The organism is Collinsella sp. CLA-AA-H302, assembly GCF_040093305.1.
Taxonomy (GTDB): Bacteria; Actinomycetota; Coriobacteriia; order Coriobacteriales; family Coriobacteriaceae; genus Collinsella.
On the sequence record NZ_JBBNJW010000001.1, the window covers coordinates 115344 to 173014 of the forward strand.

Here is a 57671-nt window from a genome sequence, read left to right on the forward strand (position 1 = left end):
AAGGCCAGCCTCGATCTTCATGGCCAGATCGACCTCTTCGGAGGCGGTTAGCAGGTCGACCTTACCAATCTCCTTAAGGTACATACGAACCGGGTCGCCGGTCAGCATCACCGTGGAGGCATCGATGCCGCGCACGCGCGAACGCGAACGGGACGTGCGCACGGTGCGCTTCTTCTTGCTCTTGGAAGAACCCATCTCGGCGTCGGCCTGACGGGCCATCTTAAGCTCGTGATCGTCGAGCGAGCCGGAATCGTGCTCGTCGTCATCGAAATCGTCGGTATCGCTATCGTTATCGTCATCGTCGACGTCCATGGGGGCGTCATCGTTACCGCTCGCGGAGATAATCTGGATGCCGCTGTTGCGCAGCGCGGAATACACCGCGTTGAGCTGCTCGTCAGACACATCGATATCCTTCAGGGCGACCTGAATCTCGTCCTCGGTTACCGAAGTCCTGTTTGAGCCGTTGCCCATGAGCTTTGCAACGTAGGATTCCAGCCCAGTACCCGTGCTCTCACTCTTATTTGGCACAGATTCTCCCTTCATAGTCCACAGGACTCATTACTTTAGCACACACATTGACGTCTATACCCAAAATTCAGACTTGATATAGGCGCAAATACGCTGGTTGACCACAACATCTAGGCCTGGTCGGCGCCCGCCGTCTCCAAACCGATCAAACGGAACGGGTCCGCCACGCCACCGATCGACTTTTGGAGCTCGCGCTGACGCTGAGAATCTTGCATCGCCTGCATCGTCAGCACGCGGCGCGCCTCATCGCCGAGCGACCGATCCTGACGTAGCTTGGCCTGTGCGGCGCGCATGCGGCGCTTGATGGTGTAGAGCTCGAGGGTATCGAGCATAAAAACGATGTTCGTCTCGGTGGGGTGCTTGCTCGTCGACGAAATGCGCCCGACGCTGACAAGCGACGCTGCCTCGGGGCACACCGCGCGTGCCGCATCCATGCACGCCGTGGGGTCGGTGCCCGGCGGCGTCGCGAGCACGGCCCACGCGATGGACTCGTGGCGCGGATCCACCCACTCGATCGAGCAGATGCGGTCGGCATACGTTCGGAACAGGTCGGGGTAGCTCGTGAGCATCGTCAGCAGCTCACGCTCCCCCGCCAAAGACTTTCGCTCTAGGTCGGTCAGCACGATCGGCGTCGCCGGTACCGCCGGCGCGCCCGTTGCATCGGCAACCGGCGCCGCGCCATCCATGCCAACCGGCACATCGATCGGCGGCACATCGTCGACGACCTCAACCGGCGCGGCCCCGTAGGCCTCAAGCGGCACATAGTCATACGGCTCTTCCTCGACCGGTGTGGACACCGGCGGTGTCGCTCCCGACGCCCAGGCACCGCGAGGCGCCCCCTGCGAACCAGACGCCCGACCGCCCGCGCTGCCAGCGCTGCTAGCGCGCTCGGCCTGCGCCCGCTGGCGCTCGTAGTTCTGCTCGCGACGACGCTCGGCGTCCTCGCGCTTGGCGACATCGCGAAACACGCGGCCCGAGCTCGAACGCACCGTCTCCAAGTCCAACCCCAGCAGGTCGGCAATCTGGATAAAGTACGTATCGATCATGTAGCTATCGCGCAGCGGATAGATGAGCGTCAGTGCGTCCTCGAGCGCCTTGGCACGACCGCCTGGTGTGGTAATGTCGCTCGACTCCTGCAGCGAACGGTAGACAAAGTCCATAAGCGGCTCGGCAGCGTCGATGCGCGCCTGAAGCTCCTGTCCACCATGCGCTGTGATGAACTCCATGGGGTCGTTGCCGTCGGGCAGCACCACGCAGCGCAAATCCATCGAATCCTGCTCGATAAACTGAATCGCGCGACGGGCGGCCTTCTGGCCCGCGGCATCGCCGTCGAACATATACACGATGCGCTTGGCAAAGCGGGTGAGCGTCTTGACGTGATGCTCCGTGAGCGCGGTGCCCAGCGTGGCGACAACGTTTTTGATCCCCGCCTCCCAGCAGGCGATGCAATCGGTATAGCCCTCCACCACGATGGCCGTATCCTGCGCGACGATAAACTCCTTGGCCCAGTTAAAGCCATAGAGGTTTCGCTTTTTATGGAACACGCTCGTCTCGGCGGTGTTGAGGTACTTGGGTTGGCCGTCGCCCATGATGCGCCCGCCAAAGGCAATGTTGTGACCCTGCTCGTCAAAGATGGGAAACATCACGCGGTCGTAGAAGCGGTCGGCAAGCTGCCCGCGCCCGCGGCTCACGGCAACGTTGGCGTCGATCATCTCCTGCGGGGTAAAACCCGCCTGGGACAGGTGCGACACCAGCGCGTTGCGTCCCGGTGCAAAGCCCAGGCAGTAGCGGCGGCAGACGTCGCCACCCATGCCGCGGCTGGCAAAGTACTCGCGTGGACGACCATCCTTACCGCGCATAAGCATGGTGTGGTAGAACTGGGCGGTCTCGGCGCACAGATCATAGATTCGGGCACGCTTGGTACCGCGCTCGCGACGATCTCCGGTGTCATGCAGCTCAATACCCGCACGATCGGCCAAATAGCGGATTGACTCGGGAAAGCTCAGGTTCTCGCGCTTCATGATATAGGTGAAGACGTCGCCACCCTCGCCGCAGCCAAAGCAATGCCACACCTGCGTGGCGGGAATGATGTGGAAGGACGGAGTCTTTTCGCCATGAAACGGGCAGCAGCCCCAAAACTCATGGCCGCGGGGCTTGAGCTCAACCGTTTCCTGCACGATGGCAACCAGGTCGGACGCAGCGCGTACCTGATCTTTTTCCTCATCGCTAATCACGGATGCCCACCCCTTGCTCACCCAAGTTGTGACGAATGTCCTCGATATTCCCCTCGACGGTCGCAATCAACTCATCCAGCGATTCGAACACACGCGAGGGACGCAGCCAGCGCGTAAACGCCAGCGAAACGGAAGCGCCGTACAGGTCGCCCGTATAACCAATTAAGTTAGCCTCGAGATGCGATGAAGCGGCATCATCGGCGTACGTCGGCGGCAGGCCGACGTTAACGGCAGCAGGCCATACGGTGTCATCGACGAGCACCAGGCCCTCATACACGCCATCGGCAGGCACCTGAATGCCGTCGGGAACCTGCAGGTTTGCCGTGGGAAAGCCCATGCCAGAACCCTCATGACGGCCGCGAACAACACCGCCACGCAACATATACGGGCGGCCGAGCAACTCAGCAGCAAGCTCCACATGGCCCTGTCCCAGCTCATGACGAATGCGGGTGGCGCAAATGGCCTCACCGCCCTCGCAAAGCAGGTCGTGCCCGTATACGTCAACGCCGCGCTTGGCACCCCAGGTGCGCATCTCGTCAACACCAGAAGCACCGCCACGACCCAGCCTAAAGTCGCTGCCAACGCGAATCGAACGAATGTCGACCAGACGCGACACCAGCGAGAGAAAAACAACATGGTCGAGTGCCGCAACCTCAGGCGTAAAGGGAACGGCCACCACCGCATCGACCCCGGTCTGAGCCAAGGCATGTAGACGGTCGGCCGTCGTCATCAATTTTTGAGCGGGCGAAGGGCTCACCACGACGTCCGGATCGGGATCGAAAGTGACCACGACCGCCTTGCAGTCATGGGCGCGCGCATCGCTAACAAGCGCTGCAATGAGCTCCTGGTGTCCACGGTGAACGCCGTCGAACACGCCGATGGCAATCGATGCGGCACACAAGTGCTCGCACTCATCAAACGCATCGGCAGTAACGATGCGGGCCTCGTCCGACTCGCCCTCGAAAAAGATACGCGCGAGCTCGCGAGCGGACAACATCATCGAACACCGCCGATTGCCTGCGGAAACACGTGCTCCATGACAAAGCGGCCACTCTCAATGCGGGCGAGCGCCTTGAGTCCCCCATCGAGCACCAACGCAAAAGGCGCCTTCGCGGTATCGAAATCGGCAAGCGCACGCTCAACGGGAATGCGTCGGCCGCAGAGCAGATCGTCGGCAAGATTGCCAGGCAAGTCAACACGCGTGGCGCCCAGGGCTGCAATGGGGTCCAAAGCAAAGCCAGCCGCAGACTCGGGAGAAAGTTCCTCCACCGCATGGCAGACGCCAATGGAAACCACGCCGGATGCCGTCCGGCGTAGCGCGGAAATGTGCGCGGCGCTATCGCACGCACGACCCAGATCACGGGCGAGCGCGCGGATATAGGTGCCCTTACTCACCGAAAACGCCACGGTCCAAACGCAGGCATCTCCTTCGCCGCTCATGGCGATCAAGTCGGCGGCGTACACCTCGACGGGACGCGGGGGCAGGTCGACGGCATTGCCCTCACGAGCAGACTTGTACGCGCGAACGCCGTTGACCGAGATGGCCGAGAACGCCGGCGGGACCTGCATCTGCGGCCCCAGCATGGCAGCCAGCTGTTCACGGGCGTAAGCCATGTCGTGCAGCTCGGGGGCAACGGAAACGGTGCGAGTGGCCTCGCCCTCCGCATCATCGGTATTGGTCTCGGCGCCAAACGAGATGTCGGCGACATAGCTTTTGGTATCGAGGGTTAGCATGCCCAGCAGACGGGTGGCCTGGCCAACACCCACCACCATGACACCCGATGCCATGGGGTCGAGCGTGCCGGCATGGCCGACGCGCCGCTCATGGAGGGCGCGCCGGCATTTCGAAACCACATCGTGGGACGTGCAGCCCACCGGCTTATCGACGGCGAGCAGCATATTCAGTTGAGAAGGTGTACGACGAGCCATGTACCATCCAAAAAGTTAAAGCTCGACGGTCACCGAAGCGGGATCCTCCCCCACCAGTTCGGCCAGCATGGGAAGTGCCACGGTGAGCGTCTCGAGAATCGTTCCGTTGTTGGAGAAACCGGCGGCAGCGGGATGTCCGCCTCCGCCAAAGGCAGCAGCGATCTCGGACACGTTGAGGTCGCCCTTGGAGCGCAGGTTGCCGCGCACCTTGGTATCGCCCTCAATGCCCTTCAGGAACAGGCAGACTTCGACGCCCATCACCGAGCGAACCACATCGACCAGGCCGTCGCACTCATCCGAGGTGACACCGCACGCCTCAAGGTCACTCTGGTACGCGTAACTATACGCGACGCGCCCGTGGGCCACCGTCTTGATGCGGCCCATAACGATGGACTTGAGGTGCAAAAACTCAACGCGCATGCTCTGGTAGACCTCGAGTGCCACACGCGCCGGATCGGCACCGTGGGCAACCAGACGCGAGGCTGCATGGAACGCGGCGGCATCGGCGTTTTGGTACTGAAAACGGCCGGTATCGGTAACCAAGCCACACAGCAGGCAGGTCGCAACGCCATCACGTGCGACAATGCCGCAATTGTCCAAGAAGCGGTCGATGATCATGGCGCAGGCTGCAGCTTCGACGCGCCTCAGGCTGAGCTCGGCAAACTCCTCACGCGCCGGATGGTGATCGAAGCACACCACATGCTTGGAGCGACGAAGCACCTCGGCGGAATTATTGAGACGCTCGACGACCGGCACGTCCACCGAGATGAACAGGTCCGGATTGCCGGTGTACGCAGATGCCGGCGCCAGGCGATCGGAGCCTTCCATAAAGCGGTAAATGCGCGGAACTGGGTCATCATCTGCCAGCAGCAGCGCAATGTCCTTGTTGGGGAAAAACTTCATGAGCGAAAGGCCCAGACCCAAAACGGAGCCCAAGGCATCGCCATCGGGAGAAGTATGTCCCGAAATCGCAATGGAGGACGCACCCTCGATGAGCTCGAGGATGCGTCGCTGAATATCTGCAGACTCGCACGAGGCGAGGTCGGCGGAATTAGTCATCTAAAGCTGCCTCCTGGGCGGCATCCGCTATCGGATAGCCGTCCTCGTCCTTTTCGATCGCAAGCGTGGCGGGAACGTTTTCCAGCGCACGCGTGATGCGCTCGGCCTCATCGGTCGAACGATCGATGCGAAAATCGAGCTCGGGCGTGACACGCCAATCGAGCGAGCGAGCCAACAGGCTGCGAATACGGCCCTTGGCGCTTGCGAGCGCCTCCATGACCTCGTCGTAGCGGCTCGCATCGCACGACACGAACACACGCGCGAACGAACGGTCCACCGCGACCTCGACCGCGGTCAAAGTAACCAGGTCGAGACGCGGATCGGAAACCTCAAAGAGCAGGATATAACCAAGCTTCTCGCGAAGCTGCTCGCCCAGACGGCGGGTTGCCTGCGTTTGCTTCATAGCGCTACCCCCTACTCGGTACGGGCAACCTGGTCGATGCGGTAACCCTCGATCTGGTCGCCGGGCTTGATGTCCTGGAAGTTCTCCAGGCCAATGCCGCCCTCGGAACCGCTCTTGAGGCTCTTGGCCTCGTCCTTGTAGTGGCGCATCGAGGCGATCTTGCCGTTGAAGACCACGATGCCGTCGCGCACCAGACGCACGGAATCGGTCGCGGCGATCTCGCCCTCTTCGACGCGGACACCGGCGGCGATACCGACTTTGGGCACCTTGAAGGTGTCCAGGACGGTCGCGGTACCCGTGGAGACCTCGACCTCGGTGGGCTTGAGCATGCCGATACGGGCAGCGTCAAGTTCCTCGAGGCACTTGTAGATAACGTCGTAGCAACGGATCTCGACGCCCTCGCGCTCGGCGGCGGAACGGGCCTTACCGTCGGGGCGGACGCCAAAGCCGATGATGATGGCGTTGGAGGCGTCGGCCAGGACGACGTCGGTCTCGTTGATGGCACCAACGGCGGAGTGGATCGTGTTGATGCGAACCTCGGACTGATCCATCTTGTCGAGCGAGTCCTGAAGGGCCTCGATGGAACCCTGGACGTCGGCCTTGATGATCAGGTTAAGCTCCTTGACCTCGGCGTCGGCAATGGTCTCGAAGAGGTTCTCGAGCGTGACGTGCTTGACGCGGCTCTGCTCCTCGATACGGGCCTTGAGCGAACGTTCGTCAGCAAGCGCGCGAGCCTCGCGCTCGTCCTCGAACACGCGGAACTCGTCACCGGCGTTGGGCACGGACTGCAGGCCCAGGATCTCGACGGCGTCAGAGGGACCGGCCTCGGTGACGGCGCGGCCCTTGGGGTCGAGCATGGCGCGGACGCGGCCGTAGGTGAGGCCGGCGACCAGCGTATCGCCCACGTGCAGGGTACCGCGGGTCACGAGCACGGTAGCGACCGAGCCGCGGCCCTTGTCGAGCTTGGCCTCGAGGACGTTGCCGGAGGCAAAGGTGTCCGGGTTGGCCTTGAGCTCGAGCACATCTGCCTGGAGCAGCACGGTCTCGAGCAGATCGTCGATACCGATCTTCTGCTTCGCCGAGATGTTGACGAACATGTTCTGTCCGCCCCACTCCTCGGGGATGACACCGTACTCGGTGAGCTCCTGGCGCACGCGGTCGGGGTTGGCACCCGGCTTATCGATCTTGTTGACGGCGACGACGATGGGTACGCCGGCGGCCTTGGCGTGGTTGATCGACTCGACGGTCTGGGGCATGACGCCGTCGTCGGCAGCCACGATCAGAATGACGATGTCGGTCACCTTGGCACCACGGGCACGCATGGCCGTAAAGGTGGCATGGCCCGGGGTATCGATGAAGGTGATCTTGCGGTCGTTGATCATAACCTGCGAAGCGCCGATTGCCTGGGTGATGCCGCCCGCCTCGCCGGCAGCGACACCGGTGTGACGGATGGCGTCGAGGAGGCTCGTCTTGCCGTGGTCGACGTGGCCCATGACGGTGACGACCGGGGCGCGTGGCTTAAGGTCGGCGGGATCGTCGTAGAACGAGAAGGTGTTCTCCTCCTCGGGGGTGATGATCTTGATCTGACGACCCAGGTCGTCGGCAACGAGCTCGACGAGGTCATCGGACATGGACTGCGTCATGGTGAGCGGCGTACCCAGCAGGAACAGGCGCTTGATGATGTCGTTGGCCGGAACGTCGAGCGCCTCGGCGAGCTCCTGAACGGTAACGCCCTGGGAAACCTTGATGGCGTCGAGCTCCTCGGGGTTCACGCCCTGGGCCAATGCCTCCTCAATCTTGCGCTCCTCCTGAGCCTTGGCAGCCTCGCGCTCACGCTTCTCCTTGCGCTTCTTGCGGCGACCGGTGGACTCACGAGAGGCCTCCTCGACGGCAGCACGAGCCTCCTCGAGCACCTTCTCGCGGCTGTACTCCTCGGCCTCGCGAGCCATGCGGCTATAGTGGTCCTCTTCGTTGTTGTGACCGCCCTTGCGCTTCTTGCCCTTGCCCTGCTTATCGGGGTTGGGGAAGTCCATGCCGGCAGCGACGTTGTTGCTGGCGTTGGTGCGATGACTGTGCGGACGGCTCTCGGAGGCGTTGCGCTCGGAGTTGCTGTCGGAGGCGTTACGATCGTTACGACGGCCTCCGCGGCGGTCGTTGTTGCCGCCACGACGGTTACCGCGCTCGGCGGCGCGCTCGGCCTTGGCCTTGTCCTCGGCGTCCTTCTTCTCCTTGAGCACGGTCTCCTGTGCGGCGATCTGGTCGAGCAGCGAACGGAAGCGCGAGCCGGAGTCGGAAGCGGGAACGGCGCGGCGCTGGGCCTCGCGGGCAGCCTCCTCCTTCTCGCGAGCAAGGCGCTCCTGCTCGGCCTTCTTCTTGGCCTCGGCCTCGGCGCGGGCAGCCTCCTCGGCAGCCTGGGCTGCGGCAAACTGGCGGCGCTCCTCCTCGCGTGCCTTCTCGGCGGCGATGCGCTCGCGCTCGGCCTCGGCGGCGCGGGCGGCTTCCTCGGCAGCAGCTGCCTGCTCCTCGGCCTGCTTGGCAGCCTCGACTTCCTGAGCGCGGGCCTCGATCACCGAGGCGAGCTGCTTGCGGACCATGGCGACATAGGCGTCCTCCAAAGTGGAGGAAGCGGACTTAGCGGGAATCTTCATATCGGCGAGATGACCCATCAGTTCCTTGGAGGTCATGCCGAACTCTTTGGCCAGGGTGGACACACGGACTTTTGCCATATGACTTCACCTACCCTTTCTGGCACCTTGGGTGCCTAGAGACTGAACGAGCGTGGGAGATGCGCCGGGACCTGCCCGGCGCGACCGCGCGCTAGATCAGGTCCTCCGCATCATCGAAGGCGTCGGTGTCGTGGACACCGCAGAAACGGGAGCCGGGACGAGCCTGGTTGCGGCACTGGATGCCGTCCTCGGACACGTACTCGCAGCGGCGGACGTCCTCGTCCTCCTCGTCACCGATCAGGTCGGCGGCGGGCTCCTCGTGAACGGGAACGTTCTTGAGGATGTCGGCGGCAAGCGTCTCGGACTTGATGTCGATGTGCCAGCCGGTCAGGCGCGCGGCGAGGCGGGCGTTCTGGCCCTCCTTGCCGATAGCGAGGGACAGCTGGTCGTCGGGGACGATGACGCCGGCGTAGGCCTTCTCCTCGTCGATGAGGACGCGGGTGACCTTAGCGGGCGACAGGGCGTTGGCGACGTAGACGGCAGGATCGGCATCCCACAGGATGACGTCGACGCGCTCGCCACGGAGCTCGCCCACGACAGCGCGAACACGGCTGCCCTTGGGGCCGACGCAGGCACCCACGGGATCCAGACGGTCGTCAAGCGAGTGGACGGCGACCTTGGAACGCTGGCCGGGCTCGCGGGCGATCGACTTGATCTGGACGGTACCCTCATAGATCTCGGGCACCTCCTGCTCAAACAGACGACGCATAAGCTCGGGGTGGGTACGGGAGATGACAATCGGCGGACGGCTGTGCTCGCCACGAACCGGCTGCAGGTTGGAGTTGGGGTCGCGTACGTCGATGATCACGGCCTTAATGTGCTGGTTGTGCAGGTAGCGCTCGCCCATCGGACGCTCGTTGCGCTCGTTCTCGTAACGGCGCTGATCGAAGTGCGGCAGCTCGGCCTCGACGCCTTCGCGGATCTTGACGATCGTGAAGTCGGGCGTGGACTGCAGCACGGTACCGCTGATGAGGTCACCGATGCGGCCGGAGAACTCCTCGTAGATCTGCTCGCGGGCGGAGTTACGCACGATGGCGTTGATCTCGGCCTTGGCGTGCTGGGCGGCGATGCGGCTCGTGTTCTTGGGGGTGACGTCGATCTCCTCGAACTCGGTGAAGTTGCCCTCCTCGTCCATGGAATCGTCGATCGGCTCCAGGCGGTAGACGTAGATCTTGCCGGTGGTGCGGTCGATGGTCACTTTGGCGCCCCACTCAAGATGCAGGATCTCGGCATAGCTCTTGGCGAGCGACTGCTCCAGGCGGTCGATCAGGTAGAGCTGGTCGATGTGCTTCTCCTGGCAAAGCTCCATCAGGGCGGACATCATGTCGGATGCTGCCATCTTACTTTCCTTCCTTCGCGGGCTTGAAGTCGTAGGTGGGCTTCAACTTGCACTTTTTAACATCAGAGAAATCGAGGGTGACGGACTCGCCGTCCTCGAGCTCGAGGGTCACGTCGGTCTCGGTCGCAGCGGCAATCTTGCCGGCGTACTTGCGACGGCCCTCGGTAGCGGTGGAGGTGAGCTCACAGTTCTCGCCAACAAAGCGGGCAAAGTCACTCGGGCGGCGCAGCGGGCGCGCCATACCCGGGCTCGACACCTCGAGCGTATAGCTCGAAGAGATAGGGTCGAGCTCCTCAATCACATCGCCGACCCACTTGGTGTTGGCCGTGACGTCGTTGAGAGACAGGCTCTGACCCTCGGCACCCTCGATACGCACGCGCACGCAGGGGGCCTTGGTGGCGCCCACGAGCTCGACGTCGACGATGTCGACATCGTGCTGGGGAGCGACGGCCTCGAGCGCGTCGATGATCGCCTGCTCGGTCTTGGTCTTGACCATTGCGGCACCTCCATCCATACAAAAAAGAAGCGGGGCCGAAACCCCACTTCTTTCAATTACAACTTCATTTGCAAGCAAACTATACCAATAGCTGTGGAAACGCGCAAGCACAGTACGAATCTGCAGGTCAGCGTGCGCACAGGTTCTCCACAAGAATAGGACAATTGACCGAGGAGCCCCATGCGGCGCACCCTCAACAGCCCCAAAACGGGCCATGCGTCCCAGAGCGCCGACCGAATCGGGCCCTATGGGCATTCCATCCCTGGGCGCACATCGGCCAGACTAGAGCCGAGAGGCATTCTGTAGCGAGAAAGCCTGCCGCACGCATTGACCGCACAACCTTCCAGCATCTCTACGGCAAGGAGGATCCATGGAACGCCTAGGCACCCTCTGCGCGACCGCGCTCGTCGTCGCTGCCTGCTCGTTCGCTCTGACGGGCTGCAACAACATCGATGGCAAAACCGGAACATGCGAACCGGATCGTGGCAGCACCAAAGCCATCGAGAAAACCGAACCCCCGGTAAGCTTCGACAAAATAGACGAAGACATCGACGATCCCCAGGGCTTAGGTCCCGACCCTCAAGAACAGTTCCCTATCGACCTTGAGGCAGACGAGAACGTCCATGTTACCTGCGTGGGCAAGGACACCGACGGCTACGGCGACGCCGCGCTCGTCTTTACGGTAACCAACAACACCGGTGTCGACATGATGTTTGGCGATGTGGACTCCTATGCCTACGTCAACGGCGTGGTCCGCGATGTGCGCATGCGCCAGCAGGTCGCAGCAGGCGAGGAAACGCGCGCCATGCTCACCTTTGTAGGCACCTTCGACGACCCGGACTTTGATGTGAACAATGACCTCAACGACATCTACCTCAACATCTGGATGATCGAGGAGCAAACGGGCAATGTTTACTTTAGGGACCTGGTACACATCCCGTAGAAGACGGTGCGACGCACTGACTAAGCAGGTCATACAACACAAAACGAGGGACGACCCAACCGGATCGCCCCTCGTCTTTTATGCGTCAGTTAAGCGCGCAGTGCTTACTTGACCACCAGGTTGACCAGCTTGCCGGGCACGCAGATGGCCTTGACGACCGTCTTGCCCTCGAGCCACTTGGCGACGGCGGCCTCGGCGGCAGCCTGCATCTCCTCGTTGGAGGCGTCGCGGGCGACGTCGATGCGGCCACGGACCTTGCCGAGCACCTGGACGACGATCTGCACCGTGTCCTCGATGGACTCGGCCAAGTCGAACTCGGGCCAGGCGGCGGTGTAGGCATTGCCCTCGCAGCCGAGCGCCTCATGCCACAGCTCGTCGGCCCAGAACGGGCAGATGGGGGCAAGGAGGCTCACGATATCCTTAGCCACGCCGTAGCACAGCGCCTTGTCACGGAAAGCGACCTCAGTGGCGTTGAGGTAGGCGCTCGCCGCGTTGACGAGCTCCATGACGGCCGAGATGGCGGTGTTGAACTGGCCGCGATCGAAGTCCTCGGTGCACTTGGCGATGGTGCGGTGACGCTCGCGATAGAGCTTCATCGCAACCTCGTCGAGCGCTGACTTGTCGAAAGCCACGCTGGCGTCGCCGGACTGGACGAGCTGCCAAACGATACGCCAGGCGCGCTTGATGAAGCGGTTGGCGCCCTCAACGGCCTTGGGGTCCCAGTCGAAATCCTTCTCGGGCGGGGCGATAAACAGGATCGCCAGACGCATGGTGTCGGCGCCGTAGGGCTCGATGACCGAGCTCGGGGGCACGACATTGCCCTTGGACTTGGACATGGTGTCGCCGTTCTCGTCCTTGACCATACCCTGGCACAGCAGGTTAGTGAAGGGCTCGTCCACACTCAGCAGGCCCAGGTCGCGAAGCGCCTTGGTAAAGAAGCGGCTGTAGAGCAGGTGCAGAATAGCGTGCTCGATGCCGCCGATGTAGTTATCGACGGGCATCCAACGGTCGGCGGCCTCGCGGGAGAAGGGCAGCTCGGTGTTGTGCGGGTCGGTATAGCGCAGGTAATACCAGCTGGAGCAGGTGAAGGTGTCCATGGTATCGGTCTCGCGCTTAGCCGGGCGGCCGCAAACCGGGCAGGTGGTCTCGTAGAACTCCTTGCACTCGGCGAGGGTCTCGCCGGCGCCCAGGTCAAGGTTCTCGGGCAGCGTCACCGGCAGCTGGTCCTCGGGCACGGGTACGATGCCGCAGTGCTCGCAGTGGATTGCCGGGATGGGGTTGCCCCAATAGCGCTGGCGGGAAATGAGCCAGTCGCGCAGACGGAACTCGACCTTACGACGACCGCAGCCCATGGCCTCGAGGTCGGCCACGATCGCAGCCTCGCCCTCGGAGTGCTTGCCGCCGCGCATACCGGTGTACTTGCCGGACTGGACCAGCGTGCCCTCGGCAGCATGGGCGCAATCCCAGTCGACGGTCTCGGCATGGAAGGTATCGATGGTCTCACCGTTAGCCTCGACGGCTGCGCGGTCGTCATCGTCCAGGATGATCGGCACGATCGGCAGGTCGTACTTGCGGGCGAACTCAAAGTCGCGCTGGTCGCCGCAGGGAACGGCCATGACGGCGCCGGTGCCGTAGTCGGCCACGACGTAGTCGGCAACCCACACGGGGACCTTCTCGCCGTTGACCGGGTTCACCACGTAGCGGCCGGTAAAGGCACCGTGCTTCTCGAGGGTGCCCTGGGCACGCTCGACGGCGGAGATATGCTTGGAGTCCTCGACGATCTTGGTGACGGCCTCCTCGTACTCCGTGCCCTCGACGAGCTCGTGCAGGCCGGCGTACTCGGGAGCCAGGACAAAGAAGGAAACGCCAAAGAGCGTATCGGCACGCGTGGTGAAGACGGTGATCTTGCCCTCGTCGCCCTCGATGGGCTCGCCATCCCGGTCGCAAAGGGTAAAGTCGACCTCGGCGCCCTCGGAGCGACCGATCCAGTTAGCCTGCATCTGCTTGACGCGCTCGGGCCAGCCGGGGAGCTTCTCCAGATCGTCGAGCAGCTCCTGGGAGTACTCGGTAATCTTGTAGTACCACTGCTCCAGGTCGCGCTTCTCGGGCTCGGTGCCGCAGCGCCAGCACTTACCCTCGGTGACCTGCTCGTTGGCCAGAACGGTCTTGCAGGTGGGGCACCAGTTGACCGGGTTCTTCTTGCGGTAAACCAGGCCCTTTTCCCACAACTTCTCAAAGATCCACTGACCCCAACGGTAATAATCGGAGCTGCAGGTCTTGACCATGCGATCCAGATCGTAGGAGAAGCCCATGCGCTTCATCGTGGCGAGCGCCTGGTCCATGTTCTTATACGTCCAGGCGGCAGCCTGCGTGTTGTGCTTGATGGCGGCGTTCTCGGCAGGCAGGCCAAAGGCGTCAAAGCCGATGGGGTGCAGCACATCGTAGCCGCGCATGCGGGCCTGACGGGCCATGGCATCGCCGATGGTATAGTTGCGCGCGTGGCCCATGTGCAGGTCGCCCGACGGATACGGGAACATCTCGAGCACGTACTTCTTGGGCTTGCTGGCGTCGGTGTCGACGGCAAAGAGGTTGGAGTCCTCCCAGGCCTTCATCCACTTGGACTCAATGGCCTGCGCGTCGTAGGCAGGGATCTCATCCTTATGATCTGTGCAATCGCACATATCAGCTCCTTTAATCTTAGCTGGGGTCGGTCGGCTAAGCTTTATTCGCTACTGCGGACAGTCCTGCGCAAGACGAAGAGCACATTAAGTGCTCTTCTTTGCGTGCGGAACTTGTAGCGAACAAAGCTAAGCCGCCCGACCCTAAGGTTGACTCGACTGATAATAGCAAATACGACAAGCGAGATGCCTGCGACTTGCAGGCATCTCGCTTTATCTAAATAACGTGGTTGATGCTCAACCTTTATGTGCAACCCGTTCTAGAACGAACGGGTTTTCCAAGTGCCGCAGATTGCCGTGAAAGAGGAGCGACGCGTACTTTGGTACGCGAGCGACGGTTTGAACGGCAAGGTGCGGTGCTTGGGAAAGCCGCTTATCGATAAGATACGGACTGCTGGGAGTCCTTGACGACAACGTCGTGGGCTCCGCCTTCGACGATGGAGGTGGAGCTGACCAGGGTCAGGCGTGCCTTTTCCTGGAGCTCGGGGATCGAGAGGGCACCGCAATTGCACATCGTGGACTTGACCTTGTAGAGCGTGCCGCCCACGCCGTCCTTGAGGGAACCGGCGTAGGGAACGTAGGAGTCAACGCCCTCGACGAAGCTGAGCTTCGCGGCGCCGCCCAGGTCGTAGCGCTGCCAGTTGCGGGCACGTGCAGAACCCTCGCCCCAGTACTCCTTCATGTACTGACCGTTCACGTTGACGCGCTCGGTCGGGCTCTCGTCGAAGCGGGCGAAGTAGCGACCCAGCATCATAAAGTCGGCACCCATGGCAAGGGCGAGCGTCATGTGGTAGTCGTAGACGATGCCGCCGTCGGAGCACACGGGCACGTAGACGCCGGTCTCCTCGTAGTACTCGTCGCGAGCGCGGCAGACGTCGATCAGCGCGGTGGCCTGGCCACGGCCAATGCCCTTGGTCTCGCGGGTAATGCAGATGGAACCGCCGCCGATACCGACCTTGATGAAGTCGGCACCGCAGTCGGCCAGGAAGCGGAAGCCCTCGGCGTCGACAACGTTACCGGCACCGACCTTGACGTCCTCGCCGTAGTTGGCGCGGATCCACTCGATGGTGCGCTTCTGCCACTCGCTGAAGCCCTCGGAGGAGTCGATGCACAGGACATCGGCACCGGCCTCGATGAGCAGCGGCACGCGCTCGGCATAGTCGCGGGTGTTGATACCGGCGCCGACCATGTAGCGCTTGTCGTTATCGAGCAGCTCGTTGGGGTTGGTCTTGTGGCTGTCGTAGTCCTTGCGGAAGACGATACCCATAAGGTGATCGTTGTCGTCGACGATAGGCAGAGCGTTGAGCTTGTTGTCCCAGATGACGTCGTTGGCAACCTTAAGGCTGATGTTCTTGTCGCCCACGATGAGCTGCTCACGCGGGGTCATGAACTCGGAGACCTTCTTCTGGTGGTCATCGCGGCTGGGGCGATAGTCACGGCTGGTGACGATACCCAGGAGCTTGCCCTTGGGAGTGCCGTCGTCGGTGACCGGCATGGTGGAGTGACCGGTCTTCTCCTTGAGCTCGATGACCTGCTCCATGGTCATGTCGGGGGTCAGCGTGGAATCGGACTGAACAAAGCCGGCCTTGTGATCCTTGACGGCCTTGACCATAGCGGCCTCGGACTCGGGGGTCTGGGAACCGTAAATGAAGGACAGGCCACCCTCGGTAGCGAGCGCGACACCCATGTCGACGCCCGAGACGGACTGCATGATGGCGGAAACCATGGGGATGTTCAGGGTGATTGCCGGCTTCTCACCGCGCTTAAAGCGGGTTAGCGGCGTCTTAAGAGAGACGTTGTTGGGGATGCACTGCGAGGACGAGTAACCAGGGACCAGCAGATACTCCGAAAACGTGTGGGACTCACCGGGAAAGAACGTAGCCATGTTTCTCCTTTTTCCATGCGACCGGTCGGCTGCAGGCCTCGTAGGACCCAGCCCAACCTTGGGCGCCCAATACTGGGGAAGTATCTTAACGCACTTTGACTGCTACAATGCATGATTTAAGAAGAGCACACGAGGGTTTGACGCAGGCTTTGCGTTTGCCCAGCAAACACTTTAGCGGGGAGATGCGGAGCACATGGAGTACAAGACGACGGCAAAGTTGGTCATTCAAGCGTGCGACAAAGACCTGCCGGGCGTGTTCGGCCACGGCTGCGTCTTGCTGCTGCAGGGTATTGCCCACGAACACTCGCTCAACCGTGCCGCCAAGAGCATGGGCATGGCGTATTCCAAGGCCTGGCGCATCGTGAACGAGGCCGAAGGCCAGCTGGGCTGCAAGCTCATCGAGCGCGACGGAGCCCGCGGATCATCGCTCACCCCCGCCGGCGAGCGCGCCATAGCGGTCTACGAGGAGCTGCAGGCCGACATCAACCAAGTAATTGCCGCAAAGGCCAACGACCTCATCGCCAGCATCAATGCAGAGTAGTCCTTTTAGGCCGTTTTTAGCCCACAGCGCCCTCGGGTTGAGGCTCGCGCCACAAAACGGGCCCATCTACTACGTTTAGTTGAATACCCACGACCATACCGGACATTATGAAAACAAAACCGCTGGTAAACAGCTTGGTAATTTTCAAAATAGGCGGGTGTGGTCGACCCCTATTGCTTAAACGTAGTAAATAGGCCGTTTTCGTGACACAGACCCCGATTAGCTACTTGCGAAGGGCGTTATCGAGAGTGGCAGCCACCTGCAGAGGGTCGTCGGTGCCGGCGAAGAGGCGGATGGTGCTCCCCTGCTTGCCGCGTGGAGCCGAAAGGCGCGTCGTTGCGCCGCCGGCGGGCGATGCGCGAAACTCCCCCGGCAAAGCGTCGAACAGCTCTCCCGCGCTACGCTCGATAAGATCAAATTCAACTGCCGGGCCAAAACCATGCTCGAGGATTCCCGTTGCAGCCGCATGGTCGGAATGCGGGCTCAGCCCGGGATAGCGCACGTTGCGCACCATCTCATTGGCGGCCAGATACTCGGCCAGTGCACGTGCGCGGTCAAAGTGCGCCTGCATGCGAGCGTCGAGCGAGGAAAGCCCACACTCCAGCACGTCGGCCTCCTCGGTAGAAAGGTCGAGCGCCGACGCACCGCAGCCCGCAAACAACGCGTGCACGCATTCAGCCGCGGCATCCACGCGATGGCGCTTGAGTTGCGAGCGCGCCACCGAAGCGGCAACCAACTTGCGCGAGGCCTTACCGGCGCACACGCGGTCGAGCGCCTCGAGCGACAGCACGGCACCCAGCCGCAGCGGATCGCAGCCAAAAGCCGACGCCACGGTGTTATCCACCACAAGCAGCGCGCGGGCATCGCGGGCCGCGCGACCCAGAGCACGCAGATCGGGAACGCGCAGTCCAAACCCGCCGATGGAGTTAACGAACCACCACAGATGCGGCCCCTCGGAATCAAACGTAGCATCAAAGCCCTCGGACGCAGCAGTAAACGCCGCAACCGACGGCTCCTCCACCATAGCCACGTCGCAGCACTCAAAGCCGCGCGCAAACGCATCGGCAAAGTCATCGGCAAACGCAACCAGGCGATCGCCGGGACGTACAATCCCCAACAGAGACAGCGCCGCCGGCACATGCGAGGCCGCAACCAATCGCGCCTCACGCGCGCCGGCCCTCAAAGCCCAGGCCTCTTCTAGCTGCTGTACGTCCACGCGGCACCGTCCCTTCATAAGCAAAAACCCACGATGCGGGTGTTCCCCGCATCGTGGGCAACGGCTGCAGTATAGCGCCGATAGGCGACGAAACGCCTAGATGCTGAGCGTGTGATAGGTCACGCTCGCACCCGGAGCGTCAACGGTCACGCCATAGGCCTCGGGTGGCCAAAAGCGTCTGCAACGTCGAGCATCTCAAAGTTGGCATCCCGGCTGTCAAAGATACGATGCACCAACACCGCGAGTTCCTCGGCACACAGCAGGGGAAACGGCGCATCTGCCGCACCCTGAAGCGCGTCCGACCCGCCCGAGCATGCCTCGAACAACGGAACCAAAAATGCGTCGGTTAATGCCGGCGATGCGGTATACAGATACGGCACGCGCAGGACTTTGGCTTGGATGCCGTCGCGCGATGCATAGTAACGGCACAGGTCGTTGGCAGCGCGGGCGATAATGCCCTCGCCCGTCTGGGCGCCACTGGCGGCCGTGGCGTCGTCGTCACATCCGCCAGTGGTGCCCTCTGCACCCGCGGGCCCCGCAATAAACAGCAGCTGCACATTGCGTCCCATACAGGCACGAAACACCGAGCGCAGCAGCCCAATGTCGCCAAAAGTAACGGTATGCGGGGTGAGGTAGGTAGAAAGGTAGACCACGCGCTCAAACTCGTAGGCCTGGTCCAGGTGCTGGAGGAGCTCTTTCCACGAAGCATGGGGCGACGACTCATCGCGGCGCGCGTCCTGCGCGGCTACGACCTACACATGGTCGCTGGGGAACGGCTTGGAGCAAAAGTCATCGTCAACATATGCGGTGTTGCCAACAACCAGCACCTCCATGGCGTACTCCCCCCCCCCCCTAAAATCCACTTCTGTCATAGTCAAACATGCGTATTTTACACTGTCAACGCGAGTTGAGGCGCCTTTAAGGCTGTTTTAAGAACTTTTTAGAGGATGTGGGGACATCGAGAGTGCTAAATGAGCGCCCAATCCGGAAGTGCGGCGAAAATCCGAGAACTGCCGACCAAACCCCTGTTTTAAACTTCCCCGACCTGCGGTTTTGTTGCTAAAAATCGGGCAGTGCTCAGAGATTTTCGATTTGTCCCCGCACTTCCGAAATAACGACTCTGCATCGAGGGCTCTGGAAACAAAGGCGGCATCCGCGACAACATCCAGTTGTCGCGGAAACATCAAAGGGCCGTTGCCGGAAAACCGAACAACGACCCTTCTTGGTCATCGCCTCACGCAGAGTGCACGACGACTGTATCACTGAGAACATCTTACCGTAACGTCTATCAACCCAATAGGGCGCTAATCAGGATCGATCAGGAATGCAGCCGTTCGTCCCAATTTCCATCTAAATAAAACTAAGGGATGCCCTCCGTTAGGAAGGAACCCCCTTGCAAAACGATGACCTATAGCAGACCTTCGTTTTTCATTTAGGACATCATAGCGCAGCATCACTATTTCGAAGAGCGGTTGGACACAAATAGATTGAGAACATTGTTCGCTGCAAGTCCGCCTACAAGAGAACAGGCAACGGTTGTTCTGTCCAAACAGCCAATAATATGGCACCGACTATCAGCGAAAGATTAAGAAGTACCGTTCCATATTGCGCTCAGGAAATCTGCTCAGCACCGACCTTATTCATGGCGTCAAGTCGAGCCGACTCTGCCCTATCCAACGCGGTAGCAGTTTCAATTAGCTACTTCAAGGTTTTAGCTTTAAAGACTTCTCCGAGATGATTCTGACCGCCATCAAGGTGACCATCTTATTCGAGCTCCTCGTCGAGCGAGCCCTCGCCTCGGAAACCTTCTTGCTCATTTCCAGACCTGACCATGTCGGAAATGTTCTCACCGTTGAGTTCATCGTGCGACGCCTTTTTTGCTCTCGCCATGCACATAGCAACATAAACGAAAGCACGGCGTATCAAGCTGAAGGAGCAGAAATCGCCAAAATGAGAGGGCTGACGCATCAGCCCTCTTCAGGTGTTACCCGAAGGTTTCCACCGCAATTAGGTATATTAAAACGAGCAATAGCCCACCTTGTTATTTAGTTTGCAGCCGGAGTGCAGCAGCTCAAATAAGAAAGTACTCCAAACAATGCCATAAGAACAATTGAAGCCGCTTCACAAATGACAATAACTTTCATCTGGCAAAATTGCTTGCCGTCGCCAGAGGGCCCTTGGACGAGACGGTAGATAAACGAAAAGGCAGCATACAGTGTATTGAACAGGAAGAATCCCACAACCGAGACAATAAAAGCAATCTGAAAGATGCTTGTATTGGAAGTGGTCGCACCGATTGAAGACGTGGTAAACGATACACCAGCATTAAATGCAAGCGTAATGGCAGAAAAGATGCCCAGAATACCGATTAGCTCCGTCTGCATCCTTTTGGCTTTATTCTCTGCTTTAATTGCAGCCTTTTTTGCTGACTTAAGTGCATTTTTAGCTGATTTGAGTGCATCCTCTGTCTTGGCAAGCTCCTCATTAGATTGCACAAGGCTCTTATTAGCTCGTCCGACCTCGTCGACGAGCATCTTCATCCTGCCACTGTTTGCTCCAGAGCGCCTTGCCTCAAGATTAACATGGTCGTACAACTTCTCGAGTCTTCTGTCTCGTTGAAGAATCAAGATGTCGTCATCATTTTCAATTGCAGATGCACCATCATGATCGTAGACAATGAACACTCTTAGATTGGCAGCAAGAACAGATGCCCTAACCTGCTCCTGCTGAATTTCGGAATTAAACTGAGCTATTCGCTCGCGTGCCTCGCTCTCACTGGTCTCAGGATGATTAAAGCTTTCGATTACTTCAACAATGCTCGAATATCGATGGCGAAATTCTTTGTCCGCGTAAACTTTAGCCAAAACTCCAGCGCAAGAGACTATCTCGTTCTGATTCTCAAACTCATGATCAGCCATGACGCGTAGACACTCATCAAGCCTCCGTTGCGCCGCTGCCTTCTGATCACGCCAAGCTTTAGAGCCGTAAGGAGCCTCAGCAGCCATAGGTTTCCTTAATGATCTCGTCCGTAATCACATCGCCGTAACCAGAAGCCTCCTTCTCATCACGGTTATAGACGCGGTCCCATGCCTTGCCTTTTTCATGTGACTCGGCAACAAGAGCCCAGGCGGGCCTATCAACCCACTCTGCGTAGACGGATTCAAGCGAGGCTCTCATATCAATGGAGTGCTGCTCATGATCATGTTTAAATGATTCGATATCGAACGGGGTCTCATCTAGTGAAAACTCCGGTCTTAGGATGGGGCTACCACCATATCGAGAATAGGCATTGTAAACATACGGAATGACTGGACCGTACTGCCAAGCATGGATTTCATCATCGAATAGTTTGTTCCAAGCATGCTTTTGCATATAGTCGACTTGAGCGAAAAAGAGCATCTTCTGGAGCTGAAGGTTACTGATGAGTTTGTTATTCTCACATGCATGGCTAACTAGAAATGCAGCGCACTGTATAGCCTTCATAACGATGCCTCACCTTTCCTGTTAGAAATAGTGAGCGAGTATTATACCCTCCGACAAACCACTAATCAAGTTTTAATATTTTCTGATTTGAAAGACACACAAAAGTGTACCAATGGGATGTCTTTATCTATATCTGGGCCCGCTGCCTACCAAATCACATCTGCAGAAATGCTCTCTTTCATGATTCTTAAAACCCTCTCATCAACCGAAGCTCCAACAACCTCAGCAAGCTCGATTCCAAGTTTTAAGAATTTTGCCCAACCGAAATCAAGCAGCAATTTCCCTTACCATTGTTCCTGATACAAAGCAAGGCGCTGCAATGAGTACAGCTTCAGCTCGTCACCGGGGTCAACAGTGAAAGAAATCCATTCACCAGTCATTTGCCTTAACTTCGTTGCTTACTAAATCACCCATCGCTTGCTCCCTAAATCCAGCTGAATCATTAAGCCAACGGCATGAAATAGCCTGCGTCCCACCCTACTATTCGGGCAAGCTGGAGTTCAACCTTCTGGCGTTAGCGCTGGCGAGGCATTCGCCAGCAGGCGTGAGCCTCGGAACCAGTGGAATGGAATTCCACCAGTCATGCACTTTAACCAGCACAGGAAGCTTAAACATTTCCTTCTTGAGGTTTTCCTTAATGAAGGCGACGCAGGAGTCATCTTGGCTTAATTGGCAAATGAATCGTAATGCTTCAATCTGCGCATTGCTCAGTGGAATGCCCGGTATGGAGGCATCACAATCATGCCTATATAACAGGTTGTCGAAGCGATCAATATACCTGAGAGACAATCGCCTATACCCAGGATTCAACTCATGATCGACAAGCAAATCCGTTGGCAATCCCGCCTCTTCAAGCTTTTCTAGTACCTCTGCCTCTTCAGCGGAATCCACCCCAACTCCGCAAACGGTATATCCCTTCAACATGTCAAACTGAAGGTCAAGAAACGGCGTAAGCGATGTGATCGATGAGTATCTAATTGCATCAAGGATATCTAAATCGTCTATCCAATCCGTACCAGCGGGTAGAAGGTTCAAGGGAAGACTCTCGTATATCCCGGCTAAGGTCTTGATACCATCGCCAATAACACCGGAAGATGGGGTGTACCTATTTACGGCAAAAAACACCGTTAACCCCGCAAGCTCCTCATCAGTAAGAAACTCGACAATCTCGATTGCCTTACTCACCCCAGTGGCAACGTGGCGATCCGATGGCGACTCAAAGCGTTTGACTAATAGCTCAGCCAGCATCTGATGGTCATCCGCAGAGTTAGTCCTTGCAGCGGCATTTGCTGCTGCACCTAACGTCGCCGCACACGACGGCTCGCGAAGCGATTCGAAAAGCTGTAATTGATTCCCGACAATGGCATACAGCTCATCTTTAAAACTATTCAACCTCTGTTCGACTGCAAGCCTTGACTCCATAAGGCAAGACTCAATAGCCCTGTCGCACGCAGCGCTTACGATGTCATAAACCCGCTCTTCAGATATCCCGATGTTCTGCACAAACGTCTGCGTTTGAATCTGGTTTGCATTATCGCCAGCCTTTTGGATTTGCTTATTTGTCGTTGCGCTCATTTACGACACCAACCTGAATCTGCTTTGAGCCTTTACCGGCCTTCTGAGACTGCTTGACGGATCTCTGCCCAACCTTGTAGCTGACGGGAACACTAACTAGAGCAGTCACGAGAGCGCCGGCAATAGCCGCTATAACCGATGAGCCCAGACCATCAAACATGGACGCCGGATCCATAAGCAACCTCCAAAGCAGCTAGGAACAGATAAGTGTTGACAATAGAAGTCTATCGCTGAAATATGTGCCGAAACACCTCTGAAGCTAGTAGGTTTTCAAAGATGAGCAGGACACTGCCCCAGTATGCCACGTGTTAACAAAAGGACGTCTGTATCTCGCCAACGGTCTACCCTATCAATAGGATCTTTTGATACTTCGCAACCAAATTTTGGCTTCAGCTTGGCACACGCTCACGCGATACTATAACTTAGAATACAATAGATAGAACAAATGTACGAATCAAATAGATTGGAACGACATGTCAAATGAAACCGAGGCCACGGACCTCTTCACGGCGTATTACATGAACCATTCTAAAGTTTATGAAATGCGCATGTTGCTAAACAATACGATTTGGAAAGAGCGCTCAAACGAAAAAGAGAAGGCAACATCCGGTAATGCGGAAATCCATGCAAAAGGAGAAGGGAAGGTCCCGCTCTTTTCAAAATTATCCGGGGATGCAGACGTAAACTTAGGACACGAGAAGCGAACAAAGCTGATAGACACGCTCGAATACATCAACACCAAGAGCCGAATGCTTGCTGAGATCAAAGGAAACTGCCTCGGTTTTGACGAAAATAAGAGTAAAGAGGGCGACCTCGTCTACATCAATAATGTGAGCCTCTCACTACTCGACGAGGACGAAGTTCGCACCCTCATAACGGTCATGTCGGGAACGTTCGACGGCATTCAAATCCCTGAGGCTGGCGGCCTCGATGTGGGGCACCTATTTCAGTCCTTCATCAAGTCGGGCGCGTCGTTCAAGCTTATCGGGAGAATTGGCGACGAGGAGAGCAACAACATTATCTTGAAGATCCCCATCGATGGAGCGGATCTCTTCGAGAGCGGCTACTCAGTCGACGACCTTCTCATCGGTAAGGTCGGAATCATCGGGATCTGCAAGGGGAAAGTTTGCCCATCGGACCTTCGCAGCTCGTACGAATATTTTCAAACAAAAGGAAAGACGGCTGAACCGGAGGACGACGGCTTCATTGACGGCTCAACCAAAGAGCGAACTGACGATCAAGTAGATAATCCGATAGTACAAGAAAAGGAGACCGAAGCAACCTACATCGACGTCATCGCCGTCATCCAAGCAGTCAATAAAAAGAATGAATAAGCCATGCTGAACTTAATCACATACAGAAAGGACCAGTTCGCCCGTCTCAGAAACCTGCTCGAAAGCGAAGGTTACGATTTTATCTCGGTGTTATCGCTTGCTCGCGCGGCAGATAATGCGCAACAAGCAGAAAAACGCAACAAGGCGCTCGATGTTTCGTCACTCTTGCCCTTACTCGACCCCTCGAGCAGCAACAGGGATCTCGGTGCAGCATTAGAAACCCTTCTCTATCGAATGCCAGACACTACAGTGTTCATCGCCGACGAAGCGGTAGCGAGCAGATATGCCTACGAGACGCGCACATTATTCGACGCCTCAAAACCCTGCAACATCAAGGGGGCTATCGAGGATCAAACCATGCCAACTGAAAAGAAACCAAAACGCCTGATAGACCTAGACGACTCAGAGACAAAAGAGCTACTCGACCAGTTCGTACACGACCTCATCGGGCAGGATAATTTCAAAGATGATTTCCGCAAACAGGTCGAAATTTTCAGGCTGTTTAACAGCATCGGAGAACAGCCGATTCTCTCCCTATTCCTGATCGGCCCCTCAGGCGTGGGCAAAACCGAGACTGCAAGGATCCTCAGTAGCCTGCTCGCGCCGGGGGAATCGCTGGCAAAAATCAACTTTGGCAACTACAGCAGCAAGGACTCGCTCAATTCACTCATCGGCAGCCCGCGTGGCTACATGGGCAGCGAAGAGGGCGAGCTAACAATGAAGATAGAGCGCAGCAAGTCGGGCGTCATTCTCATCGACGAGTTCGAAAAGGGAGATTCCGCAGTCTGGAGCTTCTTCCTAGACCTGCTCGAGAACGGCAAGTTCACGGATTCCCAGGGCGAGGAACACGACCTTAACGGCTATACCATAGTATTCACCTCGAACACACCGAGAACCGAGGTGCAGGAAAAGTTCCCACCGGAACTGCTCTCGAGGCTCAATCTCAAAGTAGATTTCGCGGCCCTGAGCGATAAGGAGAAAAAGACCTTCGTAAGCAGGTATATAGCATCGGTCGCTAAAAAATACCGTTCAAGCGTCGACGAGTCTCTTGAAGATCAGAACGTTATCGCCGAACGAGCGCTTCAGGAGATCAACACCGCAAACGAAGATAATATCCGTATCCTCAAGAACAACGCGCGCAAATGGTTCGCGGACTACATCGCAGAACGAAAAGAGGGTCCGTCGGAAACGTTGGCGTAAGGATGACGCCCTAGCGCCCGTTTAACGAATAACGGTCCTCGTCCTAGAGTCTGAAATCACCACAACAACAGATTCTGGGAAAGAACGAAGACCGCTGCAGAAATCTTGTCAGACCCGACGCCGGACATGCTCTACATGCCCCGTTTCGATGATGGCGCCATCGACATGCGAGAGCTGCTCAGGCGCCTCGCCGAACAGGTCGTGGACGTCGTGATGGACGCAGAAGCCGACCGGCCGTGCGGGAGCGGGACCGAATAAATCAATTTGCGAGAGAAGGTTTTGGGGGACGTCGTTATCTTGGTCTCAAGGTGCCCGGACGGTGCCCGGACGAACGAGTTAGCCCGGGACAGAACCGCTCAAGAAAGGACATGCCATGCCCAACGGCGCCATCGCATACCTACTCAAGTTCGCGCCCAAGGAAGCATACATCGACGACCTGATAAGCGGTCGCCTCTACATGAACGCGGCCGGCTACTACCATGGCCTGCCTGGCGAACAGGGCGATCCACTCGAGGCGTCCATGGCCCCTGGGGCATGTCTATTCAGATATACTTGCCTGCCCATCTACTGCATGTACACGGTCCGCGAGAACGATATCGTCGACAACACCGTGAAAATCCCGATGCGCATGATCCAGGAGTTCGGGTGCGCGGACGGGTGGATCGGTATTGTGCAGTACGACAGCTTCGCACGCCTCGCCGACAGACACATTGCCGACGACGGAAGCGTCTACGCCCACGGTCCCATCTCCTACGGCGTCCCCGGGCCAAAACTGATTCGCGAGATCTTTGAGGGCATCCCGCACAATCTCGTTATCAAAACGCCCAAGTACGCATATCAGAAGGAGTATCGAATCATCGGGTCGCGACCGGTCGAATGTCGTCTTTTACCAGACGAGAATCACCCTGGCTGCAAAATTGAAAAATACGACCATGCGGAACTAGACTTAGGCTGCAGCCTCGCGGACTATTCCTGGAAGGTCTCGGTGCCGAGCCTCGAAGAAGCGGAAGACGGCCTCATGTTGAAGCTGCCGCATCGCGTGTAGTCAACCCAGCTCGGGTCAGAGCGCCGTCGGGGACTAAAACAAGCCCGCTACCTCACCCTCCCCAACATTCCCCAGAAAGTTTGCTGATGTTGAGTGGGGTTCCCGTAAAATTAACCCCAACAAAATATGTGCGGAGTGCTGGCCTGGAGCTGCCTTCGGACCCTATTGGCTGCTCACCGAGAGGCTCCGCTATGAAACGACCCCTTTACTACCTGCTCTGCGCGATTGCGTGCACGTCCATGGTCAGCGCGACGATGCCCATGGCAGCCATTGCGGAAGCCATCCGGCCTCGGGCAACAGCCGAGCAGCAGGCGCAAGCCGACGCCGCGAGCAGCGACACAGGCAAGGCTGAAGACGGCGCCAACACAAGCGCGGCAGCAGATACCGAAGAGGACGGCACCGCAACACCCACCGGCACCAGCGCAGCCAACACGGAAAGCGCAAACGGCACCGCCGCCACGCCCGGCACCCCCGCCACGCCCGGCACCACCGCCGCAACCGACACACCCACCCCATCCCTCCTCGCCCAAGCCACCCCCACGCCCGAGGCCATCTCCACCACGTCACAAACCACCTACGCCCACTCCGCCACGGCAACCCAAAACGGCGTCACCTTCACCGTCTCGTGGAACGACGCCCCCGCGGGCACCGCGACGACCTTCCACGTAACCCAGGCCAACGGCTCGTCCCAGGCCAAGGCGCGCATGGACGTGCCCACCTATTGGGACGGCGGCAGTCAGGAAAGCGTCTGCGACCCGTCGCGCCCGGCATGGGCCAGCTACCACAGCCTGGGCACCGCGGGCCACGACTTCACCTTTGACTTCACGGCATCGGGAACGTACCGAATCCACTTCTACTTTATGGACAACGACAGAAACGACCCCCAAAACGACAAGGGGATCTACTACCTGCGCACCACGGCGGAGGTGACCGTAAACGACGCCGCCCGCCCGAGCGTCACGCAGATCGTCAACGGTGCCGTAAACCTGTGCAGGCAACAGACAAACGGCTCGAAATACGACATGGCGCTGTGGCTCCACGACTGGACGCTCGACCAGCTGGAGTACGACCACAGCCTCAACTGGTGCTCGGCCGAAAGCGGCCTCACGCGCCACCAGGGCACCTGCGAGAGCTACCAGCGCATCTACTCCAAGCTCCTTGACGCCGCGGGCATCGCCAACGGCCGCATCACCGGCAACGGCCACACCTGGAACGCCGTAAAGATCGACGGCAAATGGTGCCAGATGGACCTAACCTGGGACGACACCAGCGACAACTGATACAGAGACCCGGAGCAACGCCTTGCCGTTGCGCGTGCGGTCTACTCCGGCTCCCCCGTGCTTCTGCTCGATAAATGTACAGCGGCCCTCGACCCCAAGACCGAGCGAGAAATGCTGGATCGCATGCGAAATCTCGGCCGTACCGTCATCATCGTCACGCATCGTACTGCTGCGATTTCACGGAGGTGAAGGACAGCCTTGTGCTGAAGTCACTAACAACCGCATAGGAGGCCAAAGAGACAGATATTTCGTTGATCGGAAGGCCTAGCACAAAGTTCAGGCCGAAGCCAGCTGAGACAATGGGCGCAGACACGACACGGCCCAGACCGTATTCAACGCGCACCCCATAAAGGAGTAGTACCCGAGGCTTGATGGCGAAGGTTATACGGATTCGGCCATAGACAGGATTGCAGACGAGGTCGATACTGGCAAGGCAATCATACGGCAACACCACAATCCTGCCGTCAGCAAAAGGCACCGAGTCCATGGCGGTCTCAGTGCCTAAGCGTCAAATTAACGGTATCGTTTCGTGTTATTCAGCAGCGCGCAAACGATGAAATACTCACAGGATATCCAGCCATCTCAAAGTGACCGTATTCATATTATCGCCTTAGCGTGTATAGAAAGCGTACGGCCTTCCACGGAAGAAGACGACGAATCCTCGCCGTAACACTCAACCGCGGCTTAAGAAGCACCCCAAATGCCTTATCGTAATCTCCATCGGCAACTGCTTTCTCTACTTCTTTGGCAAGTTGTTCTTGCTCTTCAGTTCGCTTGGTCGGTCCAGCCAGATTGCCATTCCGTGCAATCACATTCTCAACAGTTGAATCAATCCATTCACATTTATCAATGCAATAATCATTGAAAAACTCATTCGCCTCTATCGAATTAATAAGCACTGCTGAGACTCCGCGCTCATCGTAGAAATCCGGGTGGCAATCCTCTATTCCCCAAAAGTCACCGACTGTAAAGTCTCCGGCACGCTCTATTCGAGCAAAGGGGCAACTATAGCAACATTTACGATATATAATGCCCTTTGCAAACGCAGAGTAGTAGGGGTCATCGCTTGCCTGCCCAAGCTTCTCATGTCGTTTACCGGATCGGTAGTAGTAGTAGTAGTAGTAGAGCCCCCATCCCATTAGCTTATTTCTAAACTCATAGCCGTGGATGCCGTCATCCGTCCGCTCAATTGCTGAAAGCCAGCTGATGTACGCTTTGAAAATCTCTTGTCCAGGGGTGCCGTGACAGATCAAGTCGACACAGACAAGGGAGCCCGGCAGATTGGCCACATTTCTTTTTTTCAAATAGGACCTCAGCGCCGCAATCTGACAGGGCGTCCCGGAATACAGGACATCCACGCCCCTGCTCAGGTAGTCATAGCATTCTCCATAGGTATCCGCTACATCGCTGCGAACGTATTTCGAACCCTGCAAAGCTCGCAATTCTGAAACGTTCTTTGCACAGACGTGCTCAACCATACCAGATTCAAGAAGAGCCGCACCAAACACAACTCCCCCCCTGTTGAGCATTGCATGCGCAAGAACGACAAAAGCGCCGCCAGAGGCGGAAGAGGCAATACTCGCGTCATCAGTATTACGAAGCGCGATAACTCGTAATGGCGCATTAAGCAATGAAGCGAACGAGGAGGATTCGGAACGGGTATTCATCGGCCACCAACCCCCGTCAATGAAACGGCCTTCTTAAGAAACTTGTCAGTATCACATCTCGCGGCAGCCAGCTTTTCCGCTACGCCATCATAAACAACGTCTTCTAAAAGCAGACGGTCTCTCGATTCCACAGAAAGCCACCTATCTCGAAGGCCGCATATACCCAAAAGATTGTCAATTCGAGTATTAAAATTGCCTCTGCAATAAACCGCAAAGTTACGTTCCAACATCGTAGAGAATGCAGTCACATGAAAAGAGTCAGTAATGACCATGCTGGCACCCTTAATAAGACCGACAAGCTCCTCGACTTCTGGAATAAAAACAGGGGAACCGCCCTCGCGTACCTGATCATAGCGAAGGCAAACGCGCCTCAACTTAAGTCCACGGCTCCTCGCAAATTCAGAAGCAAAGCCGTCGATCACACGGTCAGGATGCAAGCGATAAAGAAGTACGTAGCCTTCTTCACCGACAAGTTTTTCATCGGCGAAATCGGACCAGAATTCTTTCCCCATTGCAAGTGTTGGATCGAGAACGCGCTGCGCTTTAATCCCAAGGCTCGCGAGCAAGTCAACGGCGCTCTGCTCGCGAACGGAAATCATGTCATAGCGACTGAGCTTGTCAGCTAAATAACTCGCTTCACTATCATCAACGCTCGTATTCCCGATGCTTGCCGCATAAGAAAACTTAGGCTTATCGTTCGGAACGAAGTCAAGATAGTAAGCTGGCAGAATACCCCCATTGAGCGTAGAATTCCAAGTCTGATCGCTACCGGTGCAATAAGCATCCGCAACAGGAAGATCCTCAAGTAGCTCATCATTTGAAAGATATCTCTTACGTGTCAGACTGATACGACGGTCAAGAAAGCCGTTGAACACTGTTTCCCATCTTTTGACCGACGGATACAGTATCGGCCGCGCAATAATATTCAGTGGGAAAGAATGATTGTTAGCATGTAGCGACAATAGATTCTCATCAAGATTGTCGGCTCGCCAATAATCGATGACTTCGACCTCACACCCAAGCTGCCTCAGCTTTTCCTGAGTAGCAAATGTCTGAAGTACTGAACCGTAGTTTTTTACAGCATGCAATGTAATAACATCAATTTTAGGCACAATACGCGTCCCTTCAATTTGTACGGATTATCGGAGCAATGTTCAGATCACGACTCTGCGTCACGATACTGTCAGGGGGAATATCGCTTGCAACGACAACATTTGCCCCCACAACGCAGCCATCTCCAATCGTCACTCCCTTGAGCACAACAACGTTGGTGCCCAGCCAGCAGTTATCCCCAATTTTGATAGAAGCACTTTTGTATCCCTGTTCTGCCAGCCGAGAAAAACTAGAAAAACGGTGATTGTGATCGTAGACAGTCACGTTTTCGCCAAATAAACAGTTTCTGCCAATCTCTATCCTCTTCATACAGTTGAGAGAACAACCGTTATTAAAAAAAGTGCCGTCACCAACAACCAACGAACCTTCGGGGCCCAGCCTCAGCCTCATAACGTCACGTGAGGAAACACAGTCCCCGAACTCAACTCGCCCAGGATACTCAAGACTCCAAATAGCAATTCGAATCTTTGTCTGGAGTGAATTCTTTAGATTTCTAAGTCTAATTAAAATATTCATTTAGACCCCCTTTTAATGGGATCGCTTCCAAGCAGATTGTATTTACAGACATAAATGGCCCTAAATGCAAGTAAAACAAACTCACAGAAACAACGAAGCGTTGCAACCGCGACAATGCTGAAGGCTCCAATTATATAAAGAGCCCCGAGACCAAGAAGAAGCAATACGGTTGCAGTCAATGAAGTTCGAGTCATCTCTTCAACATAGCCTGCTGCACCAAGCAGAGGCCAACCAAGAAGAATGACAGGAAAACCAAAGAAGAATAGAGGGGCAAGACAAGCAATAACGTATGAGCCCGCCACATAATCAACGCCTCCCAGAAGAAGCATGATCTGGTCAGAAAGGAAGAAGACCACTGCAGCAATAAACAGTGCGACTGGGGTCGCCAGCATCAACATCCTTCTCGCGAGCTTTTGGTCATATTCATTAATCATATGTGGGTAAAGAGCGTTGGTCAGAGGCGTATAGAGCGCGTTTACGGCATTTGCAACAGTCATACCAAGGCTCCAATATGAAACTACCGCAGAATCGGAAATCCAAAGCCCCACAGCGATTGTCGTCGCAGAAGACATAATGGTCCCTGAAACATTTGACAAGAAATAAAGAGCAGATCCTTTAATGGAAGCCCAAATAGACTGCAGGCTTGGCATTCCGATGACCAGTCCGAAATCACGTGAAAGTGAGACAAAAGATAGGGCAAGCGCAACAAATGCGGAAATGACATCAAGCAAACCGACAAGCCAAAGGTCATTTGGGCCCTTAACGAGAGCAAACGTGAGTACAGTCGCAAGAAGCTTTGAAATGACATAGCGTGAAGTCAAAATACCAAGTTTTTCATATGCCATAAAAATAAAATCCGGCATGAGAACAGAAAAACAGATGCTCAGATAGCATAGAAAAGTAAACGGGATGTTTTCGCCCATAAGTGGAATTGCGACACACATACCGAAGATGATTGGGAGACCGATGATCTGAAGCACTAGCTTTGAAGCCAGAATGCTGCCAATTGTCTTCTCAACGCGCTTCAAATCATCTTTAAATCCAGCAACGAGTTTAGCGCCGTGAAGGTTAAAGCCAAACTCAAGAAGCAACTGGGCAAAAGACATCACAGCCAAAACATAGGCACGTACAGCATATCCCTCAACACCGAGAACTCTGGTCAAATAGGGCAAAGTTACAAAAGGAAGGATGTACTTTGCAAGTTGCAGGGCATACTGCGCTGCGGAATTTTTCAAGAAGGTTTTTCGATGCTCGTTAACCATTATTCTCCATCTTTGAATTCAGTCCCAAATAAAGAGCCCAGGTAAACCTGAGGATCGTTTTCTCGTCTGACGCGCTTAACTCCGCTCTTGGACCAGGATTCCCATATCACCCGATTAATAATGAGACACTCGTTTAGCACTTTCGTGATAGCTGGCACGGACAAGGGGTTGAATAAAATCCCGTCCTTTCCAATCAGCTCTGGTATGCCTCCTCGATTAGAACCCAAGCAAACAGTACCGCAGGCAAGAGCCTCAAGAACAGTGGTCGGATAGTTCTCGATCCAGAGGGAAGGGGCAATAAGATACTTTGCCTTGACAATTTCCTCCAAAGTTTCCTCACGAGATAGTTTGCCAAGAACGTTGATTCCGTTCGCATCCTCCAGTAGAGAGGTAAATGTATCCTCGTAATCCCTCTCAACAGATCCAATAATTCGAAGGCGCCATCCTGCCCGAGCTAAGTCAGAGGATTTCCATGCTTTGATAAGATTCGTACAGCCTTTTCGTTCTGAAACGGCGCCAACATAAACAATGACATCATCGCGTTCACTAAACGACGAGCACGACACCTGTGGCGCTTTAAAGGGATTACGCACGCAATCCGCAGCGATGTTGTTCGCAGCACAGGTCGTAACCAAGAACTCACTGGGCGACACCAGCCTATCGAATGCATGGCGTCGAGCAGAGTTTATCCTATTCATTAACAATCGCTTTAGCTTATCTTGAAAGTTAAGACAGCATTTATCGCCGAAACAATTCTCAGCGCAATAACCCGAGCATACTGATCCATCATCGTGAATGCACCACGACCTTGGACAGACCACACCATAGTCATGCAAAGTCTGCAGGCTAGTAACTGATGGATGCCTAGCACGATATGCACTAATAGCACTGCAAATAGAAAGCATACTGTTAACCGCGTTATGCACATGGATAACCTCAGGCTGAAAATCCTCAATGAGTTGTAGAAGATCACTCCTAAGCGCGCTATCGCCAAACAGGCGAATACGCAGTTTCCAAGCGCTCCCCCCGTCAATGGGATAGTTATGATGATCTGGGAATTCAGACTTAATGAAATTAGGGTCAAATGTAATTGTTCTTACATCAAAACCAGCATTCAAACAAAGCTGGACTTCATCCCTAAAGACATTTTCGGCACCACCGCATTCATATAGCTCATTAGCGATAAGAAGCCTCATAAGTGACGACCACCATCTTCAATCAAAATACACCTATACTCAGCGACTCCATTACTATCACCGCTAAAATAAGTGTCATAAACCAGGCGCGATCCAAGAATAAGTGACAAAAAGACTGCAAGACCCAGCGATAGCAACTGTGTTTTGCAATACATACACAGGATTGGAATTAAAACGATATAAGCAACGGTGAAATACAAATCAAAACGCTCTGCATTGGGAATTGCAGCTGAACAAGATGCTGAAAAAAGAGCAAAAATTGCGGCGTTTATCAAAACACGATATCTTGAATCAAAATCAGGACTCTTACACTGAAGAAAGAGAGTTATCGATGCAACGAGAAGCGTAACAAAAAATTCAACGTAATAAATACGATTCTTAAAGTAGCTGCTAGCGAAATAATCACCGCGACCGAATACGTTCGCAACGGTCTTAAGAAAAGAGGGCGCCACAAACCCAAGTGCAAATAAAATTACGGAAAGAAAGAGAACGGTTACTTGCGAATACTTTCTTCTAAATAAGAAATATAGTGGAAAATAAACAAGCGCAGTGAAATGCAAGCTGGCCGCAAGTGAAATTAATACAAAGTAACGTGCTGGTTCTCTACTTGCAGCAAAACGAATCGCAAAAGCAACAATCGCAAGAGCAGCGGCTTGTCGAATGCCACTCAACGAAAAGAGCCATACCTGACTTAAAAAAAGCAATAATAACGAAAATGCAACGTTATTAGTCCATTCAAGAATAAACTTATACATAAAAAAATGAAAAATCAAAGCCATGATTGCAAAAACCCAGAAAGAACTTCCGTGAAAGAAGCCCACGAGAAAATTGATTGCAAGATAGCCAGGTTCGAATCTAGAATAATTCCATGAGCGCCCATGAAGCACTGACTGATAACCATAGTCATAGACCCAGAGGTAGTCCGTACCAATGCCATAGCGAAACACAGATACAAGTAATATAGGGAGTACGGGTAGCCATAAAAGAAGATTGTTGCTGCTAGATCTTCTATTACGACAAAAAAGCATAGACAAAAAAATAGATAGAGCAAATGCCCCGCAGTAAACAGGCATAAAGTACCTACCTAACTGAATCAATGTTAATAAGATTCATATACTGTTCGGCAATCGCATCCCAGTTAAAGTCAGGCAAATATCTTTCTGCAATCTCAGAGAGCCTATTTCGATCAACGTCGCCATTGACGACATCGATCATGCGCCTGATTAACGAATCCTCATCTTTTAAATCAAAGAACAGCCCATAATCTCTGGAGATCTCGCGATTGATCGGGATATCACTCAAGATAATAGGAAGCCCGACACTCATACACTCAATCTGGGCAAATCCAAATCCCTCATAGACAGTCGGGAACACAAAAGCCGCAGCTTCGTTATAAAGCCTATTCAAATCTGAATCACTTACGTATCCGGTGAAGAGGATATCGTTGCCATATTTTGACTCACGCGCCTTGGCGATGAATTCTTCACCGCCGTAACCGAGACGTCCAGCAAAAACCATTTTGTAGTCTTTCGCAAGCTCATGTTCTTTGAGCTTAAGGAACGCATCGAGAACAAGGCCGACGTTTTTCCGCTTTTCAATCGTACTTACGAACAGAAAGAACTTCTGAGGTGTAAGCAAAGATAGAGTTGCATTTTCATAGGGGTCAGGACAAAAATCTTTATGGATGCCTTCATAGAGACCAAGCCAAGTGTAGGCAATCTTTGATGAGTAGCCCGGAAAGAAATCAGCTATCTCCTTCTTTACCGATTCGGAAATCGTAAGAACAAGATCGGATTTCTTCACGCTATTGCGTATCATCGCTCGATTGTAATAACGATACGCCGTGGGAAGAGTATCAGGATGAAGGAACGAGACCATATCTGGAATGCAGCAAACGACCTTGCAGGGAAGCCTTCTATACGGTATGGCATAATTTGTAAATAAGACGGCATCATACTTTCCGGCAAGCCGATAAAACTCGCCGGAATTAACGTATTTAAGGTAGTCAAATCTATTTGACTTGCGACTGGAACTCGCAGGCTTCCACGAGATTAGATCGACGTCGATATCATCACGCCTCGAAAGCGCCTCATAGAGATACTGGCTGTATTTCCCGATTCCAGTCCCAAGGGAAATCTGCATCCCATCATCAATCAATAGCTTAAGCGACATTTGCATCCCCCTTCGCATCTTCAGAACTCTCAAACCCCAAGTAGCTGAAGTTTGCAAGAGACTTTTGCCAGTCGAATATTTCAATCGCCTTCCGACGAGCAGATGAGGCCAAACGTATAGCAAGGTCCTTATCATCAAGAAGCCTTCGTACCGCAGCGGCTTGTCCCGTAGCGCCATCGGCAACAAATGCATCAACGCAATCAATAAGGCCAATTCCTTCATTACCAATCGCGTTCGTTACTATGGGCACGCCAATTGCCATTGCTTCAAGGATCTTTGTCTTGATTCCGGTTCCGTACGTAATGGGTGCCAAGAAGACACTTGTAGATCGAAGGGCAGCACGAGTATCTTCAACCCTACCTAAAAACTTGATCTGATTGTTACTCTTAAACTCGTCAATAAGGTCTTCGCTGGCAGTTCCGACAACCTCAAGCATCACATCAGGCCCTATAAGCGGAAGCACCTCATCTGCGATATAACGAAGGGAATCCGCATTCGCAGCCGAGCGCATATCACCAAGGAACGAAACAACACCAGGTCGGGGAGAAGGCTCTGGGCCGGACGTGTAGAACGGGCAATCTACGCCCAAAGGAACTGCAATGATATTGCTATTACCTGTTTCAGCAGTCAGTCGCTCCGCCTCAACTGGAGAGACGAGAACAACGTAATCAAATTGTTTGGGAGCATCATGTTCCAGCCTGCGCATGCGAGCAGATTCAGTTCCAAGAACAAACTTCTGAAGCGTGGAATTAGACGCAAGTTTCGCCACCCCGCCCTTAAAGTTGGCAGTGTACTTGCCAGCAACACCGCCAGTTTTATTAAGTGTATTCAGACTATTAAGTTGCCGTTGGTAACGTACGGAAAACGAATCCTCCATGTACAGCACTTTTTTACAAGGTAGATCCGAAATGGCATCAATATATGGAGAAAGTCGAGGTAAATCAATGAAAACGTGAGAGGGCTTCAGCTTAACCGTAAGGTCCCTAAGTTGTTTAGCTACTGCTTTGGACTTGAATAGGGTACACTGAATAGGCCCCCCGCAAACACCCTTTGCAAGAGCCGTTGTGAGATTTTTCACGATCGTTTTCTTGTCAGGTTTATTGGCAAGCGCAACGCTTGAAATAAAATCGGGGCGCGACAAAACCGACTGCTCGTCTTGGCCTGCTTCCAAGAATGAGAGGACATGGACATCGCAATCGTACTCTGAAACGAGCCCCTTACAATAATTTGTCAAAACAACCTTATGCCCATCGTTGGCAGGCCAAAAAATACGATCCGTAAAGAAAAGGACTTTTTTCCTTTTTGTCATCTTCCTATTTCCAATTATCTCATTAGGCAATAACGAAACCGTCGTACATTTCTCGCAGCGTATCCTCGATCTTCCTTTTTGGTTTCCAGCCCAACTCCTTATTGATTTTTGAATAATCACAGCAAACGCTCGCTGTGTCATTCGGCCGAATAAGAGCGGTATCGATTTCAATCTCAATAGGTTGAGGACAAAAGCTTTTGATGGTTTCCAACAAGTCGCACAGAGGTAGCGCACGCCCACTTCCGACGTTATATACCTCACCAGCACGTCCACTTTCCATAATCAGACGATATGCGCGCACAACATCACGGACATCACTAAAATCTCGCGACACGCTAATATTTCCCACAGTCACCCTGCCGGGTTTAGCTGATTTCTCGATTTCGGCAGCCTGTCTACACCAGCTTGGGAGAACAAACGCCGGGTTTTGCCCAGGGCCAGTATGGTTAAATGAACGCGTGAGACAAACACCGAGACCAAATTCTTTTGCATAGAGTGCAGCAAAACATTCCTGGGTAGCTTTGGATATTCCGTAAGGATTATTGGCAATCGTAGGATCGCTCTCACAAAGTGGTCCGTCTTTGGGCGCGTACTCCTCCGATGATCCGACAAGCAGCACACGCACACAAGTTTCCTGAGCGCGCGCCGCCTCCATGATATTCAGAGCACCTTCAACGTTTATACGCATTGTAAGCGCAGGGGCTCTCCAGCTCTGCCCCACAGAACTTATAGCAGCGAGGTTTACGATGTAGTCGGCGTTAGACTCGGATACGAGGGACAAAACGCCTCTCGCATCCGAAAGGTCACAGGGATAATATGCAGAAACTTCCGAAATTATACATTTTTCATGCAAATCAGAGCCTATGACCTTATAGCCCGCAGAAACAAGTTCACGCACAAGAAAAGTGCCCACAAACCCGTTAACGCCGAAGATGAGAACGCGCTTCCCCATTAGGCCAGCTTCGCTTCTCGCTCGGCGATCTCAAGATCGTGCTCTACCATGATGCGACAAAGCTCCTCGCAGCTGGTCTTTTGAGGGTCCCAACCAAGTGCCGTCTTAGCCTTAGTCGGGTCACCCCAAAGGTTGACGACATCGGTCGGGCGATAGAAATCGGGGTTGACGCAGACAAGCATCTTGCCGCTCGCCTTGTCATAGCCCTTCTCCTCCAAGCCCTCGCCCTCCCAGCGGAGGTCGATGCCGGCGTGCTTAAAGGACCACTCCGTGAACTCGCGCACGGAATGCTGCACACCCGTGGCAATAACGTAGTCATCGGGCTCATCCTGCTGCATGATGAGCCACATGCACTCCACGTAGTCCTTCGCATATCCCCAATCGCGGAGGGAGTCGAGGTTGCCGAGCTCAAGATGGTCCTGGAGCCCCTTGGCGATACGGGCGGCCGCAAGAGTAATTTTGCGCGTTACGAAGTTCTCGCCACGGCGCTCGGACTCGTGATTGAAGAGGATTCCGTTGACCGCAAACATGCCGTAGGCCTCGCGGTACTCCTTCATCATCCAAAAGCCGTACTGTTTGGCGACCGCATACGGGCTGTACGGATGAAACGGGGTGTTCTCATTCTGGGGAACCTCTTCAACCTTGCCATACAGCTCGCTTGTCGAAGCTTGGTAAATCCTGCAGGACTGATCCATGCCCAGCATATGAACAGCTTCGAGGATGCGCAAGACGCCCAATGCGTCGCAGTCACCGGTATACTCTGCCGCGTCAAATGAAACACCAACATGGGACTGGGCGGCGAGGTTATAAATCTCGTCAGGACGAACTTCGCCCACAATTCGAATAATGGAGCTAGAGTCCGTTAAGTCACCATCATGAAGGATGATGGAGCCTTCTGATAGCAGATGATCAATCCTGTTCGTGGTGTGAACCGAGGAGCGACGGACAATTCCGTGCACCTCATAGCCCTTGTCCAAAAGCAACTCGGCAAGATAGCTGCCATCTTGACCAGTAATGCCAGTGATAAGTGCCTTCTTCATCTCAAAATCCCTTTCAACTGTGAACTAATTCCAAAAAGCGCCTAAACGCTCAATGTCCTCTTTAACAAGCGTCTCGCCGTGCTGGACCTCGATTACATGCAGGTCCCCACAAAGTGCCCGCGCAGAATGCGGCGTGGTCGCGGGAATCTGAACGACGGAGCCCGCGCGCACCTGCTGCACCAGACCGTCCAACACAACCTCGCCAGTGCCGGAGATGACTGTCCAGACCTCTCCGCGGTTCATATGGCGCTGGTAGTCGAGCTGGCCACCCTCACGGATGATCAGCTCCTTGGTCAGTGCCTTGGCCCCGTCGGGGAAGACACTGCTGTCAATGACGCGGTACTCGCCCCAGGAGCGCTGCTCGTACATGGGGCGGCTCTCCGCGACGGCGTTGACCTCAGACTTGATGTTGGCCGACGCCTCCTTGCCGGAGACGAGGATGCCGTCGGGCGTCGCTACGACAACCGAATCGGAGATGCCTGCGACAACCATCGGAAAACCGGTCTCATTGATAACGTGGACGTTCTTGCACGTCTTAGAATCGACCACAACGCGGCCGGATGTGTACTCGGCCATCTCGTCGGTCAGCGTGTTCCAGGTGCCCAGGTCCTTCCACTCGCCCGCGTAGGAGACCGCGCCGATGGACGACGCCCTCTCCACGACCTCGTAGTCGAAGGAGTTCCTGGGTAGCTCGGCATAGCGTGAGCGGAACTCCTCGAAGGTGTCGCAGGACAGGTACCTGGCGGTGAGGCCGGTAAGCCAGCCGAGCCTGAAAGCGAACACGCCGCAGTTCCAGAGGGCCCCTTGGGAGATGAGCTCCCGCGCAGTCCCCTCGTCGGGCTTCTCGGTGAAGCGCTCGACTCGGCGGGGCCAGCCCTCACCCGCCGCGGGCACGATGTAGCCGTACTTGCCGCTGGGGTAGGTGGGCTCCACGCCCATGAGGACCAGCTCGGCGAAATCCGACTGGACGGCCTCGTCGAGCCTCACGACGCTGTCGTAGTACGCCTGGTCCGCGTAGCTGTCGATGGGCATGACGATGACGGTGTCGCCCTCGCCGGCGCCCTGCTCGAGCGCGAGGTTCGCGCAGGCGAGCATGATTGCCGGTGCGGTGTCGCGGCGCTCGGGCTCGAGCACCAGCGCGTAGCCGCCCTCAACCTGTCGGCGGATGGACTCCTCCTGGCTGGCGCAGGTGGCGATGGTTATGTCGATATCCGCGTCGACGGAACCGATCTGGCCGAAGACGCGCTGGACCATTGAGACGTGGTTGCCGTCCGCGTCGCGCAGCACCTTGAGGAACTGCTTGGAGCGGGTGCTGTTGGAGAGCGGCCACAGGCGCGTGCCCGAGCCGCCGGAGAGCAATACGAGATGAATCATTATCGGGTTCCTCCCAAGATCGACTTGGCGTCCGCGACCAGCGCGGCGAGCTTGGCCTCGGACTCGGCACGGTCGGCACCCTTAGCGAACACGTAGGCCTTAGCCTTGGGCTCGGTGCCACTGGGCCGGAACAGGACGCGCGAGCCGTCGGCGAGCCTGAACTCGAGGACGTCCGCCTCGGGAAGGCGCTGGGGCTCACCGGTCGGGTTAACGACGGGCATCGGCGCGCCCTTGGCGTAGTCGATGCACTGCGCGACGGCGGTGTCGCCGATCTGCGCCGGAGCGTGATCTCGGAGACCGGACATCATCGCGGACATTTCGGACGCGCCCTCGGGTCCCTCGTATGCCTGACCGAGAAGAGCACTCGACCAGAAGCCATATGTCTCATAGAGGCGCTCCATGGCCTCGTAGAGGTCCAGCCCCAGCTTCTTCCAATGTGCAGCGAGCTCGCAGATAAGCATGGAAGCAACCACGGCGTCCTTGTCGCGCACGGAGGTGCCCGCGAGGTAGCCGTAGGACTCCTCGAAGCCCATGAGGAAGTCGCCCTCGCGCCCCTCGGACTCCAGCACGCCGACCTGCTCGCCAATGAACTTGAAGCCGGTGAGCGTGCGGCGCAGCTCGAGGCCGCGGGCACGCGCGACGTCGTCTGCCATGGGCGCGGACACGATGGTGGTGCAGGCGACCTCGCGGGCCATGTCGGCGCCGGACCCGCTCGCCATTGAGGCGAGGAAGTCGAGCAGAAGCAGGCCCACCTCGTTGCCGGTGAGCAGCTTGTATTCCCCGGCATGCGGAACGGCGATGCCGACGCGGTCGGTGTCCGGGTCGGTCGCCAGGAGCAGATCGGGCTTCACCCTGTCGCAGTACTCGAGCCCGAGTTCCAGCGCCTCGCGCACCTCGGGGTTGGGGTACGGGCAGGTCGGGAAGTCGCCGTCCTGGACGCACTGCTCGTCGACGGTCGTGACCTCCGCTACGCCGATCCCCTCGAGGACGCGAGACACGCACTCCAGGCCGACGCCGTGGAGCGGGGTGTAGACGATGCGGAGCGCCGAGCAGTCCTCGCCCGTGGAGACCTCGAGCGTCTCCTCTATGTAACGGTCAAGAACTCTCTCGGGAACCCACTGCACCAGCCCCTCTTCCAGGGCTCTATCGAAAACCACCGCTTTTACGCCATCGAAGCAGTCAACGGGGTCGATGGCCGCCTGGATGGCCTCCGCCGCCTCGACGGTAATCTGGCAGCCGTCGGGTCCGTAGACCTTGTAGCCGTTGTATGCCGCGGGATTGTGCGACGCGGTGATGTTGACGCCGGCCGAGCAGCCCAGCTCGCGGACGGCGAAGCTGAGTGCGGGCGTGGGCTCAACGCGCTCGAACAAATACGACTTGATTCCGTTTCCAGCGAGAACTTCAGCGACTCGACGCACAAACTCCTCGGAACCGTGACGCGTATCCCGGCAAAGCGCAACGGACGGCCTATCAAAAGAGTTATTCAAGTAATCGGCAAGACCTTGTGTGGCCTTACCGACGGTATAAACATTAAGCCGGTTGGGACCGAGTCCGAGCTTGCCGCGTAGGCCGCCGGTGCCGAAAGACAACTCGCGAAAGAAAGAATCCTTAATGTCGTTTTCAGATAAACCCTGCAAGTCTTCACAATGATTGCAGCATTTCATCCATCGCTGATACTTTTCGAAGATTTCCGTATTCAACAAAACAATCTACTTTCAAAATAGCCGAACATTCAATTGGCAGCAGAATGACTAGCTCGCTCCGCCACCGGTAAACACCTCAACAACAGTGAGGAGAACGATCTTGAGATCGGTAATGACGCCGCGCTTAGCGATGTACTCCAGGTCGCGGCGAACCATCCCGTCAAAATCAGTGTCATTGCGGTCGGTCACCTGCCACCATCCGGTGATGCCCGGCTTTACGGCCAGGCGCTTCAGGTCGAATTCTGTGTACTCGCCCACCTCGTTGGGCAGCGGCGGGCGTGGGCCGACGACCGACATCTGGCCCAGGAACACGTTGAGAAACTGCGGGAACTCGTCGATGGAGTGCTTGCGGATGAACCTACCAATCTTCGTTACGCGCGGGTCATCCTTAATCTTGAACATGGCACCAGCAATCTCGTTCTGTCCCTTGAGCTCAGCCAGGCGCTCGTCGGCGTCCTTATACATGCTGCGGAACTTCCACATGCGGAAGGTGGACAGGCTGCCGTCGCGGTGGGTCTGGCCCACGCGGATCTGGCTGTAGAACGGGTTGCCCTCGCTCTCCAGGCGGATTGCCGCGGCGAGCACAAGGCTCGGTACGGCGATGACTGCCAGCACGCAGCCGCTGAACACGATGTCGAAGGCGCGCTTGGCGGTGCGGTAGGCAAGGCGCGAGTTATCCCAGTCCCTGACGGCCTGCATGGCCTTGTAGCGCATGCTCACGTCGCCACTGTTCATTGCTTGGGCAACAAGCGCGGCCCCCGCCGGCGCGTTTTGCCCTGTCACTTCTTTACTAGTCAAGTTCAAATCCACGTCCCTGATTCCAGGGTCCCCCCCCCCATAAATGAATTCAAATTGCGAATGAATTGCCGCTGCAACGCCCCTTACGTTTTAATCGGCACGTCGAGCGGAAGTACTTCCCTAAAGCGGGAATCGCCCTCGCCCACGTCTACCAAGCACCAGCGTTTGCGACGATCGATCTTGTGCACGCGAGCCTCTTGCCCCACCAAGGGACCCTGCTCTATGTGCAACACGCCGTCTTCTATGCGCGCAACGCTGTTGCGCACCACGCCGTCGTCGTCCAGCACGCTGCGGTACCAGTCCTGCGCATCGTCCGGCATGGGCATGTAAGCCCGCTCCCTACTGCCGGCGATGCGGCAGCCAAAGCTCAGCTGGGCCAGGGCCCTATCAAGCGCTGCGACATCGTGCGTGGCGACGAAGAAATATTCCTTGTACATGGGTTTGGTTTGGAGCGACCAGGCACCGTCCCGCTTAAACCAGAACTCCTTTTGCATCACAAAAGCGTTCTGCATCAGCTCGTGCGGGATAATTCGGCGGACCTTTTCGCAGGTCTCGCGCTCTTTTCCATGGGGGGTGTGGACCAGATACCAGCGGACGCGGCCGTGCTGGCTGTTGGTGGTGGCGCCGTTAAATGCGCCCGGCAGCTGCTCTTGGCGCCGTGCCGTCTGCTCCATGTTCTCGCCCCCTCTTTTTGCTTTGCGATCCACGCAAATGCAGGGGCGTTTAGAACAGGCTTCTCGCTCGCAGCTAGGCGCAGTCGCAAAAGTACAGGTTTTTATAGAGGGGTATGGAGATGTACCTACTAGCAGTACATTTTACGTAATCTGGGCAAACGCTGATTAATTGCTCGTATAATGTCGTCTGTCGAAAGATACAAAAATCTGTACCTTTTTGTGCAACAAAAAAAGCCGCTCAACCAGCGGCTTTTCTAATTTAGGCATAAAAAAGGCGGCCGCCTTGTGTGAACGGTCGCCTTTGTTAATTGTTTTGAAGTTTGCCTTAGGCGCGAGTCTTGATCTCCTCGAGCACCTTAGCAACAAACTCGTCAACGCTCATCTGAACGGTCTCGTTGGAGCGATCGCGGACGGAAATGTTGCCGGCCTCGACCTCCTTCTCGCCCAGGATGAGCATGTAGGGTACGCGGTCGATGCTGCGGGCCTCGCGGATCTTGTAGCCGATCTTCTCGTCGCGGTCGTCGCAGACCACACGAATGCCGGCCTCCTCCAGCTTGGCGCACACCTCGTGGGCGTAGTCGCGGCTCTTCTCGGAAACCGGAAGTGCCTTGACCTGCACGGGAGCCAGCCAGGTGGGGAACTTGCCCGCAAAGTGCTCAATCAGAATACCGATGAAGCGCTCGATGGAGCCAAAGCACACGCGGTGCAGCATGATGGGGCGCTTCTTGGTGCCGTCGGCGTCCACGTACTCCAGATCAAAGTTAAGCGGCATCTGGAAGTCGAGCTGCACGGTACCGCACTGCCAAGTACGGCCGAGCGAATCCTCCAGGTGGAAGTCGATCTTGGGGCCGTAGAAGGCGCCGTCGCCCTCGTTGACCTCGTAGTCCATGCCCAGTTTCTCCAGAGCGGTGCGCAGGCCCTCCTCGGCGCGAGCCCAGTCCTCGTCCGAACCCATGGAGTCCTCGGGGCGGGTGGAAAGCTCAACGTGGTACTTAAAGCCAAACTTTTGGTACACGGAGTCGATGAGGTTGACCACGCCCACGATCTCGTCGGTCAGCTGGTCGGGACGCACAAACAGGTGGGCGTCGTCCTGGTTAAAGCAGCGCACGCGGAACAGGCCGTGCAGGGCGCCGCGCAGCTCGTGGCGGTGCACCAGGCCAATCTCGCCGGCGCGGATGGGCAGCTCGCGATAGGAGTGCGGCTTGGAGGCGTACACCAGCACGCCGCCCGGGCAGTTCATGGGCTTAATGCAGTACTCTTCGTCGTCGATGACGGTGGAGTACATGTTGTCCTTGTAGTGGTCCCAATGGCCCGAGGTCTTCCACAGCTGCTTATTCATGATGAGCGGCGTGGAGATCTCCACGTAGCCGGCCTTGTGGTGGATCTCGCGCCAGTAGTCCAGCAGCGTGTTCTTAAGGATCATGCCGTTAGGCAGGAAGAACGGGAAGCCGGGGGCCTCGTCGCGCATCATAAAGAGGTCCATCTCGCGGCCGATCTTGCGGTGGTCGCGCTTCTTGGCCTCCTCCAGCATGTGCATGTGCTCGTCGAGCTCTTCCTTGGTGGCAAAGGCGACGCCGTTGATGCGGGTGAGCATCTTGTTGTCCTTGTCGCCCTTCCAGTAAGCGCCCGAGACGCCGGTGAGCTTAAAGGCCTTGAGCGCCTTGGTGTAGCAGATGTGGGGGCCGACGCACATGTCGATGTAGTCGCCCTGCTGGTAGAAGGTGATACGGGCGTCGTCGTCCAGGTCGCCGATGTGCTCGACCTTGTACTTCTCGCCGCGCTCCTCCATAAGGGCGATGGCCTCGGCGCGGGGCTTCTCGTACACGGTGAACTTGAGGTTCTCCTTGACGATCTTCTTCATCTCGGCCTCGATCGCGGGGAAGTCGTCCTCGCTGATCTTGACGCCCTCGGGCAGGTCGACGTCGTAGTAGAAGCCGTTGTCGGTCGCGGGACCGTAGGCAAAGTCGGCCTCGGGGTACAGGCGCTTGATGGCCTGCGCCATGATATGCGCGGCGGAGTGGCGGATGACGTGCGTGACCTCATCCTGCGGGAGCTCGGCCACCGAACCGTCATTGTAGAGTGCCTTCATGGGTATGTTTTCTCCTCTCGGATGCCTGATGCAAGTGCGTGCGATGCGCTCGGCGTTTTTGACTTGCATCATTATAGGCAGGTTGCCTTGGTATACAAGCGCCCGCCGCACCTTAATGGCACGGCGGGCGATTTTCTACGCATGCTTCATCGTGTGGGGCGGGGTGTGGGGCGCGCGTGGCTTGCGTGGGACGCGCGGGGCCCGTGGCTTGCGGCCGCCGGGCGATGGATGCGTTACTGGATGCGAGTTCGGCAGTAGGGGCAAACCTTCCAGTGCGCATCGAGCGGGCGATGGCAGCTGGGACACACGTTGCGAACTTGGGTATCGCACACCGGGCAGACGACAAAGTCCTTCTCGATGGGGGCGCCGCACTGCGGGCAGGTGCCGTACTGGGCAAGCTGGCGTTCGCGCAGGGCCATATCCAGCTCCTGCTCCTCGCGGTCGGACGCGTAGGAGTGCGGGCGCAGGACCAGGTAGGCGATGAGGCCTACAAACGGGATGAGGGCAATGATGCCCCATGCCACGTAGGCGCTGGCGCCGCGGCGGCGAGCGTCGATGAACACATAGACGACCGACAGCACATACAGGGCGATGATAAAGCCAACGAAGGCATAGACGACGCCCATAAGCTGCGGCGACATGAGCTCGGAGATGTACTTGGACATTACGGATACCTTTCGGAATATTTATAATCCGGTCAAGTTTACCACGGGGTTTGTTTATATGGGACTACGGCTGGGTACGGGGCTGGTGCGGACACAAACATCTCAATCTGTAACAGGTGGGAGCGGGATCCGGGTCTAGATGTTACAGAACGAGACAAAGAAAAACGTCCAGGCTGAATGTCTCAATCTGTAACAACCACTCGGCAAAAACAGGTCTAACCGTTACAGATTTAGACATTCGAAATCGACTGATTGGTTCATCTAAATCTGTAACAACTAGACCCCAAAACGGTCCCTAGATGTTACAGAACGAGACAGAAGAATCTCTCCCTGACTTTAAATCTCAATCTGTAACACAAAGGACCGATTTTCCCCTCTTACTGTTACAGATCAAGACAAACGGAGGGGGCGTCTGGCAAACGTCTTTATCTGTAACATCTGGAACCCAAATCCTCGTCTAACTGTTACAGATCGAGACGAACGGTTGCCTTAGTTGTCGACAGACGAGGTTGTCGACGTTACTGAGTCTCCCCTCGCCTGCCGTTGGCGGGTGTTGCAGGGCTGTTCGCCGCATTGCCGCCGCACTAGGGGCGCGCAGACCGTAGGATAGTCTTATTGACGGCCTGTCAACTCGTCTGGGAGGCACTGTGACAGAAACGTTTGATATCGCGATTGTCGGCGCGGGCATCACCGGATGCGCCATCGCGCGGCAGCTCGCGAGGTTTGACCTTTCCATTTGCGTGGTCGAGGCGGGCAACGATATCGCGCTGGGCGCGTCGAAGGCCAACGGCGGCCTGGTGCACGCCGGCTACGATCCGGCGCCGGGCACCGTAAAGGCGAAGGTCAACGCCCGTGGCTGCGAGTTGTACGGTACATGGGCACAGGAACTGGGCTTTCTGTTCTGCCGCACTGGGTCGATGGTGTTGGGCTTTAACGACGAGGACCGCGCGCATCTGGAGAAGCTGCGGTGCAACGGCCATGTCAACGGTGTGCCCGAGCTGTCGATCGTCGGACCCGACCGCATCCACGAACTGGAGCCGCGCGCCAGTGCCGATGCAACGTGCGCGTTGTGGTGCCCCTCCACTGGCTTTGTCGACCCGTTTGAGGTTGCCATCGCCGCGATGGAGAACGCCGTGGCCAACGGGGTGACGTTCATGCGGTCCGCGCCGGTGGAAGCGATTGAAGTCGCGGGCTCGGGCGACGACGCGCGCTTTACGCTGGCGACCCCCGCTGGCAATGTGCGCTGCCGCTACCTGATCAATGCCGCGGGCAACGGCGCCGCGAACATCTCGCATATGGCGGGCGCCGAGGAGTTCCAGATGGTCTGGCGTCAGGGCAACATCGTGGTGCTGGACAAGGAGCCGCGCACGCTTATGCCGCTCTACCCCGTTCCCACGCCGGTGTCCAAGGGCGTTATCGTCACGGGTACCGTACACGGCAACACAGTGATAACCGCCACGGCTGCCGTGCGCGAGCCGGGCGACACGCAGACCTATGCAAGCGATGTCAACGCGCTCCTGACCGGTGCGCGCAAGCTGGTGCCCGATCTGGACACACGTCGCGTGGTGCGCGCATTTGCCGGCGGGCGCCCTGTCATTCAGGGTACGAACGACTTTTTTATTGGGCAGTCAGCCGTGGTGCCGGGGCTGTTCCAGGCGGCGGGCATTCAGTCGCCGGGTGTGGCAAGCGCGCCGGCCATTGCCGAGTGTATGGAACTTTTGATGCGTGAGGCGGGCGTGGAGCTGCACGAGCGGGCGAACTGGAACCCAATTCGCCGCGCACCAGACGACTTTGACCGCGCGACGCTAACGCGCAAGGAAGAGCTCATTGAGTCCGACCCCGCGTGGGGACAGATTGCCTGCCGCTGCGAGACGGTGCCCGAGGCCGAGATCGTGGCCGCGATCCGACGTCAGCCGGGCGCGGTTTCGGTCGAGGGCGTCAAGCGCCGCTGTCGTGCCGGCATGGGTCGGTGCCAAAGCGGCTTTTGCCAGAGCCGTGTGGTGACGATTCTTGCCCGCGAGCTGGGCTGCGACCCCAGCGAGGTGCTGTTGGAGGATACCGGATCTTGGCTGGTTGAGGGACCGTTGAAGGGGGTGCGCTAGGATGGCGGAATTCAAATCGAGCGCGATTGATTACGGCGTCGTAGAAGCCATACAAACGCAAGCCTTCGAAGTAGTCGTTATCGGCGGCGGACCTGCCGGCATGGCGGCCGCGCTGGCCGCGCATAAGGCAGGTGTACGCGTGGCCATCGTGGAGCGCGAGCAGCACCTGGGCGGCATCCTCCGCCAGTGCATCCACCCCGGCTTTGGCCTGTCGCACTTTAAGCAGGAGCTCACCGGTCCCGAGTACGCGCAGCGCTTTATCGACCAGGTGCACGCAACCGACATTGCGCTGTTCCTGAACAGCATGGTGATTGGGATTGATTCAGGCGAGGGCGCGGAAGACGCCGCAGTCCATACCGTCACGCTCATGAGCCCTGCCGGCATGCTGCAGCTCACCGGGCGCGCGGTCGTCCTTGCCATGGGGTGCCGCGAGCGCACGCGCAGCGAGATCAAGATTCCCGGCAGTCGTCCCGCCGGCGTGTTTACGGCCGGCCTGGCGCAGCGATACATCAATATCGAAAACCTCAAGCCCGGCTCGCGCGCCGTCATTTTGGGATCGGGCGATATCGGGCTGATCATGGCACGTCGCTGTACGCTCGAGGGGATTTCCGTCGAGGGCGTGTACGAGCTCATGCCATACGCCAACGGTCTGCGCCGCAACGTCAAGAACTGCCTGGACGACTTTGGCATTCCGCTGCACCTGTCCACCACCGTCACACGCGTAATCGGGTACGACCGCGTGGAAGCCGTCGAGGTGAGCCAAGTCGACGAGCGCCTGGCGCCCATTGCCGGGACGGAGCGCATCGTTCCGTGCGACACGCTGCTGCTTTCGGTGGGCTTGATTCCCGAGAACGAGCTTTCGGTGGGCGCGGGCGTTGAACTTGACCCGCGCACGCGTGGCGCCGTGGTTGACCAGAGCCTGCAAACGGGCGTGCCGGGCATCTTTGCCTGCGGCAACGTGCTGCACGTGCACGACCTGGCCGACAACGTGACAACCGAGTCCGAGCGCGCTGGTGCGGCTGCGGCGGCGTGGGCGTTGGGTGGCGACGACGGGCAGAGCGCTGCGGACACGGGCTGCGAGCTCACGGTCTCCCCTGCCGGCATTGCGGGATACGCACTGCCGGGACGCATTACGGCTGTGGCACTCACCAAACTCAACTTCCGCGTACGCCGGCCAGTCGATGCCGCCTGCGTGAGGATCTTGGCCGACGGCGAGGAACTGTTCGCCGGCAAGGTCCGCGCGTTTAAGCCGAGCGTTATGGAAAGCTTCCCACTGCCGGCAAAGGTCATCAAACAAGCACTCGACCTAGGTGCCAGCGAGATTGCCCTGTCCGTCGACCCCATTGAGGAGGCGTAAGGCCATGAGCACGAACGCAATCGAAACGCTGCGATTCAACTGCACCACCTGCCCATCCGAATGCCTCCTGACCGTAGAGGTGGAGCGTGACGCCAATGGCGCCCTGGTAGAGGTGCACTCCGTGACCGGCAACAGCTGCCCGCGCGGTGAGAAGTTCGCACACCAGGAACTCACCTGCCCCATGCGCGTGCTCACCACCACTGTGGCCGTATCCGGCGGCGATGAGGCGCTGCTGCCCGTGCGCACGGCCGAAGCCATCCCGCTGGCACTCCACGCCCAAGCCATGGACCTCATCCGAGGCCTAGTCGTCAACGCCCCCATCCGCATGGGCGACGTCGTACTGGAGAACCTCCTAGACACCAACATCAACCTAATCGCCAGCATGAACATCGACTAGCTAATTTGGGACGGGGCTCTTTTAGCTACCCCGCCATCCACCCCGCCCCTCCTCAATTGCGGTGAAATAGTTCCTGATTTCCGCCAAAACCCCGGCATCCAGGAACTATTCCACCGCAACTTGCCTTGGGATCGATAATTAGATTGTGCCTACTTTAGTGCTATTTCAAAACTATGCCGGATTACGGGGCTAATTCGGAGACCCCCATCCATACCGGCAATTTTCGATTTACGATAAGCCGTCTACCTGCGGTTTTAATTTCGCGATTTTTCCCATGGTCAAGTAATACAGGTCCAGCCCCGTAATCCGCCATACTTTTGAAACCAGCCCATTTGGGACGGGCCGTTTATGACTACTTTTGCCCGAACTCTCGTTCAAATGATTTTTCTGGGACGGGGATTAAATAATCATTGGGTTCCGAATGATTATTTAATCCCCGTCCCAGAAAAATCATTCCGCATGTTTGATGCAGCTAAAATAGCCCCGTCCCAAATTGACTACCCTGGCATTGGGGATACCATGGTGGCAGCCTAGCGAAAGGATGTTTCATGGCACATGTCGATGACCAGCGTGTGGCGCGCGTGCTCGATGCGCTCGAGGCTCAGCACCCAGGCGCACAGCTGCTCGTAAACGACCCGTGGTCGATCTATTACCTGACCGGCTTTTATGCCGATATGTTCGAGCGTTTTTGCGGCGTGCTGCTCGCGCGCGATTGCGAGCCCGTGATCATGGTCAACGCCCTACATCAGCTGCCCGAGTACGACAATGCCCGCGTCGCCTACCACACCGATACCGATATCGTGACCGACGCCATCGCGAGTGAGATCGACCCAGCCAAGCCGCTTGGCATCGACACCGTCATGCGTTCCGGCTTTTTGATGCCGCTCATGGAGCGTCACGCCGCAAGCGAGTTTTTCCTGGGTGACTTTGCCGTCACCGCCGCACGCACCTACAAGGATGCCGCCGAGCAGGAGCTTATGCGCGTGTCCTCGGCCGCTAACGACGCCGTGATGGCCGATGCGATCAAGCTCGTCCACGAAGGCGTGACGGAACGCGAAATTGCCGACCAAATGCTCGGCCTGTACCGCAAGCACGGCTGCGAGGACTTTAGCTTTCCGCCGATCGTGAGCTTTGGCGCCAACGCCGGCGACCCGCATCACGAACCCGACGACACCGTACTCAAGCGTGGCGACGTGGTGCTGTTCGACATTGGCGGACGGCATCGCAACTACTGCTCGGACATGACGCGCACGTTCTTTTGGGGCGAGCCGGACGAGGAGACTGCGCGTATCTACGATATCGTGCGCCGTGCCAACGAGGCCGCCGAGGCGCTGATCGCACCGGGCGTTCGCATGTGCGACCTGGACCGCGCCGCACGCAACGTTATTGAGGATGCGGGCTACGGTAAGTACTTTACGCATCGCCTGGGTCACTCGATCGGTCTGCAGGACCACGAGCCGGGCGACGTCTCGCTCGTCAACGAGCAAGTCGTAGAGCCAGGCATGACGTTCTCCATCGAACCGGGCATCTACCTCCCCGGCCGCACCGGCGTCCGTATCGAGGACCTAGCCCTGGTGACCGAGAACGGCGTCGAGATTCTCAACGCCTACCCCCACGATCCGGTCCGCCTAGACTAACCTCATCCCCAAGTCCCCAAACTAAGTTGCGGTGAAATACGGACTGCTTAAGGCTTCTAGCCCATAAAATAGTCCCTATTTCACCGCAACTGCCAAGGGGACCAGGGTAGTCAAAAAGTCTCGACCAAAATTAGCTGCCCTACAGTCAAACGAAAGGCCTCCCGATTCCCCGACGAGAACCGGGAGGCCTTCTTATGCCCTAGAGCCCTAAAGCTCTAAGCTCGCAGCCTTACTCCGCGCGATGACGCAGTTTTTCAATCGCTGCGGCAATCAGCGCCAGCAGGCCAGTTCCGCCAAGCGCGGCGACGGTCACGGCAGTGTTGTCGCCCGTCTCGGCCAGGCTTCCCTTAGCGGCCTTCTTGCCATTCTTCTTGCCCGAAGGGTTCTTGACATCGGGCTTGGCACCGTTATCCTTGCCGCCCGTCGGCTCCTGTACAACAACAGGCTCAACAACCTCGACGGTCACCGAAGCAGTGAGCTGTTGAGACGCCGGCGTCTCCGCAGCGCCATCCTCGGCAAGCGTCGCAATCGCCGCGGCGTCACCGTCAACGGGCATCGTCGCGGTAATGACGACGGTTCCGTTCTTGAGGGCCTTGACCTTACCGTTCTCGACCGTGGCGATCGTCGGATCGGACGAGGTCCACGTCACGGCACCAAGAAGCAGCGCGCCATCGGCCGCATTGCTCGCTGCGGCAGCAAGGTCAATTTCCTTGCCGCGCTCGACCTTAAGCGTGGTCTCGGCAGTCGTGGCCTTGCCGTTTTGGTCAACGATAACGAGGCCCTTGGCCGCCGGGCGCGGCTTAACGCGCACCATGCAGCTGACCGTAAGCTCCGTACCGCGAACCTTACCGCCCACGGTCACATCATCGGCACCCCAATCCAGCGCGGGAACAATCTCCCAATCGACGTCGTAGTCTTCCTGGCTGCCGTCCTTCATCATCACGGAGACCTTCTTGGGCAGCGCCTTCAGCACATCGGCGGCAGAGCTTGCCTCAAACACCTCAACGGGAGCGAACGTCGCAGGCCTCACGGGAATCTCACTTGCCGGCGTCTCGACGACCAGTTTGCAGGTCGCCTTAAGCGTCGTGCCCTCGACGGAGCCTTCGATCGTGTGCTCACCAACAGCGGCAAGTTGCTTGTCCAGGCCATCCGTATTCCACGTGACCGCCGCCTCATCCGTGTGGCCATCGGAGTACGTCACGGCAATCTTCTTGGGCAGCTGCCCCGTCACGGTATCGGCCTTGGCATCGCGCTCCACCGTAATCTGCGGCACCTCAGCAACCTTGTTGATCGTCGTCGTGGAGGTAACAATGACCTCGACCGGCAGGTTACCGATCACCGTCACGCCCTTGGCGACGACGCTGTTGCCGTACGTGTCGGCCGCGGCAGGAACCTCGGTCCATGTGACCTCGGACTCCGCCGTCGTCTTGCCGTCCTTCATGAGCACGGTCGCCTTCACGCCCTTGAGCGCATCTCGCATGGCATCGGCCGACGAGCCCTCGGGAACGTTAACTCCCGCGAGAGGCTCAACAGAGGCCGGAATCTCGGCATTGCTCTTCACGACCGTGACCGTGCACTTGGCCTTAACCGAAGTGCCCTCTACCTTGCCCTCAAGCGCAACATCGCCCAGCTTGCCCAAGGCATCTGCCGTAAGCGGGGTCTTATCCCACGTAACGGCGGCAGTCTTCGTCGAGCCGTCGGACATGTTGAGGGTCACCTGGGCAGGCAGCACGATGTCAGCAGCAGCCGTGTTGCGGGCAACCGAAAGCTTGACGCCAGCGATGCTCTCGACGACCGGCACCAGATTGACCGTAGCCTTGACCTCAAAGCTGCCAACCGCGGTTTTACCCGTAATGACAACGCTCGCGCCGTCATTCTTAATGGTGAGGGCCTCCTTGGGAGCGGTCCAGTCGATCGGAGAGTCGACCTCGAAGCCGTCCTTCATGGCAACCTTCACGGTCTTGGACAGTGCGGCCACAACGGCATCGGGCTTCGCCCCGTCGTCGAGCGTCACAGCGTCAACCGTGCCGGCCAGGTGATCAGGAATCTCGCGCAATGGCTTGACGACCTTGATGGTGCACTCCGCCTTCTGATCCGTGCCGGTAACAGTGCCCTTAACCGTAACTTTACCTTCCTTGGCAAAGTCCTTGTCGGAGAGGCCCTTGGTATCCCACGTTACGTCGGCTTCGGAATCGGTACCATCAGAGTAAATCGCCGTGACCGTGGTGGGCAGCTTGGCCTTAGCCTCGTCCGCCTTGGTATCGCGCTCGACCTCAATCTCGTCAACGGTATCAAAGCCCACGATATGCGCCGTCACCTTGACCTGAACCTTTACGGTCATGCCGTTGTCCGTTAGACCCGTGACCTCAAACTCGTTGCCGGCGCGGCCCAGGCTATCGACCTGAGACCACTTAACGGGCGTCTCGTTCTTGGTCTTGCCGTCCTTCATGACAACCGTCACCTTGGACGGCAGCTTTTCCATAAGGTCGCTGACCTTGGCATTGTCCGCAATCTCAATTACATCGATCGGCTCGACGTGGTCGGGCGTCTGGGCATCCTGATCCACCACGGTCACATTGCAGGTCACCTTGGCGCCGTTGAGCTTAACCGTGCCCGTGATCTTCACAGAGCCGGTTCCGTTGAGCAGCTTGTCCGTGACGTTAGAAAGATCCCAAACGTCAATGTCGAGCAGATCGGTCGAGCCATCGGAATAGGTCGCCACAACTTGCTTGGGCATCTGCGCGTACAGATCCTGCTTGGACGTGCCCTTGACAACGCTAAACGACTTGGCCTCGAGCTTGGTGATGGTTCGCGGCGCCTCGGAGACGTTGACGTACACGATAGCGTTGACGTTGTCGACATCCCTGAGCTTACCGACGAGTTTGTACGTACCCTTCTTGGCGAGCGGCTTGGAGAGGTCGATGCCGTCGGTGTCGGTCCACTTTTCGATCTCGATGCCGCCCAAACTGCCCCGAGTATCCCGCGCTGAGCCATCCGAGAAATATACAGACACGGCATCGGGCAGCTCCAGCATCGATCCGACCGTAGTGTTGACCACGACGGCCTCGGGCTGCAGCGCAACCTTCTTCGCCTTCTTGTCGGCAACCGTCACCTTGGCGGTCACGTTGCCGTTCTCATCCACGCCGACCTTTTGGCCGTCATCGTCAAGCAGCGCCATAACAGCAGCGGCATCAAAGCCGACCACATGGCCGGTCGCATAGAATGTGCCGGGCTGCTCGTACTTCTCGGGCGCGATCGGATCCCAATCAATAGCCGCCGTCGAAACGGAGCCGTCGCGCATCTCGACCGCCATCTTGGACGGCATGGTCGGAGCGGTACCAGCCTTGGTGGTCACTGCGGTCTCGCCGTTATCGATAGCTTTCTCAACACCTTGGATAATGATCTTAGTCTGAACAGTAAGGCCGGTGTTGGTGCCGTCGGCGTATCCGTTAAGGCCGCTTGCAAACAGCGTGCCGGACACTGTCGTGACCTGACCCGGCTCTCCGGTATAAACCGAGGGGCGAATGCCATCCCACTGAACCTGGGCATTGTGCGTTTTACCGTCGCTCGTGGCAACCGTGACGTTCCATGGCAGCTCAGGAACGACGCCATTGGCCGTGGCAATGCGCTCAGGAACGGCAATAGAGGTGACAGAACAGACGTCGACAGTGATCGTCGCCTCGGCACCACCTTGGAGCTTGCCCTTCACCTTAAACGAACCGTCCTTGGCATAAGCGTCTTCGGCGACACGATCCCATGTGACCTTTTCGCGCTGGGGCTCAGAGGATACATTGTTGTCGTATCGGACCTCAAGGTATTCCGGCAGCACCGGTTTAGTGCCCGGAACAGTCCATATGGTTCCGCCCTGCACCGAGGTTGCCTTGTTCGCAATCTTAACGGTGGCAGTAATCGGAACGTCGACCGTCTGCATGCCATATCCCGTGCTATAGCTCATTGTTGCCGTGCCGCGGACCACGCCGCCCTGATTCCAATCAAAGCCCTTCGTGTTCCATTTTGCCTCGGCATATTTGTGCGAATACTCCGGATGGTCAGTAGCATCGGGACTGACGAGATCGAGATAGCTGGGAAGCACGCCGGTGCCGTCGCTGCCCTTGAGCACCGTAATGGTTTGCGGCTGAGCCTCCCAGTTTTTAGTCACGATGACGTGGACCTTCACAGGGATTTTCGTTCCGGCGACCGTTCCGCTAATCGTGCGGTCCTTCTGGGGGCACCTATCATAGGTGTCCCAGTTGACGCCAAGCTGGTCAAAGGCTGTTCCGTCCTGCAGTACGCCAGAAACGGTGAAATAATCCAGATTGACCTCTTCACCGGGATAGACAACACGCCAATCCTCGTACGACTGTCCAAGCGTCACACCGTTATCGCTGTAGTTGTTGACACCCTTGACCTCGCCGCACGCTGCTATCGCATGGATCTTTGCCAACGAGCCAGTGATAGTACCGGTAATTTCGTACTCGCCCGGCTTGCCGTCCAGCAGTTCTTGGGGGAACTCATCCCAACTATAAGGCTGCCCCGAGGAATACTGGGGATAGAACGAGCTGCCATCCGACAAATACAGCGTGGATGTGTAACGCGGAGCCAGAAGTCCGGCGCCGGGAACATAAGCGATCTTGCCGATGTTGCTGTCCTCGAGATCGCAGACGTTGACCGTCGCCGTAGCCGGAATGTTAGAGCCGGTAAAGTATCCGCTAACCGTAATCTGGCCAAGGTTCTTTAGGGCGTCCTGACTAATCGTCGACCACTGAACGGGGAAATTGCCTCGCGAGCCATTCCACATCGTGGCCTCGATTGAACCCGGCATATTGGGCTGGCAACCGATAAGCGTGCTTGTCGATGTCGAGGAAGGCATCTGCAGGGCGCGGACGGAGATGGTCGCCGTGGCTCGATTGCTGTCACCCAGCTCCACCTGAGTAGACGATGAAGATGAGGTATTGGTCCAATACGACAGCGAACCGGAAAGCTTAAACGACCCCTCACTTGCCACCTGCGTGTCCAAAATCGGGTCCCACGCAATGTTGCACTGCTTCTTTGTACCGTCGGTAAATGCAACCTCAACGCTGTAGGGAAGACCGCCGCCCGCTGTAGGACGTACGCCGACGGGCGTGTTAACGGGAGCTAAAGCATCGATAGAGGCAACTTCTTTGACCTCGACCTGACCAGTTACCTTTAGGCCATTAGCGGCTGAAGATTCGTTATATGTCACAAGCGTGCCCGTAACCGTATAGGTGCCTGCCTTTTGGAATTGAGACACGTCGGCGTTGTCCCAGGTAACCTGATAACCTTGGGTGTATGTAGTGTTATTTGACTGAGTAACGGGGAAATAGACATACGTGCTAAGAGGAGAAATGTCGCCGACCACGCGCTCGAACCTCAGAGAATTAAGATCGAGTACGTCCTTAGGAACTTTGACGGTAACGGTGCAGGTAACCTCACGGTAATCAAAACCGTTTAGTTTACCTTTAACCGTAAACGAGCCCACCTTAGAGTAAAGCGACGCGTCGAAAGAATCCCAAGTCACCGGAATCTGCTCGGTGGCTCCGTTATCGAAGGTTACCGCTGCAGAATACGGCAGAGACGGGGCCTCGCCGGTTAGGGTCGTACACGTCAACTCGGTCTGGACGCTCTTAACCGCGCGGACTGTGACCGTGCAGTGCGCAAGCATGGAAGGATAGTTCTTCAAATGTCCCTCGACAACAAAGGTTCCTTCCTTTTGGTACTGGTCTGCCGAGATTT

Annotated in this window: 44 protein-coding genes (2 of these 44 cut by a window edge); 11 read left to right on the top strand and 33 right to left on the bottom strand. The window is 56.9% G+C overall.

The window, feature by feature from the left end:
* The 9 genes from rpoD to rimP all read right to left on the bottom strand — a co-directional run.
* Nucleotides 1-528 carry the start of an RNA polymerase sigma factor RpoD gene (rpoD, locus tag AAAV21_RS00505; protein WP_349106623.1) on the bottom strand. It extends 819 nt beyond the left edge of the window, so 528 of the gene's 1347 nt are visible here — the first part of the coding sequence; it begins with the start codon at nt 526-528; the stop codon falls past the left edge of the window.
* A gap of 110 nt (nt 529-638) precedes the next feature.
* Nucleotides 639-2762, bottom strand: coding sequence for a DNA primase (gene dnaG / locus AAAV21_RS00510; RefSeq protein ID WP_349106625.1), 2124 nt, complete (start codon nt 2760-2762; stop codon nt 639-641).
* The gene (gene ribF / locus AAAV21_RS00515; RefSeq protein ID WP_349106627.1) at nt 2755-3762 is read right to left on the bottom strand and encodes a riboflavin biosynthesis protein RibF; all 1008 of its coding nucleotides are present in this window, start codon (nt 3760-3762) and stop codon (nt 2755-2757) included. The genes dnaG and ribF overlap by 8 nt, the downstream gene beginning before the upstream one ends.
* Entirely contained in the window at nt 3759-4691 is a 933-nt protein-coding gene (gene truB, locus AAAV21_RS00520; protein ID WP_349106629.1) for a tRNA pseudouridine(55) synthase TruB, read from the bottom strand. Before truB ends, ribF begins: the two co-directional genes overlap by 4 nt.
* A gap of 15 nt (nt 4692-4706) precedes the next feature.
* Nucleotides 4707-5750: a DHH family phosphoesterase gene (locus AAAV21_RS00525; protein WP_349102401.1), complete on the bottom strand. Its 1044-nt coding sequence runs from the start codon at nt 5748-5750 to the stop codon at nt 4707-4709.
* Nucleotides 5743-6153, bottom strand: a complete 411-nt coding sequence (rbfA, locus tag AAAV21_RS00530) for a 30S ribosome-binding factor RbfA (protein ID WP_117629486.1) — start codon at nt 6151-6153, stop codon at nt 5743-5745. The genes AAAV21_RS00525 and rbfA overlap by 8 nt, the downstream gene beginning before the upstream one ends.
* Before the next feature lie 11 nt (nt 6154-6164).
* Entirely contained in the window at nt 6165-8879 is a 2715-nt protein-coding gene (infB, locus tag AAAV21_RS00535) for a translation initiation factor IF-2 (RefSeq protein WP_349106630.1), read from the bottom strand.
* 91 nt (nt 8880-8970) lie between these two features.
* Nucleotides 8971-10218, bottom strand: coding sequence for a transcription termination factor NusA (nusA, locus tag AAAV21_RS00540; RefSeq protein WP_006234042.1), 1248 nt, complete (start codon nt 10216-10218; stop codon nt 8971-8973).
* Nucleotide 10219: 1 nt separating this feature from the next.
* Nucleotides 10220-10714 (bottom strand): ribosome maturation factor RimP, encoded by a 495-nt coding sequence (gene rimP / locus AAAV21_RS00545; protein WP_089571694.1) that lies wholly within the window; start codon nt 10712-10714, stop codon nt 10220-10222.
* 370 nt (nt 10715-11084) lie between these two features.
* Here rimP and AAAV21_RS00550 point away from each other — a divergent pair, with 370 nt between their 5' ends.
* Entirely contained in the window at nt 11085-11657 is a 573-nt protein-coding gene (locus AAAV21_RS00550; RefSeq protein WP_349106632.1) for a hypothetical protein, read from the top strand.
* Nucleotides 11658-11761: 104 nt separating this feature from the next.
* On the opposite strand, the gene leuS is transcribed toward AAAV21_RS00550, so the two are convergent.
* Nucleotides 11762-14338 carry a leucine--tRNA ligase gene (gene leuS / locus AAAV21_RS00555; RefSeq protein WP_349106635.1) on the bottom strand — a complete coding sequence of 859 codons (2577 nt, stop codon included), beginning with the start codon at nt 14336-14338 and terminating at the stop codon, nt 11762-11764.
* A 370-nt stretch (nt 14339-14708) separates the two neighbouring features.
* Nucleotides 14709-16220, bottom strand: coding sequence for an IMP dehydrogenase (locus AAAV21_RS00560; protein ID WP_089571691.1), 1512 nt, complete (start codon nt 16218-16220; stop codon nt 14709-14711).
* A 193-nt stretch (nt 16221-16413) separates the two neighbouring features.
* Here AAAV21_RS00560 and AAAV21_RS00565 point away from each other — a divergent pair, with 193 nt between their 5' ends.
* Entirely contained in the window at nt 16414-16761 is a 348-nt protein-coding gene (locus AAAV21_RS00565; RefSeq protein WP_349106637.1) for a LysR family transcriptional regulator, read from the top strand.
* 223 nt (nt 16762-16984) lie between these two features.
* On the opposite strand, the gene AAAV21_RS00570 is transcribed toward AAAV21_RS00565, so the two are convergent.
* Both AAAV21_RS00570 and AAAV21_RS00575 read right to left on the bottom strand, forming a co-directional pair.
* Nucleotides 16985-17977 (bottom strand): PLP-dependent transferase, encoded by a 993-nt coding sequence (locus AAAV21_RS00570; protein ID WP_349106639.1) that lies wholly within the window; start codon nt 17975-17977, stop codon nt 16985-16987.
* A gap of 146 nt (nt 17978-18123) precedes the next feature.
* Complete coding sequence (locus AAAV21_RS00575; protein WP_349106641.1) at nt 18124-18630, bottom strand: hypothetical protein; 507 nt, start codon at nt 18628-18630, stop codon at nt 18124-18126.
* A gap of 1081 nt (nt 18631-19711) precedes the next feature.
* Between AAAV21_RS00575 and AAAV21_RS00580 the strand changes: the two genes are divergently transcribed.
* Nucleotides 19712-20026 carry a hypothetical protein gene (locus AAAV21_RS00580; protein WP_349106642.1) on the top strand — a complete coding sequence of 105 codons (315 nt, stop codon included), beginning with the start codon at nt 19712-19714 and terminating at the stop codon, nt 20024-20026.
* Here AAAV21_RS00580 and AAAV21_RS00585 read toward each other — a convergent pair.
* The 3 genes from AAAV21_RS00585 to AAAV21_RS00595 form a co-directional block, all read right to left on the bottom strand.
* Nucleotides 20023-20982 carry a hypothetical protein gene (locus AAAV21_RS00585; RefSeq protein WP_349106644.1) on the bottom strand — a complete coding sequence of 320 codons (960 nt, stop codon included), beginning with the start codon at nt 20980-20982 and terminating at the stop codon, nt 20023-20025. The two genes, AAAV21_RS00580 and AAAV21_RS00585, sit on opposite strands and share 4 nt — an antisense overlap.
* Nucleotides 20972-21460 (bottom strand): type II toxin-antitoxin system antitoxin SocA domain-containing protein, encoded by a 489-nt coding sequence (locus tag AAAV21_RS00590; protein ID WP_349106646.1) that lies wholly within the window; start codon nt 21458-21460, stop codon nt 20972-20974. Before AAAV21_RS00590 ends, AAAV21_RS00585 begins: the two co-directional genes overlap by 11 nt.
* 480 nt (nt 21461-21940) lie before the next feature.
* Nucleotides 21941-23035: an LPO_1073/Vpar_1526 family protein gene (locus tag AAAV21_RS00595; RefSeq protein WP_349106649.1), complete on the bottom strand. Its 1095-nt coding sequence runs from the start codon at nt 23033-23035 to the stop codon at nt 21941-21943.
* 473 nt (nt 23036-23508) lie between these two features.
* On the opposite strand from AAAV21_RS00595, the gene AAAV21_RS00600 reads away from it, so the two are divergent.
* The 4 genes from AAAV21_RS00600 (at nt 23509) to AAAV21_RS00615 (ending at nt 27894) form a co-directional block, all read left to right on the top strand.
* Nucleotides 23509-24369: a hypothetical protein gene (locus AAAV21_RS00600; RefSeq protein ID WP_349106650.1), complete on the top strand. Its 861-nt coding sequence runs from the start codon at nt 23509-23511 to the stop codon at nt 24367-24369.
* Nucleotides 24370-24372: 3 nt separating this feature from the next.
* Nucleotides 24373-25569 (top strand): AAA family ATPase, encoded by a 1197-nt coding sequence (locus AAAV21_RS00605; RefSeq protein WP_349106652.1) that lies wholly within the window; start codon nt 24373-24375, stop codon nt 25567-25569.
* 373 nt (nt 25570-25942) lie between these two features.
* On the top strand, nt 25943-26614 hold the full coding sequence (locus tag AAAV21_RS00610; RefSeq protein WP_349106655.1) for a hypothetical protein: 672 nt from the start codon (nt 25943-25945) through the stop codon (nt 26612-26614).
* Between the two features lie 191 nt (nt 26615-26805).
* A complete protein-coding gene (locus AAAV21_RS00615) occupies nt 26806-27894 on the top strand; it encodes a transglutaminase domain-containing protein (protein ID WP_349106657.1) in 1089 nt (362 codons plus the stop codon).
* Nucleotides 27895-28496: 602 nt separating this feature from the next.
* On the opposite strand, the gene AAAV21_RS00620 is transcribed toward AAAV21_RS00615, so the two are convergent.
* The 16 genes from AAAV21_RS00620 to AAAV21_RS00695 all read right to left on the bottom strand — a co-directional run bounded on the left by AAAV21_RS00620 (nt 28497) and on the right by AAAV21_RS00695 (nt 46424).
* On the bottom strand, nt 28497-29561 hold the full coding sequence (locus AAAV21_RS00620; RefSeq protein ID WP_349106659.1) for a Coenzyme F420 hydrogenase/dehydrogenase, beta subunit C-terminal domain: 1065 nt from the start codon (nt 29559-29561) through the stop codon (nt 28497-28499).
* Nucleotides 29558-30673, bottom strand: coding sequence for a polysaccharide pyruvyl transferase family protein (locus AAAV21_RS00625; protein WP_349106661.1), 1116 nt, complete (start codon nt 30671-30673; stop codon nt 29558-29560). Before AAAV21_RS00625 ends, AAAV21_RS00620 begins: the two co-directional genes overlap by 4 nt.
* 13 nt (nt 30674-30686) lie before the next feature.
* Nucleotides 30687-31190, bottom strand: a complete 504-nt coding sequence (locus AAAV21_RS00630; protein WP_349106664.1) for an acyltransferase — start codon at nt 31188-31190, stop codon at nt 30687-30689.
* Nucleotides 31187-32452: an oligosaccharide flippase family protein gene (locus AAAV21_RS00635; protein ID WP_349106666.1), complete on the bottom strand. Its 1266-nt coding sequence runs from the start codon at nt 32450-32452 to the stop codon at nt 31187-31189. The genes AAAV21_RS00630 and AAAV21_RS00635 overlap by 4 nt, the downstream gene beginning before the upstream one ends.
* Nucleotides 32452-33648 (bottom strand): glycosyltransferase, encoded by a 1197-nt coding sequence (locus AAAV21_RS00640; RefSeq protein ID WP_349106669.1) that lies wholly within the window; start codon nt 33646-33648, stop codon nt 32452-32454. The genes AAAV21_RS00635 and AAAV21_RS00640 overlap by 1 nt, the downstream gene beginning before the upstream one ends.
* The gene (locus AAAV21_RS00645) at nt 33645-34721 is read right to left on the bottom strand and encodes an EpsG family protein (protein WP_349106672.1); all 1077 of its coding nucleotides are present in this window, start codon (nt 34719-34721) and stop codon (nt 33645-33647) included. Before AAAV21_RS00645 ends, AAAV21_RS00640 begins: the two co-directional genes overlap by 4 nt.
* 7 nt (nt 34722-34728) lie before the next feature.
* Nucleotides 34729-35820 (bottom strand): glycosyltransferase family 1 protein, encoded by a 1092-nt coding sequence (locus tag AAAV21_RS00650; RefSeq protein ID WP_349106674.1) that lies wholly within the window; start codon nt 35818-35820, stop codon nt 34729-34731.
* Entirely contained in the window at nt 35810-37129 is a 1320-nt protein-coding gene (locus AAAV21_RS00655) for a glycosyltransferase family 4 protein (protein WP_349106676.1), read from the bottom strand. Before AAAV21_RS00655 ends, AAAV21_RS00650 begins: the two co-directional genes overlap by 11 nt.
* Nucleotides 37130-37151: 22 nt before the next feature.
* Nucleotides 37152-38081 (bottom strand): GDP-mannose 4,6-dehydratase, encoded by a 930-nt coding sequence (locus AAAV21_RS00660; protein WP_349106679.1) that lies wholly within the window; start codon nt 38079-38081, stop codon nt 37152-37154.
* A complete protein-coding gene (gmd, locus tag AAAV21_RS00665; RefSeq protein WP_349106682.1) occupies nt 38081-39121 on the bottom strand; it encodes a GDP-mannose 4,6-dehydratase in 1041 nt (346 codons plus the stop codon). Before gmd ends, AAAV21_RS00660 begins: the two co-directional genes overlap by 1 nt.
* A gap of 24 nt (nt 39122-39145) precedes the next feature.
* The gene (locus tag AAAV21_RS00670; RefSeq protein WP_349106685.1) at nt 39146-40495 is read right to left on the bottom strand and encodes a sugar phosphate nucleotidyltransferase; all 1350 of its coding nucleotides are present in this window, start codon (nt 40493-40495) and stop codon (nt 39146-39148) included.
* A complete protein-coding gene (locus tag AAAV21_RS00675; protein ID WP_349106688.1) occupies nt 40495-42159 on the bottom strand; it encodes a phospho-sugar mutase in 1665 nt (554 codons plus the stop codon). The genes AAAV21_RS00670 and AAAV21_RS00675 overlap by 1 nt, the downstream gene beginning before the upstream one ends.
* An 87-nt stretch (nt 42160-42246) precedes the next feature.
* On the bottom strand, nt 42247-42996 hold the full coding sequence (locus tag AAAV21_RS00680; protein ID WP_349106689.1) for a sugar transferase: 750 nt from the start codon (nt 42994-42996) through the stop codon (nt 42247-42249).
* An 83-nt stretch (nt 42997-43079) separates the two neighbouring features.
* Entirely contained in the window at nt 43080-43670 is a 591-nt protein-coding gene (locus tag AAAV21_RS00685) for a hypothetical protein (protein ID WP_349106692.1), read from the bottom strand.
* 325 nt (nt 43671-43995) lie between these two features.
* Complete coding sequence (gene thrS / locus AAAV21_RS00690; RefSeq protein ID WP_177862175.1) at nt 43996-45759, bottom strand: threonine--tRNA ligase; 1764 nt, start codon at nt 45757-45759, stop codon at nt 43996-43998.
* Nucleotides 45760-45992: 233 nt separating this feature from the next.
* Nucleotides 45993-46424: a zinc ribbon domain-containing protein gene (locus AAAV21_RS00695; protein ID WP_055251579.1), complete on the bottom strand. Its 432-nt coding sequence runs from the start codon at nt 46422-46424 to the stop codon at nt 45993-45995.
* 647 nt (nt 46425-47071) lie between these two features.
* Here AAAV21_RS00695 and AAAV21_RS00700 point away from each other — a divergent pair.
* The 4 genes from AAAV21_RS00700 (at nt 47072) to AAAV21_RS00715 (ending at nt 51917) form a co-directional block, all read left to right on the top strand.
* Nucleotides 47072-48526 carry an NAD(P)/FAD-dependent oxidoreductase gene (locus tag AAAV21_RS00700; RefSeq protein ID WP_349106695.1) on the top strand — a complete coding sequence of 485 codons (1455 nt, stop codon included), beginning with the start codon at nt 47072-47074 and terminating at the stop codon, nt 48524-48526.
* Between the two features lies 1 nt (nt 48527).
* A complete protein-coding gene (locus tag AAAV21_RS00705) occupies nt 48528-49883 on the top strand; it encodes an FAD-dependent oxidoreductase (RefSeq protein ID WP_349106698.1) in 1356 nt (451 codons plus the stop codon).
* Between the two features lie 4 nt (nt 49884-49887).
* Nucleotides 49888-50280: a DUF1667 domain-containing protein gene (locus tag AAAV21_RS00710; protein WP_349106700.1), complete on the top strand. Its 393-nt coding sequence runs from the start codon at nt 49888-49890 to the stop codon at nt 50278-50280.
* 548 nt (nt 50281-50828) lie between these two features.
* Complete coding sequence (locus AAAV21_RS00715) at nt 50829-51917, top strand: aminopeptidase P family protein (protein WP_349106702.1); 1089 nt, start codon at nt 50829-50831, stop codon at nt 51915-51917.
* Between the two features lie 229 nt (nt 51918-52146).
* On the opposite strand, the gene AAAV21_RS00720 is transcribed toward AAAV21_RS00715, so the two are convergent.
* Nucleotides 52147-57671: the 3' portion of an Ig-like domain-containing protein gene (locus tag AAAV21_RS00720; protein ID WP_349106704.1), read on the bottom strand. 928 nt of this gene lie beyond the right edge of the window; the window shows 5525 of its 6453 coding nt (coding positions 929-6453); its start codon lies beyond the right edge, outside the window; it ends in the stop codon at nt 52147-52149.

What these genes read in the sequence shown, in the direction of transcription:
- ribF (WP_349106627.1), bottom strand. Translation starts at nt 3,762, where the DNA reads ATGATGTTGTCCGCTCGCGAGCTCGCGCGTATCTTTTTCGAGGGCGAG.
- truB (WP_349106629.1), bottom strand. Translation starts at nt 4,691, where the DNA reads ATGGCTCGTCGTACACCTTCTCAACTGAATATGCTGCTCGCCGTCGAT.
- AAAV21_RS00525 (WP_349102401.1), bottom strand. Translation starts at nt 5,750, where the DNA reads ATGACTAATTCCGCCGACCTCGCCTCGTGCGAGTCTGCAGATATTCAG.
- rbfA (WP_117629486.1), bottom strand. Translation starts at nt 6,153, where the DNA reads ATGAAGCAAACGCAGGCAACCCGCCGTCTGGGCGAGCAGCTTCGCGAG.
- infB (WP_349106630.1), bottom strand. Translation starts at nt 8,879, where the DNA reads ATGGCAAAAGTCCGTGTGTCCACCCTGGCCAAAGAGTTCGGCATGACC.
- nusA (WP_006234042.1), bottom strand. Translation starts at nt 10,218, where the DNA reads ATGGCAGCATCCGACATGATGTCCGCCCTGATGGAGCTTTGCCAGGAG.
- rimP (WP_089571694.1), bottom strand. Translation starts at nt 10,714, where the DNA reads ATGGTCAAGACCAAGACCGAGCAGGCGATCATCGACGCGCTCGAGGCC.
- AAAV21_RS00550 (WP_349106632.1), top strand. Translation starts at nt 11,085, where the DNA reads ATGGAACGCCTAGGCACCCTCTGCGCGACCGCGCTCGTCGTCGCTGCC.
- leuS (WP_349106635.1), bottom strand. Translation starts at nt 14,338, where the DNA reads ATGTGCGATTGCACAGATCATAAGGATGAGATCCCTGCCTACGACGCG.
- AAAV21_RS00560 (WP_089571691.1), bottom strand. Translation starts at nt 16,220, where the DNA reads ATGGCTACGTTCTTTCCCGGTGAGTCCCACACGTTTTCGGAGTATCTG.
- AAAV21_RS00565 (WP_349106637.1), top strand. Translation starts at nt 16,414, where the DNA reads ATGGAGTACAAGACGACGGCAAAGTTGGTCATTCAAGCGTGCGACAAA.
- AAAV21_RS00580 (WP_349106642.1), top strand. Translation starts at nt 19,712, where the DNA reads ATGATTCTGACCGCCATCAAGGTGACCATCTTATTCGAGCTCCTCGTC.
- AAAV21_RS00585 (WP_349106644.1), bottom strand. Translation starts at nt 20,982, where the DNA reads ATGGCTGCTGAGGCTCCTTACGGCTCTAAAGCTTGGCGTGATCAGAAG.
- AAAV21_RS00590 (WP_349106646.1), bottom strand. Translation starts at nt 21,460, where the DNA reads ATGAAGGCTATACAGTGCGCTGCATTTCTAGTTAGCCATGCATGTGAG.
- AAAV21_RS00595 (WP_349106649.1), bottom strand. Translation starts at nt 23,035, where the DNA reads ATGAGCGCAACGACAAATAAGCAAATCCAAAAGGCTGGCGATAATGCA.
- AAAV21_RS00600 (WP_349106650.1), top strand. Translation starts at nt 23,509, where the DNA reads ATGTCAAATGAAACCGAGGCCACGGACCTCTTCACGGCGTATTACATG.
- AAAV21_RS00605 (WP_349106652.1), top strand. Translation starts at nt 24,373, where the DNA reads ATGCTGAACTTAATCACATACAGAAAGGACCAGTTCGCCCGTCTCAGA.
- AAAV21_RS00610 (WP_349106655.1), top strand. Translation starts at nt 25,943, where the DNA reads ATGCCCAACGGCGCCATCGCATACCTACTCAAGTTCGCGCCCAAGGAA.
- AAAV21_RS00615 (WP_349106657.1), top strand. Translation starts at nt 26,806, where the DNA reads ATGAAACGACCCCTTTACTACCTGCTCTGCGCGATTGCGTGCACGTCC.
- AAAV21_RS00620 (WP_349106659.1), bottom strand. Translation starts at nt 29,561, where the DNA reads ATGAATACCCGTTCCGAATCCTCCTCGTTCGCTTCATTGCTTAATGCG.
- AAAV21_RS00630 (WP_349106664.1), bottom strand. Translation starts at nt 31,190, where the DNA reads ATGAATATTTTAATTAGACTTAGAAATCTAAAGAATTCACTCCAGACA.
- AAAV21_RS00635 (WP_349106666.1), bottom strand. Translation starts at nt 32,452, where the DNA reads ATGGTTAACGAGCATCGAAAAACCTTCTTGAAAAATTCCGCAGCGCAG.
- AAAV21_RS00640 (WP_349106669.1), bottom strand. Translation starts at nt 33,648, where the DNA reads ATGAGGCTTCTTATCGCTAATGAGCTATATGAATGCGGTGGTGCCGAA.
- AAAV21_RS00645 (WP_349106672.1), bottom strand. Translation starts at nt 34,721, where the DNA reads ATGCCTGTTTACTGCGGGGCATTTGCTCTATCTATTTTTTTGTCTATG.
- AAAV21_RS00650 (WP_349106674.1), bottom strand. Translation starts at nt 35,820, where the DNA reads ATGTCGCTTAAGCTATTGATTGATGATGGGATGCAGATTTCCCTTGGG.
- AAAV21_RS00655 (WP_349106676.1), bottom strand. Translation starts at nt 37,129, where the DNA reads ATGACAAAAAGGAAAAAAGTCCTTTTCTTTACGGATCGTATTTTTTGG.
- AAAV21_RS00660 (WP_349106679.1), bottom strand. Translation starts at nt 38,081, where the DNA reads ATGGGGAAGCGCGTTCTCATCTTCGGCGTTAACGGGTTTGTGGGCACT.
- gmd (WP_349106682.1), bottom strand. Translation starts at nt 39,121, where the DNA reads ATGAAGAAGGCACTTATCACTGGCATTACTGGTCAAGATGGCAGCTAT.
- AAAV21_RS00670 (WP_349106685.1), bottom strand. Translation starts at nt 40,495, where the DNA reads ATGATTCATCTCGTATTGCTCTCCGGCGGCTCGGGCACGCGCCTGTGG.
- AAAV21_RS00675 (WP_349106688.1), bottom strand. Translation starts at nt 42,159, where the DNA reads ATGAAATGCTGCAATCATTGTGAAGACTTGCAGGGTTTATCTGAAAAC.
- AAAV21_RS00685 (WP_349106692.1), bottom strand. Translation starts at nt 43,670, where the DNA reads ATGGAGCAGACGGCACGGCGCCAAGAGCAGCTGCCGGGCGCATTTAAC.
- thrS (WP_177862175.1), bottom strand. Translation starts at nt 45,759, where the DNA reads ATGAAGGCACTCTACAATGACGGTTCGGTGGCCGAGCTCCCGCAGGAT.
- AAAV21_RS00695 (WP_055251579.1), bottom strand. Translation starts at nt 46,424, where the DNA reads ATGTCCAAGTACATCTCCGAGCTCATGTCGCCGCAGCTTATGGGCGTC.
- AAAV21_RS00705 (WP_349106698.1), top strand. Translation starts at nt 48,528, where the DNA reads ATGGCGGAATTCAAATCGAGCGCGATTGATTACGGCGTCGTAGAAGCC.
- AAAV21_RS00710 (WP_349106700.1), top strand. Translation starts at nt 49,888, where the DNA reads ATGAGCACGAACGCAATCGAAACGCTGCGATTCAACTGCACCACCTGC.
- AAAV21_RS00715 (WP_349106702.1), top strand. Translation starts at nt 50,829, where the DNA reads ATGGCACATGTCGATGACCAGCGTGTGGCGCGCGTGCTCGATGCGCTC.